This is a genomic window from Micromonospora sp. RTP1Z1 (assembly GCF_033804685.1).
Classification (GTDB): Bacteria; Actinomycetota; Actinomycetes; order Mycobacteriales; family Micromonosporaceae; genus Micromonospora.
Window position 1 is genome coordinate 1 of sequence record NZ_JAPFQV010000045.1, and the last position, 53,959, is coordinate 53,959.

Genomic DNA, 53,959 nt, shown 5'->3' on the forward strand with positions numbered 1-53,959 from the left:
CCGAGCAGCGCGGCGCCGATACCGATCAGCATGTGCAGCCAGATCGGCATGTTCTGGCGACCCGGAACGACCAGGCGGCCCAGAGCGCCGACGATGAGACCAACAACGATGGCGGTGATGATGCCCCAAACGGTGAACTCCACGGTCGCCCTCCTTCTCAAGATGTGTCACACGATGCCGTGTGGTTTTTGTCGTGACCGCTAAAGTTCCCGACCCGCCGAAATTCCAAACCGACTCCGGTGACGGACCTCGCGGCAGGCCGCAGAACAGGAGGTATGCCACTCCGCGCGGCCCGGCGATCGGCGTCGTCGTCCGCGGACGCCGCCTTTTCCGCATCGAGTGCGGTCATCGGGACCGGGCCGGTCGCGCACGCGGAAAAGGGCACCCGACCGAGGTCGGGTGCCCTTTTCAGCAGCTGGGGTGTCAGTACCGGGAAACGCTCCGGCGATGACCCACGCCGGCCACCAGGGCAACGGCGATGGCGGCCACCACGACCTGGACCAGCAGCTCCATCCAGTCGATACCGGCGGTCTCGGTCGCGATGCCCAGTGCCCGGGCGATTACCGTGCCGAGCAGCGCGGCGCCGATACCGATCAGCATGTGCAGCCAGATCGGCATGTTCTGGCGACCCGGAACGACCAGGCGGCCCAGAGCGCCGACGATGAGACCAACAACGATGGCGGTGATGATGCCCCACACGGTGAGCTCCACGGTCGCCCTCCTTCTGAAGAAGTTTTCACACGGTCTGTGTGGTTCCTGTCGTGACCGGTAATTGCCCGACCGGCCGAAAATCCAAACCGACTCAATGGCCTCGAGGTCGCGGAACGTCGATGTCCGGGCCACGCGTCGGTTCGGGCACGGCATGATCCCGCAGGTGGCGGCGGGTGCCGGCCGGTCCGGCAACGGGCGTCCCGGCCGGGAAATTCATCGACGGTACGACCGCGGAAGGCCGGCGCCCCGCGCGGAGGACCCGGGTGCGGGTCACTCCGGCGGGGCGCCGGCGGTGCTGTCGGGCAGAAAGCGGGGCTATTTCTTGCCGGCGGCCTTGCCATCGCCGGAGTCGGAGGAGAGGGCGGCGATGAAGGCCTCCTGCGGGACCTCCACCCGGCCCACCATCTTCATCCGCTTCTTACCTTCCTTCTGCTTCTCCAGCAGCTTGCGCTTCCGGCTGATGTCACCGCCGTAGCACTTGGCGAGCACGTCCTTACGGATCGCCCGGATGGTCTCCCGGGCGATCACCCGGCTGCCGATGGCGGCCTGGATCGGCACCTCGAACTGCTGGCGCGGGATCAGGTTGCGCAGCTTCGCGGCGATGGTGACCCCGTAGTTGTACGCCTTGTCCTTGTGCACGATGGCGCTGAACGCGTCCACCGGCTCGCCGTGCAGGAGGATGTCCACCTTGGCCAGTTCGGACGCCTGCTCGCCGGACGGCTCGTAGTCGAGCGAGGCGTAGCCCTTGGTCCGGCTCTTGAGCTGGTCGAAGAAATCGAAGATGATCTCCGCGAGGGGCAGCGTGTAGCGCAGCTCCACCCGGTCCGCGGACAGGTAGTCCATGCCGAGCAGGCTGCCCCGCCGGCCCTGGCACAGTTCCATCACCGCGCCCACGTAGTCGTTCGGGGTGAGCACGGTGGCGCGCACGACCGGCTCGTACACCTCGGCGATCCTGCCGGTGGGGTACTCACTCGGGTTGGTCACGACGATCTCCTCACCGTCATCCGTGAGGGCCCGGTAGACCACGTTCGGCGCGGTGGAGATCAGCTCGAGGTTGTACTCCCGCTCCAGCCGCTCCCGGATGATCTCCATGTGCAGCAGGCCGAGGAAGCCGCAGCGGAAGCCGAAGCCGAGCGCGCCAGAGGTCTCCGGCTCGTAGTCGAGCGCGGCGTCGTTGAGCTTGAGCTTGTCCAGCGCCTCGCGCAGGTTCGGGTAGTCGGACCCGTCGATCGGGTAGAGGCCGGAGTAGACCATCGGCTTCGGGTCCTTGTAGCCGCCGAGCGCCTGGGTCGCCGGACGGGTGTTGATGGTGACGGTGTCACCGACCCGGGACTGGCGGACGTCCTTCACGCCGGTGATCAGGTATCCCACCTCGCCGACCCCGAGCGCGTCGGCCTTCACCATCTCCGGCGAGATGACGCCGATCTCCAGCAGCTCGTGCACGGCGCCGGTGGACATCATCTTGATCCGCTCGCGGGCGCTGATCCGCCCGTCGATCACCCGGACGTAGGTGACCACGCCGCGGTAGACGTCGTACACCGAGTCGAAGATCATCGCCCGGGCGGGCGCCTCTGCGTCGCCGACCGGCGGCCGGAACTGCCGGACGATCTCGTCCAGCAGGTACGGCACGCCCTCGCCGGTCTTACCGGAGACCCTGATGCAGTCCGCGGGGTCGCCGCCGATCAGGTGGGCCAGCTCCTCGGCGTACTTCTCCGGCTGGGCGGCCGGCAGATCGATCTTGTTGAGCACCGGGATGATGCGCAGGTCGTTCTCGAGCGCGAGATAGAGATTCGCCAGCGTCTGCGCCTCGATGCCCTGCGCGGCGTCCACCAGCAGCACCGCGCCCTCGCAGGCGGCCAGCGACCGGGACACCTCGTAGGTGAAGTCGACGTGGCCGGGGGTGTCGATCATGTTGAGCACGGCCTGCTCACCGACCCGGTCGCCCTCCCGGATCGTCCACGGCATCCGGACGGCCTGGCTCTTGATGGTGATGCCGCGCTCGCGCTCGATGTCCATCCGGTCGAGGTACTGGGCACGCATCTGCCGGGGGTCGACCACGCCGGTGAGCTGCAGCATCCGGTCGGCCAGCGTCGACTTCCCGTGGTCGATGTGGGCGATGATGCCGAAGTTCCTGATGCGCGCCGGGTCGGTGGCACCAGGAGCGTTCGTGCCGGAATCGAGCGTCGGTGGCACAGCTGTCCGTTCTGGTCGGCTGACGTGAGCGGGCCGGCGCGCCGCCGGCCCCCTCTATGCTCCCACGTCGCCCCGGACGCGGTCCGATCACTCCTGGGTGCCGCCGGACCCTGGGCCGGTCACTCCTCCGGCGGCTCGACGAAGAGGGCGGCGAGCCGGGGCAGGCGGCGACGGGCCTCCTCCTCGTCGTCGAAGTCCCAGAAGTCGTTGAGGTCGGGCACCGGCACCGGGTCGCGGTCCGCCGGCAGTTCGGTCGCGGTCGCCTTCCGGTACGCGTCCCAGGGCACCACGAGCATGTCCCCGCACTCGAACTCCTCGCCGCTGAGCGCGGCGGACCGGACCCGGGGCAGCTCGGCGAGGGAGTCGGGCTCGACGACTGCCCTGGCGAACACCGCGCGACCCTGGGTCATCAACCAGCCGCGGAAGTTCTCGAAGCCGTCGTCGGAGGCGCCCCCGTTGATCAGATAGGCCGCACCCCACAGGTCCACCCGGTAGGACGCCGCGAGCACCCGCTGCTGGTGGTGGGCGTACCCGACGATGTCCTCCGGGTCCCGCTCGGCCAGCAGGGCGACCGCGCGGGCGGCGACGGCGTCGGGCTCTCCCCCGCCGCCTTCCCGGGCCCGGTCGATCAGCTGCCAGAAGTCGTCGGTCCGCATGGCCCGCAGTCTGGCAGAGCCGACCGACACCCGACGGCCGGCACGGCCGGACGGGCGCCGGTCGGGCAGCATGGGCGGGTGCCCGCGATCTCGTTGCCACCGGTGCCGTACGACGCGACCGCCGTCCGCCCGGACTGGACCGCGCTGCCGGCCGGCCTGCGGGACGCGGTGGCGGCCCGGCTCGGCGGTCCGCCGGTCGCGGTCCGGGTGGCCGGCGCCGGCTTCACCCGGGGCTTCGCCGCGGTGCTGGAGACCGCCGACGGCGCGCGGGCCTTCCTCAAGGCGGCCTCGCTGACCGAACAGCCGCACCTGGTCGACTGGTACGCCCACGAGGCCGCCGTCCTCGCCCGGCTCCCCGCCGGCCTGCCGGTCCCCCGGCCACGGTGGGCGCTGGCCGAGGCCGGCTGGTACGCGCTCTGCCTCGACGCCATCGACGGATCCCCGCCCCGGCTGCCCTGGAAGCCGGGCGAGCTGGCCGCCACGCTCGCCGCGTACGCCGAGGTTGCGGCCGCCCTCGCCGACCCGCCCGCGGAGCTGGTCGGGCTCGGGCTGCCCCGCCTCGCCGACCTGGCCCGCGACGACATCCTGTGGTGGGGCGAGGTGGCCGCCGGCCGGGAGCCGGCGCCGGAGCTGCCGCCGCGGGCCCGGGCGCGGCTGCCGGAGCTGGTCGCCCTCGAGTCCCGCCTCCCGGCGTACGCGGACACCGCGCCCGCCGGGTCGGACCGCCCGACCACCGGGTTGATCCACTGCGACCTGCGGGTCGACAACGTGCTGATCGACCCCGCCGGCCGGGCCTGGATCTGCGACTGGAACTGGCTCTGTCACGGGCCGGCCTGGTTCGACCTGGCCGGCCTGCTGATCACCGCGTACGCCAGCGGTCTGGACGCGGACCAGGCCTTCGCCACCCACCCGGCGGCGGCCGGCGCGCCGCCCGACGCGCTCGACGTGACCCTGGCCGCGCTGTCCGGGTACCTCCTCACCAGCGCGGCCGCCGGGCCGACTTCGGCGTCGCCGCACATCCGCGCCCACCAGCGGTGGAGCGGAGACCAGGCGCTCGGCTGGCTGGCTGCCCGACGGAGCTGGGGCTGAGCCGTTTTGGCTCGTCCCGGCCGACCTGGTAACCTGGCTATTCGCGCAGCGATGGCGCCTGCTCGTCGCGCGTGGAAGCAGACCCAACCGAGCTATCAAGACGAGGCTGTCGCGTGGCGAACATCAAGTCCCAGATCAAGCGCAACCGGCAGAACGAGAAGCGCCGGCTGCGTAACAAGTCGGTCAAGTCGTCGCTGAAGACCGCCATCCGCAAGTTCAACGAGGCTGCGGAGGCCGGCGACGCCGAGAAGGCCGCCGTTCTCATGCGTGACGCCACCCGCAAGCTGGACAAGGCCGCCAGCAAGGGTGTCATCCACGCCAACCAGGCGGCGAACCGGAAGTCGGCGATCGCCCAGCGCGTCGCCTCGGTCTCGGCCTGATCGAGCGACCTCAGACCTGACCGGAAGCCCCGGGCATCGCCCCTGGGCTTCCGGTTTTCTGCGTTCCCCGTGTTCCCCTGACCGCCGTGGACACCGGCGGTCGTCTGCGTTCCCGGACGCGCCGCAGGCGGAGGCCGGCCCGCCGCCGCACACCCGCACCGGGCCGGTCGGTTCCTACCGCCACGGGTCGGGTCGGACCGGGTCCGACCACGACGTGCTCTCGTCGTACCGGACGACCTGGTCGCCGGGGCGGGCGGCGCGCAGCGCCGGGTCGGAGGCGAGGACCACACCGGGGAGCGCGCGCGGGGCGGACGGCACCCGGGCTCGACCGACCACCGGCTCCATCTGCCGACGGAACCGGTCCCGTTCCTGCTCCGGCACCAGCGCCGCGGTGCGGACCGCCACCTCGGCGACCATGTCGTTGAGCTTCACCATCGCCGCGACCGCGACCGGCAGCACCAGCACCGCCCACCAGCTGACCAGCTCGGCGAGGGCGAGCAGCACGGCGAGCGCGACCGAGCCCTCGAAGAAGAGGAAGCACAGCACCCCGCCCGGGTTGACGAAGCGCAGCCCGAGGAGCCGGGCGTAGAGCGGCCGGTACCGCTCGTGGTCGGTGGGGACCATCGCCCACCCCGCACGGGGGGATCCGGTCACCGGGCGCCGCCCTGCCGGGCGGCGACGACCGAGAACACCGCCCGCTCCAGCGCGTACGCCCGGTCGTCGGCGCCGCCCTTGACGGCCGCGTTGCACTCGGCGGCCGCACGCATTGCCAGCACCAGGCCCTCCGGCGTCCAGCCTCGCCCCTGCCGCTGCGCCCGCTCGATCTTCCAGGCCGGCAAGCCGAGGCTGCTGGCCAGCTGGTACGGGCTGCCCCGCCCGGCGGAGGCCACCCGGGCCACCGTGCGTACCCCGTCGGCGAGCGCGTCGGCGATCGGCACCGGGTCGACGCCGACGTGCAGCGCCCAGCGCAGCGCCTCCAGCGCGGCGGGGACGTCACCGACCATGGTCGCGTCGGCGACGGTGAAGCCGGTCACCTCGACCCGGCCGCGGTAGTAGCGGGACACCGTGTCGGCCCCGATCCGGCCGTCGGTGTCGGCGATGAGCTGCGAGCAGGCGGCGGCCAGTTCCCGCAGGTCGTTGCCGACGGCCGCGATCAGCGCCTCGGCGGCGTCGTCGGTGCACCGGCCGCCGCCCCGGCGGATCTCGTCCCGGACGAAGGCGACCCGGTCCCGGTGCCCCTTCAGCTTGGCCGCCGGCACCATGGTCGCGCCGGCCGCGCGCAGCCCGTCGGCGAAGGCCTTCCCCTTCGCGCCGCCGAGGTGCAGCACGACGAGCTGCACCTCCGGGTCGGGGTTCTTCGCGTACGCCAGCAGCGCGGCGACCAGGTCCTTCCGGGCGTCCTGGCCGGCGTGGAGCACGAGCACCCGCCGACCGCCGAAGAGCGAGGGGCTGAGCATCTCGGCGATCTCCCCCACCGCCACGGCGCCGGCCTGGTACTCCCGGACGTCCACGTCGGGGTCGACGGCGCGCGCCGTCGCGACGGCTTCGCTGACCGCGCGCGTGGCGAGCAGCTCCTCGTCGCCGAGGACGAGCAGAATGGGGGGCAGGCTGGCGGGGGTCACGCCGCCCATATTCGCACGGCCCTCGACCGGATCGTGCCTGGTCATCGGCGACTGTGACGGCACAGCCCGCACTCAGCGCAAATCCCGACATTCGAGTCGATCCACCTGCTAACGCAACAAGCTGTCTCGATTGGTCGGCCACTCCGTCGGGTCGTCGCTGCGAGCCGGCCCCGGAGCCGGCCCGTGGCAAGCGAAAGGCGCAGACCCCGGCTGCTGCCCGGACTGCGCCACCGACGCGGCGGAAGCCGCCTGGACCCGACTCATGGAGGCTTCCCGATGACCATCTACCGGACCGATAAGCGCGTGCGGTACGCCCCCTCCCTGGCCGTCTGGATCGTGGACACGCAGGAGAGCCACACGGTGGGCGCGGATCAACTCCTGGCCGCCATGACGGTCTACGCCACCGAGTCCGGGGACATGCCGGACGGGTGCACCTGCGCGCCGGAGTCCTTCAGCGTCTCCCCCATGACCGGGGTGACCGCCAGCACGGCGCGAGTCCACCGGCTCGGCCAGCGGGGTGGGATCGCCATGTACGGACACGGCACCGTGCCGGAGTACGGCGTGGCACCGGAGCAGGGCAACGCGCACCAGTGCCCGCACGCGAGCGGGGACGGAGAGCGGCGCGCCAAAGCGCTGGCGCGCGCCGGCCAGTGGGATGAGCTGTGGGACCTCACAGAGCCGTTCCCGGCCGCGTCGGGCACCCTCCATCCGGCCGCGCCGGGTAGCAAGGCTCCGGCCGCGTGGCAGGGTGAGCCGCTGTCCGTGTCCGGAGTCGGTGTGATCCCGGACCGGCACGTCCACCCGTCCATCCGGGCGGACCTGGCCAGGCTCGGCACGCTCGCGGCGGAGGCCACCCGGCTCGGTAGCGAGGCGCGCAAGGCGCAGGCCGCAGCGGCACAGGGACCCATGGAGGTCCGGCGGCACGCGACGGAGGCTGCCATGTCCGGCAAGCCGCTGGACGCGGCGGAGGTGGCCCGGATGGTCCGCGAGCGGCAGGAAGCGGCGGAAGCCGCGCAGTCGGTGGCGGACGGCACCCGGGACGCGGTGGACAAGGTGCGCCGCGAGGTGGCCGCCGGGATCGCGGAGCGCCGGGAGGAGTGGCTGACCTACCTCCAGGGCCAGGCCGCCGCCGGGCTGGCGCGCCTGGACCTCGTGGTGGCGGAGCTGGAGGCCGCGGTGGAGAACCTGGCCGAGATCGATCGGGTGCGGCAGACCGTGGAGCAGGCCAACTCCGGCCGCCTGTTCTCCGCCGGATCCATGATCGTCGGTAACGCCGTGGAGGCGGCCAGGCGGAGCCGGGAGCGCGCGGCCACGGCGCTGGCCGGGCTGGAGCGCCACGCGCCGAAGGCCAGCAAGACGAAGGCGTCTGCCTGAGCCACCTAACCGAACGGCCCGGACCCTGCGGAGGTCCGGGCTGTTTCAGCTCTCGTCCGGGTTCGCGCCCTGCGCCTGCCACGGCCGGTGCTCAGCGATCCACGCTTCCACGTCCTCCACGAGCCACACCGCTCCCCCAGCCAGCCGATCGAACGGCTCCGGGAAGTCGGGCCGGCTGGTGATCTGTACGACCCGAGCGCGGGACACCTGGAGGCGTTCCTGTAGCTCTGCGCTGCCGTACAGCCTGCGGACCATGGATCGACGCTATGCAACGCGAGACTGTCACATCTGACACCTGTCGGACTTGACACTGACGGGTATGGCAGGTCACGGTGGGGGGCGAAGGCGCTCCGGCTACGTGACTGGTCTCCGTGGCCGGGGTCCGCCGTTTCTACGGAGGGACCGACACGCCCATGGATGACGGACCGATCACGCCGGCACTCGTGCTCCGGACGGCCAAGCGGGTGATCACGGCCCACTCCGAGCCGGCCAACCCGCACCGTGCCACCGGCCACTGGGCGCAGTGTCGGGACAACGGGTGCGACATGCCGAGTTGGGCAATCGGGGTGGTCAAGGCGCACCGAGACTCCTCCGCCGCGCACTGACGGACGCGTCAGGGAACTGAACGCCAGCTCGAGGCGTCAGGGCTGCCGCCCCGGTCGGATGCCCCGGGCCACCACCGCCAGCCCGTGCCGGTCCCGGACCACCGCGACGTCCCCGTCGGTGTCGGTCCGCAGCACCCGGGCGCCGGCGCGGGTCAGCCGGGCCAGCAGACCCGGGTTGGGGTGCCCGTAGTCGTTCCCGGCACCCACCGACACCAGCGCGACGGAGGGCCGGACCGCGTTGAGGAACTCGGGGTCCTGGTACGCCGAGCCGTGGTGGGCGACCTTCAACACGTCGGCCCGGAAGGCACCGGACGGCAGCCCCTCCCGCAACGCCCGCTGCTCCTCGGTCTCGGCGTCCCCGAGCAGCAGGATCCGCACCCCGGCCACGGTGGCGGCGAGCACCAGGGAGTTGTTGTTCGGATCCGACCGGCTGCCCCGCACCGGGTAGGGCGGGCCCAGCGCGACCAGATCCACTCCCCCGGCCCGCCAGCTCCAGCCCACCGGCGCGGTACGCAGCCCCGCCGCACCGGCCAGTGCGGCGACGCGTACCTGGGACACCCCGAAGGCCGGCTCCGACCACTGCGGGGTCAGCACGGCCGCCACCCGGCGACCCCGGAACACCCCGGTGACCCCGCCGACGTGGTCGGCGTGGAAGTGGCTGACGACCAGCAGCGGCACCTCGCGTACGCCGAGCCGACGCAGGCAGCCGTCCACACCGGCCGGGTCGGGGCCGGCGTCGACGACCACCGCCCGACCGGCGGCGACCGGCAGCACCAGCGCGTCGCCCTGCCCCACCGCGCAGGCCACCACCACCCAGCCGGACGGAGGCCAACCACCGGCCAGCAGTCGGACGGGCAATGTGCCGAGCACCACCGCGACGGCGCACACCGCGACGAGCCGCCGGACCAGTGGCCGCCGGGTGGCGAGCAGCAGCGCCACGGTGAGCCCGGCCAGCAGCAGGGCGCCGGTCACCCCGCCGGGCCAGGGCAGCGTCCCGGCCGGCAGCCCCGCCCCGTGCCCGGCCACGGTCACCAGCCAACGGGCCGGCCAGCTCGCCAACCAGGCGACGAACTCGGCTCCGGCCGGCCAGACCGGCGAGACGATGGCGGCGGCGACGCCGAGCACGGTGGCCGGTGCGATGGCCGGCACCGCCAGCAGGTTGGCGGGGACGGCGACCAGGCTGACCGTCCCGGAGATGCCGGCGACGACCGGGCCGCAGGTGAGCTGCGCGGCCGCCGGCACCGCCAGTGCCTCGGCCAGCCCCGCCGGTACTCCCCGTCGACGCAGCGCGTCCCGCCAGCCGGGGGCGAGCAGCAGCAGCCCTGCGGTGGCGAGCACCGAGAGGGTGAAGCCGGCGTCGCCAGCCAGCTCCGGGTCGACCAGCACCAGCACGGTGACCGCGGCGCAGAGAGCGGGCAGCGCGGCCCGGGCCCGGCCGGCGGCGAGCGCGGCCAGGCCGATCGCCCCCATGGTGGCGGCCCGGACCACGCTCGGCGACGGTCGGACCAGGACGACGAAGCCGATCAGGGCCAGCCCGCACGCCACGGCTGCCGTCCGGGGACCGGCCCGGGCCCAGCGGGCCAGCAGCAGCACCGCGCCGACGACGATGGCGACGTTCGAGCCGGAGACCGCATTCAGGTGCGTCATGCCGGTGGCCCGGAAGTCCGCCTCGACGGCGGGCGTCAGCCGGCTGGTGTCCCCGACGACCAGCCCGGGCAGCAGACCGCCCGGCTCGTCGGGGAGGGGGTCGCAGGCGCGTTGCAGCCCGGTGCGGAGCGTGCCGGCCGCGCGCTGGAGCCACGGCGGCGGACCGTACGGCGTGGGCGGCCCGGCGACGGTGAGGACCGCGGCGGTCAGGCCGCCACCGCGCGGCGCGGTCAACCGCCCCTGCGCGCCCACCCGCTGCCCGGGCAGCAGCCCCCGCCAGGCCGGGTCGGTGGCCAGCACCAGGCCGCGGGCCGGTCCGGTCACCCGCCGGCCGTCCCGACCGGTGAGGCGCTCCAGGTCGGCCCGCACCAGCAGGGTGGCCGGACGGCCGGCGGCGCCCCGGCCGGGCCGCGGGTCGTCCCGCACGACCAGTTCCACGGTGACCAGGGCCCGCTCGTCCACCAGCGCCCGGATCGGGGCCGCGTCGCGGACCACCAGTCGGGCGGCGGTCGCGCTCGCACCGCAGACCACTCCGAGCAGCACGGCGACGACGACCCAGCCGTGCCGGCGGACCCGAACGGCCGGTCGCCCGAGGAGGCCGAGCAGGTGGGCGCCGAGGAGGGCGGCCAGGCCGGCGGCGACGGCGGCCAGCGCGACCGTCGCCGCCGCGGTGAGCTGCAACCCGGCCAGGGCGGCGAGCCAGGCGGCCACGGCCAGCCCCGCCAACCGCAGGTCCGGGACCGTCTCCGCCGTCCCGACGCCGACCGTCGGGTCCGGGGCGGCATTCCGGCGGGTGGTCACACCGTCACCAGGTCCTTGAGCTGCTCGTACCGGGCGTCACCGATGCCGTCGACCTGACGCAGGTCCGCCACCGACCGGAAGCCGCCGTGCTGCTCCCGGTGGGTGAGGATCCGCTGGGCGAGGACCGGTCCGACCCCGGGCAGGGCGTCGAGCTGGGCCAGGGTGGCGGTGTTGAGGTTGACCGGCCCACCGGGTGCCGTCCCGGCGGCGGCCGACCCCGCCGCACCGCCGGCCGCCGGTCCCGCCGCCCCAGCCTGCCCGGGCGGGGCGGCGACGCCGACCAGGACCAGTTCGCCGTCGGTGAGCCGGCGGGCCGGGTTGAGCAGGGCCACGTCGACGCCGGGCAGGGCGCCTCCGGCCGCCTCGACGGCGTCGGCGACCCGGGAACCCGCCGGCAGCCGCACCAGTCCGGGGCGGCGTACCTTGCCTGCGACCGCGACCACGAGTTGGCCGTTCGCCGCGCCGGACGAGCTGACGGGGGAGGGCTCCGGCGCGCCCGGCGCGGCGAGCGTCGACGCCGGCCGGACGGGCTCGGCGTGCGGCCGGGACCGCCAGGCCCAGAGTGCGGCACCGAGCACCACGACCAGGGCGACGGCGGCCAAGGCCCGCACTCCGCGTCGCCCGGGGTCGAACGCGCCAGGGCCGGGCAGGAGAAAGGACCGGCGCTCGGGTTCCTCGTCGGCCCCGTCGACGGCGGCGGACGAGGTGCGCCGCTCCGGGCCCGGGGACAGGATGAACTGATTCCCCACGGCGACCTGGGGCGGGGCGGACCGGCGCGGGCCGGCGTTCGACGGTCCGCGCAGTTCCGGCGGGGCTGAGCCCGGCGGCTCCTCCGATCCGATGGCCAGAACCGGTTCGGGGAATGGGTCCGGCAGGGGCCGTTCAACCCGGGTCGGGGGAAGCAGGTCGAACGTCGGCCAATCGGGATCGATCGCGGCCGCCGGATCGACCGGCCGAGGGCGGGGGTGAGCCGCCGGGTCGGGACCGATGGCGTGGTGGCCGGCGGGCATCGGCGAGCCCGGCGACGGGTCGAACAGGCGGGACAGCCGCTGCCGCACCCGGCTCTCCTGGTCATCGGACACGACGCGAGGCTAGGGCGGGCGGGCGGCGTAGCTCAGGCCCGCGCGCGGCCCCTGTGGACGAAGCCATCCCCTGTGGACAACGCCCTGATCATCCGGCGATGTGGTACCAAGCGGACGCGGGGCTCACCGGCCTTCCCGGTCGAGGCCGAGAGCCGCCCGGCCGCCGCCGGTCACCACGTAGGACCCGGTCAGCCCTCGGGCGACGCGTCCGGCCCGGGTCGGCGGTGAATCACCACGCAGGCCAGGCCAGGTCCGGCGTGCGCGGCGACCACCGCGCCGGCCTCGGAGACGTACGTGTCGTGGAGGTGGTTGCCGAGCCGGTCGGTCAGCGCCGCGAGCAGTTGTTCGGCGCGTTGCGGCGCGGCGAGGTGGTGCACGCCGAGGTCCACCTCGGCATCGCCGGCCGCCTCGACCGCCAGGTCCACCAGGCGGGCCACGCCCCGGCTGGCGGTGCGCACCTTGTCCTTGACCACGATCGCGCCGTGCGGCATGTGCATGATCGGCTTCACCGACAGGGCGGTGCCGAACAGCGCCTCGGCGGCGTTGATCCGGCCACCCCGGCGCAGGAATTCCAGGGTGTCGACGTAGAAGTAGATGGTGGTCCGGTCGACGGTGTCCAGCGCGGCCTGCCGTACGGCGGGAAGGTCGGCGCCGCCCTCGGCGGCCGCGGCGGCGGCGAGCACCGGGAAGCCGAGGCCCATCCCGGTGGAGCGGCTGTCGACCACCTCGACCCGGTCGCCGATCTCGGCGGCGGCCAGCCGGGCCGCCTCGACGGTGCCGGAGAGCTCGGCGGAGAGATGCACCGAAACGACTCCGTCGGCGCCCCCGGCGAGCAGCGAACGGTAGACCTGCGCGAACTGCTCCGGCGCGGGTCGGGAGGTGCTCACCGAGACCCGCCGGCCGCCCAGCACGCGGGTGGCGTCGGCCGGGAAGGTCTCCACCCCCTCCAGCCCTTCGGCCCCGTTGAGCACGACGGTCAGCGGGACGACGGTGAGCCGGTGCGCGCGCACCAGGTCGGGCGGGAGGTAGGCGGTGGAGTCGGTGACGACCGCGACGGACATGCCCGGCACGGTAGCCGATGTGGCCGCGGCGCGCCGGGGCCGAACGGTCAGACCGCCTCGGTCGGCGCGGGGGCGGTGATCAGGCCGACATTGTGCGCCCGCAGGTGCCAGCCCGGGGACGTACGCCGCCGCACACCGTCGTCGTACCGCAGTTCGGTCCAGTGGCAGTTGGACAGGGAACCGACGGTGCGCAGCACCGCGTGGTCCCACCCGAGCAGGTGGCCGACGCCTTGGCGGGCCCCGCCACCGTGGGTGGTGACCACGACGGTCCCACCGGCGGCCAGGTCGGCCGCGTCCTGGAAGGCCGCGCCGATCCGCTTGCCGAGGTCGTCAAGCGTCTCGATCTCCGCGCCCGGATCGGGGTCACCGGCCCGCCAGCGGGCGTACTCGTCGGGGAATTGCTCGGCGACCTCGCTCAGGGCGAGACCCTGCCACAGGCCGAAGTACCGCTCCCGCAGCCGGGCGTCGGTACGGACCGGCAGCCCGGTCAGCGCGGCGAGCGCAGCCGCGGTGTCCGCGGCCCGGCGCAGGTCGCTGGCCACGATGGCGTCCGGGCGCAGCGCCGCCAGCGCCGGCGCGGCGGTCCGGGCCTGCTCGTGACCGAGGTCGTTCAGCGGTACGTCGGTCTGCCCCTGCACCCGGCTGGCGGCGTTCCAGTCGGTGTTGCCGTGCCGCCAGATGATCAGGCGGGTCATTCCGCGGCGGCGGTACCGGCGGCCGAGTCGGCCAGGTCCCGATCCACGAACGGGATCTGCGGGCAGTCCTTCCAGAGCCGGTCGAGGGCGTAGAACTCGCGCTCCTCGGTGTGCTGGACGTGCACCACCATGTCGACGTAGTCGAGCAGCACCCAGCGGCCGCCCCGCTCGCCCTCGCGGCGCAGCGGCTTGGCCTTCTCCGGGAGCTCGAGCAGGCGCTCCTCGATGGCGTCGACGATGGCCAGCACCTGACGCTCGTTGGGGGCCGAGGCGACCAGGAACGCGTCGGTGATCGCGAGCTGGTCGCCCACGTCGATGATGACGATGTCCTCGGCCTTCTTGTCGGCCGCGGCCTGGGCGGCGGCCATCGCCAGCTCGTAAGCGCGTTCGGAAACAGTCACCGTTCTCCTTCGATCAACCGTGCGACCCTCCAAGCGTCTCACACCCGGCCGGGCGACGACTTGTCAGTTCTGGTCGATTACGGGGACGACGCGCCCATTGCCGGCGATATCACTCCTGGTAGAGGCGCCGTTTGGCGATGTACTGCACCACACCGTCCGGCACCAGGTACCAGAGCGGCTCGCCCCGGCCCACCCGGGCCCGGCAGTCGGTGGAGGAGATCGCCATGGCCGGCACCTGCACCAGGCTGACCGTGTCGGCGGGCAGGTGCTTGTCCGTCAGCTCGAAGCCCGGCCGGGTCACCCCGACGAAGTGGGCCAGCTCGAAGATCTCGTCCAGGTCCTTCCAGGAGAGGATCCGGTCCAGCGCGTCGGCGCCGGTGATGAAGTAGAGCTGCACCTTGGGTCCGTACTCGGCGTGCAGGTCGCGCAGCGTGTCGACGGTGTAGGTCGGGCCGCCCCGGTCGATGTCCACCCGGCTGACCTGGAACCGCGGGTTGGAGGCGGTGGCGATGACCGTCATCAGGTAGCGGTCCTCGGCCGGGCTGACCGGCTCGTCCGCCTTCTGCCACGGCTTGCCGGTGGGGACGAAGACCACCTCGTCCAGCCCGAACCGGTCCGCCACCTCGCTGGCCGCCACCAGGTGCCCGTGGTGGATCGGGTCGAAGGTGCCGCCCATGATCCCGATCCGCCGGATGTCTTCCTCCACCCCGCGATCGTAGGCCGGGGCCGGGCGGGCGCCGGGTGGGGCCGCCGCACCGTTCCGATCACCGGTCGCTTCCGGTCGGACGTGGCGGGGCGGGACCGGGCTCGCGGCGAGCCCGGTCCCGGCCCTCGGGTCAGGCCGCCGCAGCGGCCACCGCCGTCCGGGCGACCAGCGCGCGGCGCAGGTCGTCGTCCATGTCGGTGACCCGCCGGCGCAACCCGGGCGTGAGGTCGTCGCGGGCCAGCAGCGCCGCGGCCAGCTCCCGGGTGGGCTGCGCCACGGCGTAGCGGGGGAAGGCCAGGGCCGCCACCCGGTCGGCCGTCCAGGGGGTACGCAGCCGCGCGGCGGCCGGCATGTCGGCGAAGTACCGCTCGACGTACGGGGCGGTCAGCTCGGCCTGCTCCGGCTGCCAGAAGCCCTCCGCGGTCGCCTCGACGAGGCGGTTGGAAAGCTCGGCGTTGACCGTGACGATCTCCCAGGCGGCCCGCTTGGCGGCCGGGTCGGGCAGTGCGGCACGGCAGCTGGCGGCCCGCTCCGCCCCGACGGCGCTGCGGTCGGCGGCCGCCTCGGCAGCGATCTCCGGCTCGCCGGCCGCACCGAGCACCACCAGGCGCAGCAGCAGCGCCCAACGCAGGTCGGCGTCCACGGCGAGCCCCGCCGGCACGTCGTCGCCGGCCAGCCAGCCGGTGAGCAGCGCGGTGTCGGTGGTCGACGAGATCAGTCCTCGGGCCGCGGCGAGCTGGAGCGATCCGCCGGCCGGCGCCCCGGCGAGCAGCGCGGCACAGGCCCCGGCGACCCGGAGCAGGGCGGCATCCCGGGCCAGCGGGTCCAGGTAGCGGTCGATCAGGTTGCGGCTGAGGGTCAGCACGTCCTCCGCGATGATCACCTCGGTCTCGGCGGGTAGCGCCGCCGCGATCAGCGCCACCACGGCGGCTACCGGCCGCTCCCCGTCGGTGGCGGCGTCGAGCGCCTCGCCCCAGAGCAGCGCCCGGGCCAACGGGTCGGCCAGCTCCGGCAGCACCATCGGCACCGCCTCAGCGGAGGCCGGGTCGAGCCGGATCTTGGCGAAGGTCAGGTCACCGGCGTTGGGCAGCAGCAGGCCGGTGGCGGCCTCGCCGACCAGCCCGGGCAGCTCGGTACGACCCTTGTCGACGTCCGGGTCGAGGTCCACCTCGAACCGGCTGGCGGCGCCGTCGGCGTACCGACCGACGCCGATGCGGTGCGGGCGCAGCACCGGGTACGCCTCCGGCGCGGTCTGCACCACCGCCGCCTCGGTCCACCGGCCGTCGGCGTCCACCGCCGTCTCCATCCGCAGGGTGTTCACCTGGGGGCGGCGCAGCCAGCGCTCGGCCCAGTCGGTGAGGTCCCGTCCGCTGGCGGCGCTGAGGGTGCCGAGCAGGTCGGCCAGGGTGGCGTTGCCGAACCGGTGGGCGGCGAAGTGCGCGTTCAGCCCGGCGAGGAAGACGTCGTCGCCAAGCCAGGCGACGAGCTGCCGCAGCACGCTGGCGCCCTTGGCGTACGAGATGCCGTCGAAGTTGAGCAGGCCCTGCGCGGCGTCCACGACCTCCTCTGGGGCTACCGGATGGGTGGAGGGCCGCTGGTCGGCCGCGTACCCCCAGGCTTTGCGGCGCATGGCGAAGGTCGTCCACGCCTGGTCGAACCGGGTGGCCTCGGCCGTCACCCGGGTGCCGAGGTACTCCGCGAAGGACTCGTTCAGCCAGAGGTCGTCCCACCAGCGCATGGTCACCAGGTCGCCGAACCACATGTGCGCCATCTCGTGGGCGATGGTGGTGGCGCGCAACTCCCGCTGGGTGTCGGTGACCGCGGAGCGGAAGACGTAGTCGTCCCGGAGGGTGACCAGGCCCGGGTTCTCCATCGCGCCGGCGTTGAACTCGGGCACGAACGCCTGGTCGTACTTCCCGAACGGGTAGCGCTCGGCGAAGAGCTGGTGGAACCGGTCGAGGCACTGCTTCGTGACGGTGAAGATCTCGTCCGCGTCGGCGTCCAGGTGGGCGGCCAGGGAGCGCCGGCAGTACACACCGAGCGGGATGCCGTCGTGCTCGTCCTGCCGGACGTGCCACGGGCCGGCGATCAGCGAGAAGAAGTAGGTCGCGAGCGGCGCGGTGGGGGCGAACTCCCAGCGCCCCGGCGCGGGTCGGGCGGCGACCTGGCCGTTTGCCGCGACCGTCCATTCCGACGGGGCGGTGACCGAGAGGGTGACCGGCGCCTTCAGGTCCGGCTGGTCGAACGCGGCGAAGATGCGCTGCACGTCGTCGAGGAAGGACATCGCGTACAGGTACGTCTCGCCGTCGGCCGGGTCGACGAAGCGGTGGATCCCCTCGCCGGTGTTCGAGTACGCCATCTCGGCGCCGACGGTCAGCGTGTTCTCCTCGGCCAGACCGGTCAGGGGCAGCCGGTTGTCGGCCAGCGCGGCCGGGTCGAGGTCCCGGTCGTTGAGGCGCACTTCGAGAAGTCGGGCGGGTTTGACCTCGGCGAAGGTCTCGGCGCCGGGGGTGGCCCGGAACCGGATGGTGACGGCGGAGCGGAACCGCTCGCCGGCACCGGTCAGGTCGAGGTCCACCTGGTAGGACTCGACGGTCATCAACGCGCCACGCGCGGTCGCCTCTACACGGCTCAGGCTCGGCATCCGCTTATCCTGCCCGATGGGGATCCGGACGGACTCCCCGTGACGCGTGGCGATGGAGGAACAGCGATGGGTCAGCACCCCAAGGGCGATTTCGACCTCACCCGGGCGGTCTGGCAGCGGGCCGAGGGCGACACCTCCGACAGCGCGGTCGAGGTGGCCTTCGTCGGCGACCTGATCGGCATGCGCAACTCGGCCGAGCCGGACGGACCGGTGCTGGTCTTCACCCAGGCGGAGTGGGACGCGTTCGTCGCGGGCGCCCAAGACGGCGAGTTCGACCTGGACTGACCGCGGCGTTCCGCCGCCGGGGTGGTCAGCCACATCCCGGCGGCGCTCACGAATCGCGGCTCAGCGCCTCGGCGTACGCCACCGCCAGCTCCCGGGCCCGGTCGGCGTCGTCGGCGTGGAAGCCGAGGTGCACGGTGAAGTGCCGGGGCGGCACCGGCCCGCGACGCGGCGGCGCGAGCAGCGGCACGTCCGGTCCGCCCAGCCCGCCCCGGTCCAGCCCGGCGCCGAGCGCGTCGACCATCCGCCGCCGCCGGTACGGCGCCCTGTTCTCCCGCATCCGTCCTCCCGTCGTCGGCCCGGCCCCGCGGCCGGCCTCGCGTTCCGCGCAGCCAAACAGATTTCCGTCGCCCTGGGAGGGGCCAGCGCGACGAGCGCCGGCTGGCCCCTACCAGCGGCTGTGAATTCGGTGATGATGGGCGGTTCAGCCGGCTGTGCATGGGTAGACGCAAGCGGCCGAGGGCCGAGCCCGCTGCAGACCAGGTCAGGAGCAGCAGTTGAGCAGCATTCCCGTCGACCGCAGCCCGGACAGCACGCTGGCGTTCCTCAGGGATGGCTACCGGTTCATCGGCGACCGCTGCGACCGGTACGGCAGCGACATCTTCCAGACCCGGCTGCTGCTGGTACCGACCATCTGCCTGCGCGGCCGCCCCGCCGCCGAGCTCTTCTACGACAACGACCGCTTCCGTCGGCGGGGGGCCATGCCGATGCGCGGGCAGCGGACGCTCACCGGGGTCGGCGGGGTGCAGGGGCTGGACGACGCCCAGCACCGGGTGCGGAAGGCGATGCTGATGTCGATCATGACGCCCGCCGCGATCCGCCAGCTCGGCCAGCTCTTCGACGACGAGTGGCGGGCCCGGATCCCGAGCTGGGAACGCTCCGGCCCGGCGGTGCTCTACGACGAGGTCGCCCGGATGCTCACCCGGGCGGTCTGCGCCTGGGCCGGCGTGCCGCTGGCCGACTCGGACGTGGCCCGGTGGACCGCCGAGCTGCACGCGATGATCGAAGCCTCGGCCGTGCTCGGCCCTCGGCACTGGCGGGGCCGGCTCGCCCGCCGCCGCGCCGAACGCTGGGCCGGCGAGGTCGTCGACCGCGCCCGGGCGGGCGCGCTGCCCGCCCCGGAGGGCAGCGCGCTGCGGGTGATCGCTGAGCACCGGGACGACCGGGACCGCCCGTTGCCCCGCCGGATCGCCGCGGTGGAGCTGCTGAACGTCCTGCGCCCGACCGTCGCCGTGGACCGCTTCGTGGTCTTCGCCGCGTTGGCGCTGCACGACCACCCGCAGTGGCGGGAGCGGGTCCGCGGCGACGAGCCGGCCACCGAGACGTTCGTGCAGGAGGTACGCCGCTACTACCCATTCTTCTCCGTGGCGGCGGCCCGGGTCCGGCGCTCCTTCGAGTGGGCGGGACACCACTTCCCGCAGGGGCGGCGGGTGCTGCTCGACCTCTACGGCACCAACCACCACCCGGAGCTGTGGCCGGGGCCGGAGCAGTTCCGGCCCGACCGGTTCGTCGGCTGGCGCGGCGACCCGTTCACCCTCGTCCCGCAGGGCGGCGGTGACCACCTCACCGGCCACCGCTGCGCCGGGGAGTGGATCACCGTCGAGCTGATGAAGCGCGCGGTGACCAACCTGACCACCACCATCAGCTACCGGGTGCCGCCGCAGGACCTGGCGCTCAGCCTGCGCCGGCTGCCCGCCCTGCCGCCGAGCGGCTTCCTGATCGACGGCGTCCGCCGCATCGCGTGAGCCGGGCTCGCTCCGCCACCGCCAGCAGCTCGGAGTCGCGGGCCCTGTACGCGGCCTGGCCGACCACCACCCAGCAGATGCCGCACTCCGCCGCCACCAGGTAGAGGTCCTCGTGGACCGGGGGCCAGCTTCTCCGCGTGCCCGCGATACCGGGTGGGCGTCAGGCGGCCTCGACCAACGACTTGATCCGCTGCAGCGTGTCCCGCAGCCCCACCTCCGGGTCGTGGCCGGTGGTCAGCCCCAGGGTCCGGCGGACCGGGCTGGACCGCCAGCGCAGCTCGGTCCGGATTTCGGTGCCCCGGTCCTGCGGGGCGGGGACCAGCTCGGCCTGTCCTTGCTGGGTCACCGGCCCCTCGGTGACCCGCCAGCTCAGCCGGCCCGGACCGTCGACGGTGAGCTCGGCGCGCCACTCGGTGCCGCCGCCGGCCGGGTCGCTCGCCACGCAGCGCCACCGGTTGTCGTCGAGCTGCTCCAGGGTCGCCCACTCGGCCAACGCCCGGTCCAGCCGTTCCCGGTCGGTCCAGAAGCCGATCACGGCGTCCATCGGGCGGTCCACGGTGATCCCCCGCCGGACGACGTACCAGCCGTCCGCCCGCTCGGCCTGGTGTCGACGCCGCCGTCGGGCGATCATCCGGCCGACACCGACGGCGGTCACCGTGGCGGCGCCCGCCAGCGCCCACCTCGTTCCGTTGCTGGTCATCACGTCTCCTCCACCGGGGCGTCCGGGGCTGGACCGCCCGCGTCACGGAGCGCTACCCGGCGCGGAGGCGTCGAAACGACAAATCGGTTTGATTGGCGAAAATAAGGGCATCCGCCGACCCCGTCCCCGCGTCCCTCCGGGAGGCAGCGTGGTCCCCGATCCGAGCGGACCGGACCGGCACGACCCGGCCGGTGTCCGCGCATCCGCCCTGTCGGGCACGAGGGCGACATGAGCGCCCCGGCCCGCGATCACCGGGCCAAGGTCGCGCCGGCCCCGGTCGTCGGTGGACCGACCGCCGCGCCGGGCGCCGGCCCACGGCCCGGTCGGCTACCCGTCGAGTACGTCCTGCCGCTGTGCCGGTCCGACGACGCCGGCCTGACCGAACTCACCGACCACCTGCGCACCCTCGCCGGGTGGGTGGACGTCACCGTGGTCGACGGCTCCGCGCCGGACCTCTTCGCCCGACACGCCGCCGCCTGGCGGGACCTGGTCCGGCACGTCCGGCCCGACCCCGCGCTGCACGGCGCCAACGGCAAGGTGCTCGGGGTGCTGACCGGGGTCGACCTGGCCCGGCACGAGCACGTGGTGATCGCCGACGACGACGTCCGGTACGACGAGGCCGGGCTGCGCGCGGTGCACGAGCTGCTGGATCGGGTGGACCTGGTCCGGCCGCAGAACCACTTCGACCCGCTGCCCTGGCACGCCTGGTGGGACACCGGCCGGGTCCTGCTCAACCGGGCGCTCGGCGGCGACTGGCCGGGCACCCTGGCGGTGCGCCGGAGCACCTTCCGCGCCATGGGAGGGTACGACCCCGACGTGCTCTTCGAGAACCTGGAGCTGGTCCGCACCGTGCGGGCGTACGGGGGCGACACGACGACTCCCGCCTGGCTGCACGTACGCCGACTCCCGCCGACGGTCGCGCACTTCCGCGGCCAGCGGGTACGGCAGGCGTACGACGACCGGGCCCAGCCGCTGCGACTGCTGGCCGGGCTGGCGGTGCTGCCCGGCGTGGCGGCCGTGCTTGTGGCCCGCCGCCCCGGCCTGCTGCTGCGGGCCGCCGTGGCGACGGTTGCCGTCGCCGAGCTGGGCCGTCGTCGGGCCGGCGGCGCCCGGGTCTTCCCGGCGCACACGCCGCTCGCCGCCCCGTGCTGGGTGCTCGAACGCGGGGTCTGCTCCTGGCTCGCGCTGGGCCGGCGGCGGCGCGGCGGCGTGCCCTACGCGGGGGCGCGGGTCCGTGACGCCGCGCACTCCATCCGGACGCTGCGCCGCCGGCTGGCCGGGCACGGTCCCGGTGACCTGGTGCTCTGGGTGGACGGGGACGGGCGCCCCGGCGGCGGGCCGGGGGCGGCGGACCGCCCCGCCGGGGTCACCGGCTCAGCCTCCGGCCCGCTGTCGAGCTGAATCGTCCACGACATCAGCTCCACCGGGACCGCCGACAGGTCCGCCCCGCACGCGACAGCTCGCGGCCACTCTCCGGCGGGCGCCGGGAGTGACCGCGAGCTGCGGCGTACGAGGAGCAGGGTCAGTACCGGACCTGGTCGCGGGACTGCTGCGCGGTGTCCTTGACGTCATGCGCGGCCGACTTCGTGTCGTCCTTGACCGCGTGCACGGCGTCCTGGGCGGTGGACTTCATCGACTCGGTGGCGCGCCGCGCCGGCTCGCGCAGCTCGTCCCTGAGCTCGCCGGCGACCTCGCCCAGCTTCTCCTTCACCGCACCGGCGTGCTCGCCGGCCTTCTCCTTGACCTGCGTGGCCACCTGCTGCTCGCGGCGGGTGGCCGGGATCAGCGAGGAGGCCAGCATGCCGACGCCGAACGCGATGAGGCCGGCGGCCATCGGGTTGCCCTGGGACTTCTCCCGCAGCACCTGCGGGGCCCGCTGGGCGGCGTCGCCGACGGTGGAGGCGGCGGCGTGCGCCTTGTCGCTGACGGTGGACGCCGCCGAGGAGGCGTGGTCCGCCGCCGAGTGGGCGGCGTGGCCCGTGCTGTGGCCGTAGTCCGAGGCGGTTCCCATGACCTTGTCCCTCACATTCTGCAGCGCGTTGCGCGCCCGCTGCTTGCGGTCGTCGACGATGCGGCTCGGGCTGACCTTGTACGCCAGCGCGTCCACGTCCGAGCTGAGGCTGTTGCGGGTGGCCTCGATCTCCCGGCGGATCTGGTCGGGGTCGGTGCTCATCGGGTGACTCCCTCCGGGTGCGGCTTGAGCGCGTCGGGGATGCGCTGCACGCTGTCGTTGGTCTGCTTGAGGCCGCGAATCCGCTTGGCGTTCTTCTTGGCCATGGAGTAGAGGACCGCGGCGATGGCGGCCCAGATGACGGCCACGATCAGCCCGGCCCAGCCGGCGTCCATCACGTTGGACAGCCCGGCCCAGAGCGCGATCGAGAGGAAGAGCGCCACCATGTAGCCGCCGAAGCCGGCGCCGCCGAAGAGCCCGGCGGCCTTGCCCGCCTTCTTGCCCTCCTGGCGGATCTCCGCCTTGGCCAGCTCGACCTCCTGCCGCATCAGCATGGAGAGGTCGGTGGTGACGGAGCGCATCAGCTCACCGAGGGAGCTGCCCCGGACCTCGTCCGCGGTGTGCGGGGCACCCGCCTCCACGTGGTAACCGGAGTCCAGTCCGGACCCCTGCGTCGGCATGCTCATGCCGTCGCCTCCCTTCTGACGGATCGGCCGCTCACGGGCGGGTGACGCCGCTCGACGGCACGCCCGGCAGCGGGTCGGTCTGGCTCACCGGCGGCAGCGGCCGGCCGGTGCCGGTCTGCGGCTCGGCGTAGCCACCGCGGGTCGGGTCGGTGTAACCGCCCGGCGGGACCTGGTCCGGCACGGCGCGCGGGGCCGGCGGGGTCGGGATGACCGCGGTCCGGTCCGGGTCGTACGCCCGCTGCGCGGCGCCGTGGTCGTCGCCGCCGGTGGCGATGTTCTTGGTCAGCCGGCCGGCGAGCACGCCGAGTACGGCGGCGCCGACCAGGAAGGTGCCGGGGTTGCGGCGGGCGTAGCTCTTCACCTCGTTGAGGATGTCGCCCGGCTCGCGCTGCTCCAGCCAACCGGCCACGCCGTGCACCCGGTCGGCGGCCTGGTGGGCCAGCTCGGTCACCGGGCCGGACTGGCCGTTGTGCTGCGCCATCGAGCGCATCTCCTCGGCCAGCGAGCGGAGCCCGCCGGCGGCGCGCTGCTGCTGCTGGCTGGTCTGGCTGGCGACCTGGTCACGGGCCTCGCCATAGAGGTTGCGGGCCTGACGCTTGGCCTCGCCCACCACCTCCCGGCCCTGGTCCTTGGCGGTCTGGGCGACCGCGCCGCCCGCGTTCGCGGCCTCTGAGCCGACCTGGCGGGCCTGGTCGCGGACGCCGCCGCCGTTGGTCGGCTCCTGCCCGTAGGTGGAGGAAGTGGGTGAGAGATCGTAAGTCATGACTACCCTTCCGCTCGGATGGTCGTAGCGGTTGTGCTGGGGGGATCACGCGACGCACTGTCGGCGTGACCTTTGACCTACCCTCGGTTGCCTGGTCCATGCCTGATTCGCCATTTCTCTGCGGAAGCGCCCCGCCACGATCACACAATGGAGGGTCGTCCGGCCCCGGGCGGCGGCTGCTCCACGGAGGTGACAGCGATGGCACGTGACGTGCGCGGACGCGCCCCGGCCGGTCCGAAGCCCCGGATCCAGGCGGTCGCCGCCGCGGTGGCCGCCGTCTTCGTCCTGATCGGCGTGCTCGGGTTCATCCCCGGGGTCACCACGCACTACGGTGACCTGACCTTCGCCGGGCACCACACGGAGGCGAAGCTGCTCGGCCTGTTCCAGGTGTCGATCCTGCACAACCTGCTGCACCTGCTCTTCGGCCTGGCCGGGCTGGTGCTCGCCCGTCGCGTCGCCGGGGCCCGGCTCTTCCTCGCTGGCGGCGGCGCCGTCTACCTGGGCCTCTGGCTGTACGGCTTCGCGATCGACCGGGAGACCGCGGCCAACTTCATACCGGTCAACGACGCGGACAACTGGCTGCACCTGTTCCTCGGCTTCGGGATGCTCGTCGTGGGGCTGCTGCTCTCCAACGACGTCGGCACCGGCGGCCGGCTGGACACCTCGATCGACCGGCCTTGATCTGCGCCTTCACCCGGTCGGATGGTCCACGGCCCGACACGCTGGGCGCGGCGTTTGCCGGATCATTGCCCGGGGCAACGGAGGGTCACGACGGGGATTGACCCCGACGGACGAGGAGGCCCGGCGATGCCACGATGGTTGCGGGAGAACGCGCTGACGGTCGCCATGCTCGGCGTGTTCCTGATCTTCCTGCTGTTGCAGAGCGTGACCGGCTGGCAGGTCCACAACGAGGAGTTGACCCAGTACGGCGCGGCCCCGCTGAGCTGGTGGGCGTACCTGGGCACCGGGCACTTCGTCGAGGCGGTCTTCGAGAACTGGGAGTCGGAGTTCCTCCAGATGGGCGGCTACGTGCTGCTCACCGCGTACCTGGTGCAGAAGGGCTCGGCCGAGTCGAAGCCGGAGGGCCAGACCGACCGGCCCGACGACGACCCCCGCCGGGCCGGACCGGACTCCCCGTGGCCGGTCCGGGTGGGCGGGTTCCCGTTGCTCGTCTACCGCAACAGCCTCTCGCTGGCACTGCTGCTGATCTTCGCCGGCTCGTTCCTCGGCCACCTGCTCGGCGGCGTGGTCGAGTACAACCAGATGCAGGCGCTGCAGAGCCGGGCCGCCCCGATCAGCGCCTGGCAGTTCCTCCACACCAGCGACTTCTGGTTCCAGTCGATGCAGAACTGGCAGAGCGAGTTCCTCGCCGTCGGCGTGCTGATCCTGCTCAGCATCGTGCTGCGGCAGCACGCCAGCCCCGAGTCGAAGCCGGTCACCGCGGCCCACGCCCAGACCGGCGCCTGACCGGCGGCGGCCCGGCGGCGGCCCGGCGCCCGGGTCGGCCGCCGTCAGGCGGCGACGAGCAGCCGCTTGGCGAAACAGACGCTGTACGGGTTGCCGAGGTACTCGCCGTAGACGGGGATGGGCTCGTACCCGCCGGCGGTGTAGAGCCCGATCGCGGCCGGCAGGTACGTGCCGGTCTCCAGGCAGACCACGGCGTGTCCGCGCTGGAAGGCCAGCTCCTCGAGCGCGGCCAGCAGCTGCCGGGCGATGCCGCGCCCCCGGTACGCCGGCCGGACGTACATCCGCTTCAGCTCACCGGTGTCGCCGTCCAGGGCCTGGAGGCCACCGCAGCCGACGGCCCGCCCGCCGACCACGGCCGCCAGGTAGTGGATGTCGTCGTGGGTCAGCGTCGCCTGCCCGTCCAGCCCGCCGTCGGCCGCCCGCAGCTCGCGCTGCTGGGCGGTGACCAGGGCGGCGATCTCGGGATCGGTGGCGGGCCGCGACTCGATCAGCATTCCGTCACGGTAAGCCGGACGGATTTCGCGGAGGTTTCCCGCGAACGACCCGAAGACGGACGTGGCCGAGCTATTCCTCGTCGTCGTCGTCCAGGTCGTCGGAGAGATCCGCGTCCAGGCCGCCGGCCTCCAGCTCGTCCTCCGGACGCAGCCGGCGGGCCTTGCGGGCGGCCAGCCGCTCCGTCGCCGAGGCGCGGTTCGACTTCTCCTCCAACCGGACGTCGGTGCCCCGGTTGCCCGGGACGAAGTCGACGCCGGCGTAGAGGGTGGGTTGCCAGTCGAACTCCCGGTCGCCGATCCGCACCAGGTCGCCGGGGTTGGCGCCGGCCTTGGCCAGCTTCTCCTCCACGCCGAGCCGGGCCAGCCGGTCGGCCAGGAAGCCGATCGCCTCGTCGTTGTCGAAGTTCGTCTGGCGTACCCAGCGCTCCGGTCGGTTGCCCCGGACGGTGAAGGAGCCGTCGGACTCCACCTCGATGGTGAAGCCGGCGTCGTCGACCGCCTTCGGGCGGATCACGATCCGGGTCGGCTCGGCCGGCGGCGCCGCGCTGCGAGCCTGCTCGACCAGCTCGGCCATCGCGTACATGAGCTCCTTGAGCCCCTCCCGCGTGGCCGCGGAGACGTCGAACACCCGGAAGCCGCGCGCCTCCAGGTCCGGCCGGACGATGTCGGCGAGGTCCCGCCCGTCCGGCACGTCGATCTTGTTGAGCGCGACGAGGCGGGGCCGGTCGGCCAGGCCGCCGTACTCGGAGAGCTCGGCCTCGATGGTGTCGATGTCGGCGAGCGGGTCCCGGCCGGGCTCCAGCGTCGCGGTGTCGACCACGTGCACCAGCACGGCGCAGCGCTCGACGTGGCGGAGGAACTCCAGCCCCAGCCCCTTGCCGGTGGCCGCGCCCGGGATCAGGCCCGGGACGTCGGCGACCGTGAAGGTGTGGTTGTCCACCCGGACCACGCCCAAGTTCGGAACCAGGGTGGTGAACGGGTAGTCGGCGATCTTCGGCTTGGCGGCGGAGATCACCGAGATCAGCGAGGACTTGCCGGCCGACGGGAAGCCGACCAGGCCGACGTCGGCGACGCTCTTCAGCTCCAACACCACGTCGAGCAGGTCGCCGGGCTCACCGAGCTCGGCGAACCCGGGGGCCTTGCGCCGGGCGTTGGCCAGAGAGGCGTTGCCCCGCCCGCCGCGCCCGCCCCGGGCGGCCTCGAAGGTGGTGCCCGCGCCGACCAGGTCGGCCAGCACCTCACCGTCGAGGTTCTGCACCACGGTGCCGTTCGGCACCTTGATGATCAGGTCGTGGCCGTTGGCCCCGTCCCGGTTCGAGCCCGCGCCGCCCTTGCCGTTGTCGGCCTTGAGGTGCGGGCGGAAGTGAAAGTCGAGCAGCGTGGTCACCTGCGGGTCGACGACCAGCGAGACGCTGCCGCCGTGCCCGCCGTCGCCGCCGTCGGGGCCGCCGAAGGGCTTGAACTTCTCCCGGTGGATGGAGGCACAGCCGTGCCCGCCGTCGCCGGCCTGCATGTGCAGGACGACCCGGTCAACGAACGTCGTCACGACGCCAATCCTTCCAGCGGGGTCCACCCCCGCGTGAGAAAAGACGAAGCGGGCCGGGACACGAGGTCCACGGCCCGCAACGCCTTTCGAACTACTGCTGCGGCACGATGCTGACGGTCTTGCGACCACGCCTGGTGCCGAACAGGACCGACCCGGCGGACAGCGCGAACAGCGTGTCGTCGCTGCCACGGCCGACCAGGTCACCGGGGTGGAACTTGGTGCCACGCTGACGGATGAGGATCTCACCCGCGCTGACGACCTGACCACCGAAGCGCTTCACGCCGAGCCGCTGGGCCGCGGAATCACGGCCGTTACGCGAGCTGGACGCACCCTTTTTGTGAGCCATTGGAGGACGACCTACTTCCCGCTGGAGATGCCGGTCACCTTGACCTGGGTCAGCGGCTGGCGGTGACCCTGGCGCTTGTGGTAGCCAGTCTTGTTCTTGAACTTGTGGATCTTGATCTTCGGGCCCTTGGTGTGCGCGGCGATCTCGCCGGACACCGCGACCTTGGCAAGCTTCGCCGCTTCGGTCACCAGGTCGTCACCGTCGACGAGGAGCACCGCGGTGAGCTTCACCGCGTCACCGGGGGCACCGGTGAGCTTCTCGACCTCGATCACGTCGCCCTCGGCGACCTTGTACTGCTTGCCGCCGGTCTTGACGATCGCGTACATCGGAGGCGGACTCCCTGTCGTTGAGGCTGCTGGCGGTCGTTCCCACGGCGACTCGCCGGGTAGCAGTGACACCGGCGGCGCGGGCACGCGGGAACACGGCACACCAAAGTGCGCCGCAGGCAAGCCTACGCCATACCCGGCCCGCCGCCCAAACCGGGTCGGTCGCCCGCCCCGACCGCCGCCGCAGGTCGGTCCGCCAGCCCACCAGGGCCGCCTCGGCGTCGCGGCGGGCGGCGTCGGCCGTCGCCCGGTCGGTGCGGCCGGTGATCAGCATCTCGGCCAGCTTCTGGACGTACGCCTGGACCGCAGTCGAACTGGCCCCGGCCGGGGGTCGTGGAGACGGCAGGGCCCCTCCCGCCGGCCACTGTTGCCGGGGAAGGGGCCCTGTCACACGTATCGCAGGTCAGCGGCTCACGGCCGGGTACGCCGACGGGCCCCACTGCGACGGGACCGTCGCCGGCCGGTGCCGCCCTCGGCGCCCTCCTCGTCGGTGGCGCCGTCGCCCAGCGCGTCCGGGTCGTCCGCCGCGGCCAGTCGGGCCGACTCGCCCTCCTGGCTGTCGGCGACCGCCGGGGCGGCCGCCGTCTCGGCCTCGTACCGGGAGAGGTCGTAGCCCATCGTGTCGTGGTATTCCGGCTCCGTCGGCGCCTCGGTGTCGGCGGACTCGGTCACCTCGGCCACGGTCTTCTCAGGCGCGGCGGACTTGCGGGCCCGTCGCCGGGACGAGGCGCTTACGCCCTGCTCGGCGGCGGGGGTGGTGACGGCCGAGGCGACCGCCTTGACCTTCTCCCCCGCGCCGCCGGCGGGCCGCGGCTTCTCCGGCACCGGCTCGGTGTGGATGATCAGGCCACGGCCCTTGCAGCACTCGCAGGGCTCGCTGAACGCCTCCAACAGGCCCGCGCCGATCCGCTTGCGAGTCATCTGCACCAGGCCGAGCGAGGTGATCTCGGTGACCTGGTGCTTGGTGCGGTCCCGGCCCAGGCACTCGGTCAGCCGACGCAGCACCAGCTCCCGGTTCGACTCCAGCACCATGTCGATGAAGTCGATCACCACGATGCCGCCGATGTCGCGCAGCCGCAGCTGGCGGACGATCTCCTCGGCCGCCTCCAGGTTGTTCCGGGTGACCGTCTCCTCCAGGTTGCCGCCGGAGCCGGTGTACTTGCCGGTGTTGACGTCGACCACGGTCATCGCCTCGGTCCGGTCGATCACCAGCGACCCGCCGGAGGGGAGGAAGACCTTGCGGTCGAGCCCCTTGAGGATCTGCTCGTCGATCCGGTACTCGGAGAAGACGTCGGTGGTGCCGGCGTGGCGGCGCAGCCGGGCGACCAGGTCCGGTGAGACGTGCGACAGGTACGACTCGACCATGCCGTACGACTGCTCGCCCTCGATCACCAGCTCGCGGAAGTCCTCGTTGAACAGGTCCCGTACGACCCGGATGACCAGGTCCGGCTCCTCGTAGAGCAGCACGGGGGCGCCACCCTCGGCCGCCTTGGCCTGGATGTCCTCCCACTGCGCCTGGAGCCGCTTGACGTCCCGGGCCAGCTCGTCCTCGCTCGCCCCCTCGGCGGCGGTACGCACGATCACGCCCGCGCCGTCCGGCACCAGCTTCTTGAGGACGTCCCGCAGCCGCTTGCGCTCGGTGTCCGACAGCTTCCGGCTGATGCCGGAGGCGTTGCCGTTGGGCACGTACACCAGGTGCCGGCCGGAGAGCGCGATGTGGCTGGTCAGCCGGGCGCCCTTGTGCCCGATCGGGTCCTTGGTGACCTGCACCAGCACCGAGTCGCCGGAGCGGAGCGCCTGCTCGATCGAGCGGGCCCGCCCCTCCAGGCCGCTGGTGTCCCAGTTGACCTCGCCGGCGTAGAGCACGGCATTACGGCCGCGCCCGACGTCGACGAAGGCCGCCTCCATGCTGGGCAGGACGTTCTGCACCTTGCCGAGATAGACGTTGCCGGCCATGGTGCCGGAGGAGTTGCGGGTGACGTAGTGCTCGACCAGCACGCCGTCCTCGAGGACCGCGATCTGGGTCCGGTCGCCGCGCTGGCGGACCGCCATCACCCGGTCGACCGCCTCCCGGCGGGCCAGGAACTCCGACTCGCTCAGGATCGGCGGCCGGGTACGCCGCTGCTCCCGGCCGTCCCGGCGGCGCTGCCGCTTGGCCTCCAGCCGGGTCGAGCCGGAGACGCCCTGCACCTCGTCGACGGCCCGGCGCGGCTCCCGGATCTTGACCACGGTGGGTACGCCGTCGTCGGCGCCACCCTCGACGTCACCGGCGCCCCGACGACGGCGGCGGCGCCGGCGGCGGGTCAGCCCGTCGCCCTCGGCCTCCTCGTCCTCGGCCTCCTCGAACTCGGGCTCGCCGCCCTCGGCCTGCGCGGCCTCCTCGGCCTCCTCGGCCTCCTCGTCCTCCGCGCCGCCCTTGCCCCGGCCGCGACCCCGGCGGCCGCGACGGCGACGGCGACGGGCCGCGGCCGACTCCTCGTCCTCGTCCTCGTCCTCCGCCTCGCCGATCTCCTCGGCTTCCGCGGTGGGCTCCTCCTCGACCTCGACCTCGACCTCGGCCGGCTCCACCTCGCGGCGGCCGCGCCGACGACGACGACCGGTCTCGACCGGCTCCTCGACCGGCTCCTCGGCCGCCGGCGCGGGCGCGGTGACCCGGGCGATCGGCGCCTCGTCCGGCTGCGGCGCCATGAAGAGCACCGTCGGCGCGGAGAGGGCGGCCCGCCGCCGGCGGGTACGCGGCTCCGGCTGCTCGGCCGGCTGCTCGCCGGGAACGGCCGCGCCGGGCGCGACGTCGACCCGCGGCGCGGTGGCGCCCTCGGCGGCCGGGGGGATCTCGGCGGTACCCGAGGCGGCCGGCGTGCGGGTGGCTTCCTCGTCGGCCTCCTCGGCCGGTGCCTCCTCGGCCAGGCTGGGTCCGGTGTCCGCCTGCGGCTCCGCGACGGCGTGCGGCTCGGCGGCCGGGGCCTCGGCCTCCGGGGCCTCGGCCTCCGGGGCCTCGGCCGTGGGCGGGACCGCCTTCCGGCGCCGGGTGCGGGTCACCTTGACCGGCGGCACGACCTCCGTGGAGGCCTCCTCCGCGGAGGTGGCCTCCACGGGCTCCTCGACCGCCTTGGCGGTGGTCGCCTTCCGGCGACGCCGGGGCGTCTTCGGGGCGGCCTCCACCTCAGCCGCGACCGGAGCGAACACCTCCGCCTGCGGCGACTCGTCGGTGGTCGGGCCGGCCCCGGTGGACGCCTCGACCGGCGCGTCGGTCTGTTCCGGTTGGTTGAGCGGGGCGACCCGGCGGCGGCTGGCCCGCTTGCGCGGGGTAGGCGCAGCCTCGGGAGTGCTGGCGGTGTTGTTGTCGGCGGTGTCGCCGGCCGGCTGTGAGCCGGTCCGTTCGCCGCCCTCGGGCTCGTTCTCGAGCATGGACGTTCTCCAGTTCTGGCTGCCCCGGGCGCGGTTGAGCGCTGCCACGCAGGGTTGCCGCAAAGGTGTTTCCGCCGGGCGCACGAGGTGCACGACCGCCGAAGTCTGCCTGCCTAGAACACTGACCGTCGGTCAGTGCTCACCGATGGCTGCCCCGTCGCGATCCGCATCCAACGGATCCACGATCTCGCCCTGCGTGGTCAACATGCCCTGCGCCAGTCGGATCACCCTCGGGGAGACCGGCGGCTCCAAGGCGGCCACCACGCGGAGGCCGGAAAGGACGTCATCGGGCCGTACGGACGGGGTGACCTGCCGCACGACCAGTTCGAGTATCGCACACGGCACGGCCGGCACCCCGGAAGGCATCTCGGACGCGGGAACAACATTGATGCTGATAACCGCCCCGCGCGCGTCGAAGGTGCGCCGGCCCTGCTTGGTCATCCGTTCGACCTGGATCTCCTCGGCGGCGGTGAAGGCGGCCACCGCCTGCTCCGCCAGGGCCGGGTCGACCTCGGGCAGCTCGATCCGCCAGCGCGAGGCCTCGATCCGGTCGGCGAGGCTGCCGCCGCCGGCCACCACCGCGTCGAGCACGTCGAGTCCCGGCGAGAGCGCGGCGTCCAGCGCGGCCCGCAACCGGGCCGGGTCGACCGGCTCGCGGAGCCCGATCTCCAGGTACTCGGCCTCGCTGGCCACTCCGGTGGGCGCGGCGCTGGCGTACGAGATCTTCGGGTGCGGGGTGAAGCCCTGGGAGAAGGCGATCGGTGCACCGGCCCGGCGCAGCGCGCGCTCGAAGGCGCGGGCGAAGTCCCGGTGCGAGGTGAACCGCAGCGGTCCACGCTTGGCGTACCGGATCCGGACACGCTGGACGACCGGTGCCTGGCCGCCCTCCGGCTGTGGTTTCTTACTGATCGTCGTGCTCCTCGAGGTCAGGACCGGTTGATCATGGGGTCGGTGTTGACGACCCGCCGTGCCGGTGACAACACCTTCATGATCAACGCTGGCGGCGGCGGCAGGCGGTCGGATCGCCGCCCGCCGCGGTCACTGCGGGAAAACGGTCACTGCTGGGCGCCGGACGGGACCTTCAGGCCGGAACCGCCGATCGGGGTCAACGGCAGGAGCTTCTTCCCGGTCGGGCCGATCTGGATCTCGGTGTCCATGGACGGGCAGACGCCGCAGTCGAAGCACGGGGTCCACCGGCAGTCGTCCTGCTCGTACTCGGAGAACGAGTCCTGCCAGTCCTGCCAGAGCCAGTCCTTGTCGAGACCCGAGTCGAGGTGGTCCCAGGGCAGGACCTCCAGCTCGTCGCGGGTCCGGGTGGTGTACCAGTCAAGGTCCACACCGAAGGCCGGCAGCACCTCGGCCGCCGCCTCCACCCAGCGCGAGTAGGAGAAGTGCTCGCTCCAGCCGTCGAACCGGCCGCCGTTCTCCCAGACCTTGCGGATGACCGCGCCGACCCGGCGGTCACCGCGGCTGAGCAGGCCCTCGATCAGCGACGGCTCGCCGTCGTGGTACCGGTAGCCGATCGCCCGGCCCAGCGAACGGTCCGAGTTGATCTCCTGCTTGAGCATCTTGAGCCGGCGGTCGATGACCTCCGGCCGCTCCATCGCCACCCACTGGAACGGGGTGTGCGGCTTCGGCACGAAACCGCCGATGGAGACCGTGCAGCGGATGTCCTTCGAGCCGGTGGCCGCCCGACCGGCCTTGATGACCTCGTGGGCCATCCGGGCGATCTGGAGCACGTCCTCGTCGGTCTCGGTGGGCAGGCCGCACATGAAGTAGAGCTTCACCTGCCGCCAGCCGTTGGTGTAGGCGGTGACCACGGTGCGGATGAGGTCCTCCTCCGACACCATCTTGTTGATCACCTTGCGGATCCGCTCCGACCCGCCCTCCGGCGCGAAGGTCAGGCCGGTCCGCCGCCCGTTGCGGGACAGCTCCTGGGCCAGGTCGATGTTGAACGCGTCCACCCGGGTCGACGGCAGCGAGAGCGACACGTTGGTGCCCTCGTACTGCTGGGCGAGGCCGGAGCACATGTCGCCGATCTCGGAGTGGTCGGCCGACGACAGCGACAGCAGGCCGACCTCGTTGAAGCCGGAGAACTCCAGGCCCTCACGGACCATCTGGGCGACGGTCGTGATCGAGCGCTCCCGGACCGGGCGGGTGATCATGCCGGCCTGGCAGAACCGGCAGCCCCGGGTGCAGCCCCGGAAGATTTCCACCGCGTACCGCTCGTGGACCGTCTCGGCGAGCGGCACCAGGGGCTTCTTCGGGTACGGCCAGGCGTCCAGGTCCATCGTGGTGCGCTTGTGCACCCGGAACGGCACGTCAGCCCGGTTCGGCACGACCCGCTGGATCCGGCCGTCGGGCAGGTAGTCGACGTCGTAGAAGCGCGGCACGTAGACGCTCTCGGTGCGGGCCAGCCGCAGCAGCAACTCGTCCCGGCCGCCCGGGGAGCCCTCGTTCTTCCACTCCCGGACGATCGTGGTGATCTCCAGGACCGCCTCCTCGCCGTCGCCGAGTACGGCGGCGTCGATGAAGTCGGCGATCGGCTCCGGGTTGAACGCGGCGTGCCCGCCGGCCACGATCACCGGGTCGGCGTCGGTGCGGTCGGCGGCGAGCAGCGGGATGCCGGCCAGGTCGATCGCGGTGAGCAGGTTGGTGTAGCCCAGCTCGGTGGAGAACGAGATGCCGAACACGTCGAAGTCGCCGACCGGGCGGTGCGCCTCGACGGTGAACTGCGGCACCCGGTGCGTACGCATCAGCTGCTCCAGGTCCGGCCAGACCGCGTAGGTCCGCTCGGCGAGCACGTCGGGCAGCTCGTTGAGCACCTCGTACAAGATCTGCACGCCCTGGTTGGGCAGGCCCACCTCGTATGCGTCGGGATACATCAGCGCCCAGCGGACGGTGGCCGAGTCCCAGTCCTTGACCACCGCACCCAGCTCGCCACCGACGTACTGGATGGGCTTGGTCACCTGGGGCAGCAGTGGCTCAAGCTGGGGCCAGACGGAGTTCGCCGCGGCGGGGCGCGGCGTCGTGGACGGGACGCTCATGATGGCCAAGGGTACGCGCCTGTCCGCCGGGCGCACCGCCGCACCGCCCGCGGACCCGGGCGCTCCGGCCGGCGGGCGGGTTGGTCGTCGGTGGCGCGCCGGTACTAACCTCGCAACCGGCGCGAGAGGAGATTGCCGCGATGCCGCAGCCGCAGCCGGAAGCAGACCGGCCGGCCGACGGGGGCACCCCGGCCACGGGCCGGGACCGGGATCCGGTGGTCACCGACGAGCCCGTACCGCCGCCCGCCGGGCCGCCCACGGGCCCGGACGGCACCCCCACGCCGCCCACCGACGCCCCGACCGCCGACGGGACCGACGCGGCCGCCCAGGCCCCGGCCGACCCGACGCGGGTGGCGGACCGGCCCGACCCGACCCGGGTGGAGACCCGGCGGGAGCCCGCGGTCCCACGCTGGAGCGGCTCGGCCGCCGTCCCGCCACCGCTACCGCGCAGGCGCGGCTGGGGCGAGTCCGCCGAGCCCACCCCGGTCCCGGCGCCCGCCCCGGAGCACCAGGTACCGGTCGACCCGTGGGAGGGGGCCGACACCAGCGGCTGGGAGTTGCACTCCGCCGACTTCCCGGCCCTGCCGGCGACGCTGCCCTACCCCACGTCGCCGCACACGCTCCCCTATCCGGCGTCGCCGGCCGCCCCACCGTCCGGGCCGCCGGTCGCGCCGGTCGCCGCCCGTCCGGTGTCGCCTCCGCCGGTGCCGGTGTCACCGCCGCCGCCCGTGCCGGCCCGACCGCCGAAGCAGCGCCGCCGGAAGACCCCGCCGCCGGTCGCTCCGCCACCGGACTGGCGGGCGCCGAAGGGGTACGTCCCGGTCCCGGTCCGCCGCCGGCGACGCTGGCCGTGGCTGCTGCTGCTCACCCTCGTCTGCTGCTGCGGCGTCCCGCTCTGGTGGGTCCAGCCGCTCTCCGCCCAGTACCCGGCCAGCGCGGCGCTGCCGGACCAGGCCGCCGGCCTGCGGCTGCGCGAGGATGAACGCAGCCAGGCCACCGCCGAGCAGTTGAAGACCGAGGTACGCCAGGCCCACCTGCTCGCCGAGGACACCTTCGCCGGCGTGTACGACACGTCCGACGGCAAGCGGGTGACGATCTTCGGCGGCACCGGCTTCCGGCTCAGCCCGGAGTCCGACGCGAAGGCGGAGATCGCCCGCCTCCAGGAGAGCTACCACCTCGACCCCGCGGTGCCGGTGGAGACCGGCGTCCGGGGCCGGTACGAGCGCTGCGCGGTCGGCCGCACCGACGGCGACGCGGTGGTGGTCTGCACCTCGGTCGACCACGGCAGCCTCGCCACCGGCGTCTTCACCCGGCTGTCGGTGGCGGACAGCGGGCACCTGCTCGACCGCCTGCGCCAGCAGATCGTGACGCCGGGCCAGTCCTGACCGTCACACTACGCAAGGTATCGAACACGTAAAGGTTGTCCGGCTGTCTCCACACACACCGGACAATCGGGGCACAATCGGGACATGTCGCGGCGTTGGCTCTTCGCCGACCAGCTGGGGCCGCACTTCCTCGACGACCGGCGGCAACCGGTCCTGCTGATCGAGTCGAAGGCGGTCTTCCGGCGGCGCGGCTACCACCGGCAGAAGGCCCACCTGATCCTCTCCGCGCTGCGGCACCGCGCCGCCGAACTCGGCGACCAGGCGATCTTCCTGCGCACCGAGACGTACGGGCAGGCGCTGAAGAAGGTCCGCGAGCCGCTGGAGGTCTGCCACCCCACGTCCCGGCGGGCGCTGGAGTTCGTCCGCGGCCTGGACCGGGTCACCGTGCTGCCGGCGCGAGGTCACGTGACCAGCCTGGAGGACTTCGCCGAATGGGCGGATCAGCGCCGGGGCGCGCTGCGGATGGAGGCGTTCTACCGGTTCGCCCGGGAGCACCACGGGGTGCTGCTGGACGGCGGCGACCCGGTCGGCGGCCGGTGGAGCCTGGACACCGAGAACCGCGAGCCACCACCGAAGGACGGGAAGCTCGACGTTCCGGCGCCGCCGATGCCGAAGGAGGACGACATCGACGCCGAGGTCCGGGCCGACCTGGACCGCTGGGAGCGGGAGGGGATCCGGTTCGTCGGCCGGGACGGCCCGCGCCGGTTCCCGGCCACCGCGAAGGAGGCCAAGGCCCGGCTGCGGCATTTCCTCCGGCACCGGCTCGCCGCGTTCGGCCCGTACGAGGACGCGATGCTCGCCACCGATCCGTGGCTGGCGCACAGCATGCTCTCGGCCTCGTTCAACCTGGGCCTGCTCGACCCGGTGGAGGCGGTGCGCGGCGCGGAGCAGGCGTACCGGAAGGAAGGTGCGCCGCTGCCGAGCGTGGAGGGCTTCGTCCGGCAGATCCTCGGCTGGCGGGACTACATCTGGCACACCTACTGGTACTTCGGGCCCGGCTGGCGGAACAGCAACGAGCTGGGCGCGCGGCGGTCGCTGCCGGCCTGGTGGAACGACCTGGACGCGGACGCGGTCGACGCGCACTGCCTCTCCGACGTGCTCGCCGGGGTCCGCGACCGGGCCTGGGTGCACCACATCCCCCGGCTGATGGTCCTGGGCAACTACGCGCTCCAGCGTGGCTGGCGCCCGACCGAGCTAGTCGAGTGGTTCCACACCCGCTTCGTGGACGGCTACGAGTGGGTGATGACCGGCAACGTGGTCGGCATGAGCCAGTACGCCGACCTCGGCCGGATGACCACCAAGCCGTACGTCGGCGGCGGCGCGTACATCAACCGGATGAGCGACTACTGCGGCGGCTGCCGGTACGACCCGCGCAAGCGGCTCGGCGCGGACGCCTGCCCGTTCACCGCCGGCTACTGGGCCTTCCTGGCCCGCAACCGGGACCGCATCCCGGGCAACGCCCGGATGGCCCGCGCCATCAAGCAGATGGAGCGCCTCGCCGACCTCGACGCGGTGGTCGATCAGGAGCAGCGACGCGGCTCCGACCCCCCGTGACGGCGCACGAGAGGCGGCGCGGCGCCGACCCGGCTCAGGCCCCGGTCGGCGGCTCGCCGCTGACCGGCGGGTGGGCGCGGGGCGGGGCGTAGCGCGGGACGTACTCCTGGCCGGTGAGCTTCTGGATCTCGGCCATCAGCTCGTCGGTCATCTGCCGCAGCGACGTGCGGTCGTCCGACCGGCCGGTGAAGTCCAGCGGCTTGCCGAACCGGATCCTGATCTCGGCCCGACCGGGCCGGGGCACCCGGGTCCCGATCGGCTGCGCCTTGTCGGTGCCGGTCACACCGACCGGGATGAGCGGCACGCCGGCCGCCACCGCCAGCCGGGCCGCGCCGGTCCGCCCCCGGTAGAGCTTTCCGTCCGGCGAGCGGGTCCCCTCCGGATAGACGGCGACCAGGTCACCGGCCTTGAGCACCGGGATGGCGGCGTCGAACGCCGACAGGGCCGCCCGACCGCCGGCCCGCTCCACCGGGATGGCGCCCAGCCCGGTGAGCACGAACTTGGAGAAGGCGCCCTTCACTCCGGTGCCGTTGAAGTACTCCGACTTGGCCCAGAAAGCCAGGTGCCGGGGGACGACGGTGCCGAGCAGCAGCTCGTCGGCGACGGAGAGGTGGTTGCCCGCGAAGATCGCACCGCCGGTCGCCGGAATGTGCTCCAACCCCTCCACGTGCGGACGGAAGGCCAACCGGAGCGCGGGCGCCACGGTGAGCTTGCCGATGGTGTAGAGCAGGGGCACTGGTCCTCCGGCGGTCGTACGTGAACAGGCGGTGTCACGGTAGCGGACGGGGTCGCGCCGGCCCGATCGGGTGGCCGGCCGCCCGGGTGGTGGTCCGGCGGCGCGCACGCGGCCGGACCACCCCGTCAGCACCTCATACCCGCCGGACGACCACCGTCACCCGCTCGCCCTCGCCGACCTCGCCGGCGAAGCCATCGACGCCGTCGATCCCGTCGGCGAAGTCGAGGGTATCGGCCAGCACCTCCCGGGCCACGAAGTCGGTGTACGCCGCCACCGCCGCCCGGACCTCCTCGGAGGCCGACAGCGACACCACGATCCGGTCGGAGACGTCCAGGTCGGCGTCCCGGCGGGCCTGCTGCACCACCCGGACCACGTCCCGGGCCAGACCCTCGGCGGCCAACTCCGGGGTGACCTCGGTGTCCAGCACGACCACACCCTCACCGCCGGGCAGCGGCGCGGAACGCTCGGCGTCGGCGGCGACCAGGCGCAGCTCGTACTCGCCCTCGTCGAGGGTGACCCCGGCGGCGACCGGGGCGCCGTCCACCAGCTCCCACTCCCCCGCCTTGACCGCCTTGATCACCTGCTGCACCGCCTTGCCGACCCGGGGACCGAGCGCCCGCGGCACCACGGTGAGCACCTGCTGGCAGTACGCGGACACCTCGTCGGTGAACACCACCGCCTTCACGTTGACCTCGTCGGCGACCAGGTCGGCGAAGGGCCGCAGCTGGGCCGCGACCGGGGAGGCCACGGTCAGCTTCGGCAGCGGCAACCGCACCCGCAGGCCCTTCGCCTTGCGCAGCGACAGCGCCGCCGAGGCGACCGCGCGGACGGCGTCCATCGCGGCGACCAGCTCGTGGTCGGCCGGGAACTCCTCGGCCGACGGCCAGTCGGTCAGGTGCACCGACCGCTCGCCGGTGAGGCCGCGCCAGATCTCCTCCGCGGTCAGCGGCGCCAGCGGCGCCACCACCCGGCAGAGCGTCTCCAGCACCGTCCAGAGGGTGTCGAACGCCTCGGCGTCGCCGGACCAGAACCGGTCCCGCGAGCGACGCACGTACCAGTTGGTCAGCGCGTCCAGGTAGGACCGGACGGTGGCGCAGGCGCCGGAGATGTCGTACGCGTCCATCTGCGCCTGGACCGCCGACACCAACTCGTTCGTCTTCGCCAGCACGTACCGGTCGAGCAGGTCGCCGGCGGCTCCGCCGCCGCCAGTCGGCTCAGCGTCCGTCTTCCGCTTGGCCTGGTACCCGTCGGCGTTGGCGTAGAGCGAGAAGAAGTACCAGACGTTCCACAGCGGCAGCAGCACCTGCCGGACCGCGTCCCGGATGCCCGACTCGGTGACCGCCATGTCCCCGCCGCGCAGCACCGGCGAGGACATCAGCATCCAGCGCATGGCGTCCGAGCCGTACCCGTCGAAGACGTGGTAGACGTCCGGATAGTTGCGCAGGCTCTTGGACATCTTGCGCCCGTCCGAGCCGAGCAGGATGCCGTGGCTGAGGCAGTTGCGGAACGCCGGCCGGTCGAACAGCGCGGTGGCCAGCACGTGCATGGTGTAGAACCAGCCGCGGGTCTGTCCGATGTACTCGACGATGAAGTCGCCCGGGTAGTGGTGCTCGAACCAGTCGCGGTTCTCGAACGGGTAGTGCACCTGGGCGAACGGCATCGAGCCGGACTCGAACCAGCAGTCCAGCACCTCCGGCACCCGGCGCATCATCGACTGCCCGGTGGGGTCGTCCGGGTTGGGGCGGACCAGGTCGTCCACCGCGGGCCGGTGCAGGTCGGTCAGGCGTACGCCGAAGTCCCGCTCGATGTCGGCCAGCGAGCCGTAGACGTCGAGGCGCGGGTAGTTCGGGTCGTCGGACTTCCACGCCGGGATCGGTGAGCCCCAGAACCGGTTGCGGCTGATCGACCAGTCGCGCGCGTTGGCCAGCCACTTGCCGAACGAGCCGTCCTTGATGTGTCCCGGGGTCCAGTTGATCTGCTGGTTCAGCTCGACCATCCGGTCCTTGAAGGACGTCACCGCGACGAACCAGGACGACACCGCCTTGTAGACCAGCGGGGTGTCGCAGCGCCAGCAGTGCGGGTACGAGTGGGTGTAGGTGTCCTGCCGCAGCACCACCCCCCGCTCCTTGAGCTCCCGGATCACCGGCTTGTTGACGTCGAAGACCTGCTCGCCCTGGTACGGCGGGACCAGCGCGGTGAACCGGGTGTGGTCGTCCACGGTGACGATGGTGGGGATGCCGGCGGCGTTGCAGACGTTCTGGTCGTCCTCGCCGAAGGCCGGAGCGAGGTGGACGATCCCGGTGCCGTCCTCGGTGGTGACGAAGTCCGCGCCGAGCACCTGGTACGCGTTCTCCCCGGCCTGCTCGACCAGGAAGTCGTAGAGCGGGGTGTAGCGGCGCCCGACCAGGTCCCGACCGGACACCGTGCCGACCTGCTCGTACCCCTCCAGCTCCCTGGCGTACGCGGCCAGCCGCGCCGCGCCGACGACGTACCGCTGGCCGTCGCGCTCCAGCACCGCGTACTCGATGTCCGGGCCGACGGCTAGCGCCAGGTTCGACGGCAGGGTCCACGGCGTGGTGGTCCAGACGCCGAGCTGCACCGGCCCGCGCACCAGCTCCGGCGCGCTCTCGTCGGGGGTCAACCCGAACCACACCGACAGGGTGGGGTCGTGCCGGTCCCGGTAGACGTCGTCCATCCGGGTCTCGGTGTTCGACAGCGGCGTCTCGCAGCGCCAGCAGTACGCCAGCACCCGGAAGCCCTCGTAGACCAGACCCTTGTCGTGCAGGGTCTTGAAGGCCCACATGACGCTTTCCATGTAGTCCAGGTCGAGGGTCTTGTAGTCGTTGGCGAAGTCGACCCAGCGGGCCTGCCGGGTGACGTACCGCTCCCAGTCCTGGGTGAACTCCAGCACGGAGGCGCGGCAGGCCTCGTTGAACCGGGCCACGCCCAGGTCGAGGATCTCCGCCTTGCTGGTGATCCCGAGCTGCTTCTCGGCGACCACCTCGGCGGGCAGGCCGTGGCAGTCCCAGCCGAAGCGCCGCTCGACGTGCCGGCCGCGCATGGTCTGGTAGCGCGGCACCACGTCCTTGACGTACCCGGTGAAGAGGTGGCCGTAGTGCGGCAGGCCGTTGGCGAACGGCGGGCCGTCGTAGAAGACGTACTCGTTCTTGCCGTCCGTCCCAGCGGGACGGGCCTCGACGGACGCCTCGAAGGTCTTGTCGGCCGTCCAGTGCTCCAGGACCCGGCGCTCGACCGCGGGCAGGTCCGGGCTCGCCGGGACACCGGCGGCGGTCGGGTCGTGCAACGGATAGGCCATCGGGGGTCGCTCTCCTCGCGCAGCTCACTCGTGTGTGGGTCTGCGAGGACGAGCTTCTCCGGGTACGCCGTGTCGGCGCCCCCGGGTGGCCCGCGGTACCACCCCGCTTGACGGTCAAGGTGCGACCGCCCGCTCGTTGGCCGGCTGTGACGGGCCGTCCCGTCCGGTTCTACTGGGCCGGTCACCCGGCTGTTCTTCCGGAGGCTCGCCGGTGATGGCCGGGTCATCGCCTATGTGCCGACAAGCCTACTCGATCGGGGACGGAGATCGCCCGCGAGTAATCTCGGCGGGTGATCCGGATCGAGTTGGACGAGCCGACGCTGGCCCGTACCCGGATCGCCACCAGCCCGCTCTGGGAGGCCAAGTGCAGCCTCTACCTGCTCGACCGGTACCCGGACGAGGCGCCCTGGCCGTACACCGGTTGGGCCCGGCACGCCCGTAGGGTGCTCGCCGAGCTGCCGGAGGCGGCCCCGGCCAGGCTCTACGCCGCCACCGGCCCCTGGTATCCGGACTTCCTCGGCCCGGTGCCGCCCACCGCGAGCCCCACCATCGAGGAGGAGCTGGCGGCGTTGCGCGCGATACCGGCCGAGGTGATCGCCGAGCAGATCCCCCGCTACCACCGCCCGGATGACCTGCCCGGCTGGCTCCAACCGTTCGTCACCGACCGGCAGGCGGCCCTGGACCGGCTCGCCGACGGCGTCCAGGCGTACTGGGACGCGGCGATTGCGCCCTGGTGGCCGGCGATGCGCGCCGCCCTGGACGAGGAGGTCCTGCACCGGGCCCGGGCGCTCGCCGCCGACGGCCCCGACGCGCTCCTGGCCGACCTGCACGAACGGGTGCGCTGGGAAAAGCCGGTGCTGACCCTGATCAAGCCGAGCGAACGGACCTTCGCCGCGGTCGACCAGCGGCTGCTGCTGATCCCGCTGATCTTCTCGCGCAGCGCGCTGACCCACTCCACCGACCATCCCGAGGTCATCGCGGTCTCGTACCAGGCCCGGGGGGCGGTCCTGCTGGCGGGCCGGCCGGCGCACGGCACCCCGCCGACGGCACCCGACCGGTTGGCCGTCCTCGTGGGGCGGGGCCGGGCCCAGGTGCTGCGGGCGCTCACCCGCCCGGCCACCACCGCCGGGCTCGCCGCCACCCTCGGGCTCGCCCCGAGCACCGTCTCCGAGCACCTCGCCGCGCTGCTCACGGCCGGGGTGGTGCACCGCCGGCGGGTCGGCCGGCGGGTGCTGTACGGCCTGGAGCCGGCCGGCCTGGCACTGGTCACCCTGATCGGCGCGGAGCCGGCGACCGTCTCCGCCTGAGGATTCGGCCAGCGCCGAATTCGTTTCCCCGCACCGCCCCGGGTCCCTAGATTCGCCGGCATGAGCGAGTACGCGATCGAGGCGGCCGGGCTGCGCCGCACCTACCGCAGCCGAACGGGATGGTTACGACCCCAGCGCCGGGAGGTGGAAGCGGTCCGCGGCGTCGACCTGACGGTGGGCAACGGGGAGCTGTTCGGCCTGCTCGGACCGAACGGCGCGGGCAAGACCACCACCATCAAGCTGCTGAACACGCTGCTGATCCCGACCGCCGGCACCGCCCGGATCTGTGGCCATGACGTGGTGGCCGAGACCCGGGAGGTACGCCGGCGGATCGGGTACGTCTTCGGCGGCGACCGGGGCCTCTACGACCGGCTCTCCGCCCGGGACAACCTGCGCTACTTCGCCGAGCTGTACGGCGTGCCGGGACGGGAGCAGAAGCGGCGGATCGCCGAGCTGCTGGAGCTGGTCCGCCTGACCGGCCGGGAGGACGAACGGGTGGAGGGCTACTCCCGGGGCATGCGGCAGCGGCTGCACATCGCCCGGGGCCTGCTGCACCGCCCGCAGGTGCTCTTCCTCGACGAGCCGTCGATCGGGGTGGACCCGGTGGCCGCCCGGGAGCTGCGGCAGACCGTCGCCGAGCTGGCCGCCACCGGCACCACCGTGCTGCTGACCACGCACTACATGACCGAGGCGGACGAGCTCTGCGGCCGGATCGCGGTGATCGCGAACGGCACCATCCAGGCCCTCGGCACCCCGGCCGAGCTGCGGCACCACGCCGACGGCCGGCAGGTGCTGGAGGTCGAGGCGTACGGGTTCACCGACGCTCAGCTCGCCACGATCCACGCCCTGCCCGGGGTTCGCGAGGCGAGCGTGACCGTCACCGGCGCGGCGCAGACGCTGACCGTGCAGTCCGACGCGGGGGTGGACGTGCAGGCCGACGTGCTGCGCGAGCTGGACGGGGTCCGGCTGGGGCGGGTCACCGCCCGACAGCCGACCCTGGAGGACGCGTACGTGGCGATCGTGAACCGGGTCGCCGCGCAGGCCCGTCCGGTCGAGGCGGTGGCCGCGTGAGGACGCTGCGGATGATCGCGGTCGGCGCGCTGCTGCACGCCAAGCAGCTCAGCCGGTCCCCGTTCGAGATCGCCACCGCGCTGATCGTGCCGGTGGTGCAGGCGACCCTGGCGGTCTACCTGTTCCGGGCCGGCGGCGACCCGGACCGGCTGCTGGAGGCGGCGGTCGGCGCGGGCCTGATGGGGGTCTGGTCGTCGGTGCTCTTCGGCTCCGGCGGTGCGATCCAGGGGCAGCGCTGGCAGGGTACCCTGGAGATGATCATGCTGGCGCCCCGCCCGCCGGCGCTGGTGATCCTGCCGATCACCCTGGCCACCGCGCTGACCGGCACGTACGCCATGCTCGCCACCCTGGTCTGGGGCCGGGTGCTCTACGGCATCCCGCTGGAGTTCGCGCACCCCCTGCTCTTCCTGGTGGCCGTCCCCGGCTGCGTGCTCGGCCTGGGCATGTTCGGCCTGCTGCTGGCCTCCACGTTCGTGCTGATGCGCAACGCCAACGCGCTCACCAACACGCTGGAGTACCCGATCTGGCTGGTCTCCGGGATGCTGGTGCCGCTCACCGTGCTGCCCAGCTGGACTGCACCGGTCGCCGCCGCGCTGCCCACCACCTGGGGTGCCCGGGCGGTCCGCGAGGCGGCCACCGGCGGCCCGGTCTGGCCCTCGCTCGGCATCTGCCTGGCGATCAGCCTGGCCTGCCTGGCCGCGGGCGCCCTGATGATGACCCACGTCGAGCGACGGGCCCGCGCCGCGGCGACCCTCGCCCTGGCCTGAGGAGACGACGATGACGGCACTCTTCCGGCTGATCGGCGTGGGCGGCGTGATCGCCTACCGGGCCCTGTTCAACTGGACCACCCCGGCGATGTTCATCGGCTCGCTGCTGGTCGGCCCGATCTTCCAACTGCTCTTCTTCGCCTATCTGGGCCGGCAGCTCGGCGTCGCCGACGACCGGTTCTACATCGTCGGCAACGCGGTGCTCGCCGCCTCGCTCTCCTGCGTCTTCGGCGGGACGATGGCGGTGGCGAACGAGCGGCGCTTCGGCACCCTCGGCCACGTGCTGCTCTCGCCGCGCAGCCGCACCGCCGTCTTCCTCGGCCGGGCCCTCCCGTACGCCGGCAACGGCCTGCTGATCGCGGTGAGCACGCTCACCGTCGGCTCGCTCCTGCTGGGCCTGCGGATGCCCGTCGACGCCCTGCCCGGTCTGCTGCTGACCCTGGCGACGGGCTCGCTGGCCTGCGGCTTCTTCGGCCTCACCCTGGGCGCGCTCGGGCTGCGGTTCCGCGACGTCTGGGTGGTCTCGAACGTCTCGGTGGCGCTGCTGCTCCTGCTCACCGGGGTGAACGTCCCGGCCGCCGGGCTACCGGCCTGGATGCGCGCGGTCGGCGAGGTACTGCCGATCACCCACGCGGCCGAGGCGGCCCGCCGGCTGGTGGCCGGCGAGGGCTTCGCGGCGGCCGCACCGGCGCTCGCCGCCGAACTCGCCGTCGGCGTCGGGTACGCGGTGCTGGCCGCCGTGCTGCTGAAGGTCTTCGAGGCCGAAAGCCGCCGCCGCGCCTCCCTCGACACCCTCTGACCCGGAGCATGACCACCGTCACAGCCCGGTGTCGTCACACCGCCGGTGCCGCCTCCCGTCGTACGGGTGTTGTCGTTCGACGAGGGAGGCCAGGATGAGTCGGATCAACATGGCGGCGGTGGCGCCGGAGGCGTACCGGGCGGTGCTCGGGCTGGAGAAGTACGTTCAGGCGAACGTCGACCACACGGTGCTGGAGCTGGTGAAGCTGCGGGCGTCGATGCTCAACGGCTGCGCCTTCTGCGTGGACATGCACAGCCGGGACGCGCTCGCCGCGGGCGAGTCGAGCCGGCGGCTCTTCGCGGTCGCCGCCTGGCGGGAGGCGCCCTTCTTCGACGAGCGGGAGCGGGCCGCGCTGGCGCTGACCGACGCGGTCACCCGGCTCGGTGAGCACGGCGTGCCGGACGAGGTGTGGGAGGCCGCCGCCAAGGTGTGGTCGGAGAAGGAGCTCGCCGACCTGGTCGTCGCGATCGCCACAATCAACGTGTGGAACCGGATCGCGGTGACCAGCCGGGCCGAACCGCCGACCGAGGAGTGACCGGCACCGCGGCGGCGCAGGCGGCCGGTGCGCTGCAGGCGCACCGGCCGATGCTGCTCGGGCTGGCGTACCGGCTCCTGGGCAGCCTGCACGACGCGGAGGACGTGCTCCAGGAGGCGTACCTGCGCTGGCTCGACGTCGACCGGGAGTCGGTCACCGAGCCGCGCCGGTACCTGTCCCGGGTGGTGACCCGGCTGGCGCTGGACCGGCTGCGGGCCCGGCAGGCAGCCCGGGAGACGTACGTCGGGCCGTGGCTGCCCGAGCCGGTGCCGACCGGCCCGGCGGAGCCGTTCGGGCCGCTGGACAGCGCCGAGCTGCGGGACTCCGTGTCGGTCGCGCTGCTGCACCTGCTGGAACGGCTCACCCCGCCGGAGCGCGCGGTCTACGTGCTGCACACCGCGTTCGACCTGCCGTACGCGGAGATCGGCGACATCCTGGACCGTTCGGCGGCCGACTGCCGGCAGCTGCACCACCGGGCGGTCGCCCGGATCGCCGACGGCCGGCGGCGCTTCACCGCCGGCCCGGCTGAGCAGCGCAGGCTGCTGGACGCCTTCCTGGCCGCCGCCCGCGACGGCGACCTGGCCCGGCTGACCGAGATGGTGGCATCCGACGCGGTCTCCTGGAACGACGGGGGCGGCGCCGTCCGTGCGGCCCGCAACCCGGTGCGCGGCCCGGACCGGATCGCCCGCTTCTTCGCCGGCGTCTACGGCCGGCCCCGCAGTATCGAGGCGGTGCCCACCGAGCTGAACGGCGGGCCGGCGCTGGTGCTCCGCTGGCCGGACGGGACCCGCTACACGCTGGCCATCGCGGCCGCCGACGGCCGGATCACCGACCTCTACCTGGTCGGCAACCCGGCGAAGCTGTCCCGGCTGCCCGGCTGAGCACACGAACGGCCCCGACCCCGGTCCGGGGTCGAGGCCGTCGGTGGCTCAGCCCAGCTCGGGGAACCAGAGGGTGATCTCGCGCTTGGCGCTGTCGGTCGAGTCGGAGGCGTGCACCAGGTTCTCCCGGTTGGACAGGGAGAGGTCGCCCCGGATGGTGCCGGCGGCGGCCTTGCGGCCGTCGGTGCTGCCGATCATGCCCCGCACCACCTCGATCACCTGGTCGCCGGAGAGCACCAGGGCGACCAGCGGGCCACCGGTCATGAAGGCCTTCAGCGGCGGGTAGAACGGCTTGTCGACGTGCTCGGCGTAGTGCTGGTCGGCGAAGTCGCCGTCCATCGTCCGCGCCACCATCGCGTCGATCCGCAGGCCCTTGCGCTCGAAGCGGGACACGATCTCGCCCACCAGGCCACGGCGGACCGCGTCGGGCTTGATCAGTACGAGCGTGCGCTCATCCGGGCTGCTGCTGGACACGCTGAATTCCTCCTGTGCGCGGAAGCGGGTCGGGCTGGGTACGGTCAGCCTAGCGACCCGGTCCCGGCGCCGGCGCGGCGGCGCTCTTCCCCTCGGTCGCCGATCCGGCCTAGCCTGGCCTAGACCCCTGGGAGGTCCACTGTGGCGAACGGCGGGAACCGACCCATCGCGCCGGTACGCAAGCTGATCGCCGCGGTGCTCGGCACCGTGGCGACCTTCGTCGTGCTGTTCGGGCTGGGCATGACCAGCTGGGCGATCGTGGCCCTCGGCGTCGCGCTGCTGGTGCTGGCGATCGCCCTGGCCACGGTACGCGGGGGCGGGCGCACCTGGGTGGTCGGCGTCGGGCACGTGCACAGCGCCTCCGAGCCCCCCACGCAGTACGCCTTCGGCCGCTGCGAGCTCCAGCTGGTGATCGACGCCCCCGGGCTGCCGCCCCGGTCCAAGAAGATCATCGAGCCCCGGGTGCCGGTCGCCAAGTGGCCGTCGCTGGGTCAGCCGCTGCCGATCCGGGTCGCCCTAGACGACCAGCGGCACGTCCGCGTCCTCTGGGACGAGGTGCCCACCCACGCCGAGACGGCCGCCGCGACGGCGGACCTCCCGCCGGAGTACGCGGGCCCCGACCCCGTCGACGAGATGCTGATCGCGCAGGAGGCGCCGCCGTGGGCCGACCGCGCCGACGACGACTTCCGCGACGACTTCCCGGCTGCCCCGGAGCTCCTCGACGACGTGACCGTGCTGCAGGAGGAGCGCGAGCCGGTGGTGGTGCACCAGAGCCCCGGCGGCCCGGTCGTGCTGGAGGGCCAGCTCGTCGAGCCGATGACGGCGAGCACGTTGCCCCGCCGGGCTCCGACGCCGCGTCCCCCCGCCGAGGAGCGGTTCTTCGACACCGTGCCGGTCGACCCGATCGACGTGCCGCTGGACGAGCCGACGTCGGAGGCGCCGCCCACCGCGGCGGAACTGGACGATGCCATCTTCGGCGACGAGGGCGCCGACGTGGCCGCCCCGATCAGCGGCGTCGGCATCACCCTGCTGGTCACCGATCTGTCCCGGTCGCTGGAGTTCTACCGGGGCCTCGGCTTCGACGAGGTGGACCGGGGTTCCGGCAACGCCGTCCTCGCCTCCGGCGGCACCCGGCTCGTGCTGCGTGAGGTCACCGGGGCGGCCCCGATCAGCCGGCGGCTGGTCCACCTCAACCTCGAGGTCGACGACATCCAGGCCGCGTACGAGCGGCTGCGCGGCTCCGGTGTCCGCTTCACGTACGCCCCACGGGTGGTCAACCGGGGCGCGAAGCTGGAGGTGTGGGCGGCGGCGTTCCGCGACCCGGACGGCCACGGCATCTCCCTCACCCAGTGGCGCACCCTCGCCGACGCCTGACCATCCAGGGGGCCGGGTGCCGTCGGGCGCCCGGCCGGACGGCTCAGCCGAGGATGACCCGGCGGACGTGCAGGGCGTAGGCCCACACCAGGGCGAAGATCACGCCGAGCGCCAGCAGCGACCAGTGCAGCAGGCCCGAGAGCATCAGCAGGCCCTGCAGTACGGTGCCCGCGGTCCAGGCCCACGGCCGTCCCATCCGGCCGGCGAGCACCACGCAGGCCACGGCCAGCGCCACGATCGCCGTGATGGCGGCGCCGCCGAGGTCCCCGCCGACCACCCGGATCGGCTGGATGGCCAGCAGCAGCACCAGCGCCTCCAGGGCCAGCGTGCCAGCGCCGAGCCCGCGTACCGCCTTCTCCGGATTGCGCAGGCCGGACCGCCGCTCCCCGGGCCCGGGCCCGCCGGTCGCCGGGCCGGTCATCGCTTCAACAGCCGGCGGGCGTCGGCCACGGTCACCATCGACCCGGTGATCAGCACGCCGACCCCGGACAGCTCGCCGGGCACGTTGGACTCGGCCTCGGCGATGGCCAGCTCGATGGCGTCCGGCATCTCCTCGGCGACCTGCACCCGATCCGGTCCGAAGAATTCCTGGGCCAGCTCGGCCAGCTCGTCGATCGGCATTGCCCGTGGTGAGCTGTTGCCGGTGACCACCAGCGAGTCGAGCACCGGTTCCAGCAGCTCCAGCAGGCCGGCGGCGTCCTTGTCGCCGAGCACGGCGAGCACGCCGACCAGCTTGCTGAACGCGAACTCCTCCTGCAGTGCGGTGACCGTCGCGGCCATCCCGTGCGGATTGTGCGCGCCGTCGAGCAGGACCGTCGGGGCGGTACGCACCTTCTCGAGGCGACCGGGGGAGCTGGTCCCCACGAAGCCCTCCCGGACGGTCTCGATGTCGAGCTGCCGCCGGGCGCCGGCCCCAAGGAAGGCCTCGACGGCGGCGAGCGCCACGGCGGCGTTCTGTGCCTGATGGGCGCCGTGCAGCGGGATGAACACCTCGTCGTACACGCCGCCGAGGCCCTGGATGCTGAGCACCTGGCCGCCGACCGCGACCGCCCGGCCGAGGACGCCGAACTCGGCGCCCTCCCGGGCGAGGGTGGCGCCCACCTCGGCGCAGCGCTCCAGGATCGGCCGAGCGGCCTCCTCCTCCTGAGCGGCGCAGATGACGGTCGCGCCGGAGTGGATGATGCCGGCCTTGTGCAGCGCGATGTCCTCGATGGTGTCGCCGAGCCACTCGGTGTGGTCCAGTGCGATCGGCGTGATCACGGCCACCCCGGCCTGGATCACGTTGGTGGCGTCCTCGGCGCCGCCGAGCCCGACCTCGACCACCGCGACGTCGACCGGCGCGTCGGCGAACGTGGCGAAGGCCAGCGCGGTGGTCATGTCGAAGTAGGTCAGCGGCTCCGCGGAGCGCTGGTCGACCAGCTCGGCCAGCGGCACCACCTCGCGGTACGTCGCGACGAAGCGCTCCTCGCTGACCGGCTCCCCGTCCAGGCTGATCCGTTCCCGCACCGTCTCCAGGTGCGGGCTGGTGTACCGCCCGGTGTGCAGCCCGTGGGCCCGCAGCAGCGAGTCGATCATCCGGGCGGTCGAGGTCTTGCCGTTGGTCCCGGTCAGGTGGATCGACGGGTATGCCCGCTGCGGACTGCCGAGCAGGTCGAGCAGCATCTCGATGCGATCCAGCTCGAAGTGCATGCGGGTGAAGCCACGGGCGGCCAGGGCGGCGTCGACGGCGGCGAATTCGGTGCGGTCGGTCACGAGGGCAGCGCCTCCAGGGCAGCGTTGATCCGGATCAGGTCGGCCTCGGCGACGGCGAGCCGTTCGCGGATCTTCGCCACCACCGGCTCCGGGGCCTTCCCGACGAACGCCGGGTTGTCGAGCTTCGACCGCGCCTGCGCGGCCTCCTTCTCAGCGGCCGCCCGGTCCTTGGTGAGCCGGGCCCGCTCGGCGGCCACGTCGATCGAGCCACGCGTGTCCAGCGCGACGCTGACCTCCCCCGGCATGGCGAGCGTGGCGCTGGACTGGAAGTCCTCGGCGGGCGCGTCGAGCCGGACCAGCGAGCGGATCAGCGGCTCGTGCACGGCGATGCCCGCCGGCGCGAGGCCGTCCAGGCGGGCCGCGACCCGCTGCGTCGGCCGCAACCCCTGGTCCGAGCGGAACCGGCGGATCTCGGTCACCACCCGCTGCAGGGTGCCGACCTCCCCCTCCGCGGCGTCGTCGACCAGCGTACGGTCGGCGACCGGCCAGGCGGCCGTCAGCACGGTCTCGCCGCCGGTCAGCCCGGTCCACAGTTCGTCGGTGACGAACGGGATCACCGGGTGCAGCAGCCGCAGCAACTGGTCCAGCACGTGTCCGAGCACCCGCCGGGTGGCGTCCGCCGCCGGGCCGCCCTCGGCGAGCACCGGCTTGCTCAGCTCCACGTACCAGTCGCAGACGTCGTCCCAGGCGAAGTGGTACAGCAGGTCGCAGACCTTCGCGAACTCGTACGCCTCGAACTGCTCGTCCACCTCGGCGGTGACGTGCGCGAGCCGGGACAGGATCCAGCGGTCGACGGTCGACAGGTCAGCCGCGGCGGGCAGCGCGCCGTCGGTGTGCGCGCCGTTCAGCAGCGCGAACCGGGTGGCGTTCCAGAGCTTGTTGCAGAAGTTCCGGGAGCCCTGGCACCACTCCTCGCTGACCGGCACGTCCTGCCCGGGGTTGGCGCCGCGGGCCAGGGTGAACCGGGTGGCGTCGGCGCCGAACCGGTCGATCCAGTCCAGCGGGTCCACCACGTTGCCGAACGACTTGGACATCTTCTTGCCGTGCTCGTCGCGGACCATGCCGTGCAGGGCGACCACGTCGAACGGCCGCCGGCCGTCCATCGCGTAGAGGCCGAACATCATCATCCGGGCGACCCAGAAGAAGAGGATGTCGTAGCCGGTGACCAGCACGCTGGTCGGGTAGAACTTGGCCAGGTCCGGGGTCTGCTCCGGCCAGCCGAGGGTGGAGAACGGCCACAGGCCGCTGGAGAACCAGGTGTCGAGGACGTCCTCGTCCTGGTGCCAGCCCTGACCGTCACCGGAGCTGCTCGGCGGTTCCTCATCTGGACCGACGCAGACGATCTCGCCGTCCGGGCCGTACCAGACCGGGATGCGGTGGCCCCACCAGAGCTGCCGGGAGATGCACCAGTCGTGCATGTTGTCGACCCAGGCGAAGTACCGCTTGGCCAGCTCGGCCGGCTCGATCCGGACCCGACCGTCGCGGACCGCGTCACCGGCCGCCTTGGCCAGCGGCGCGGTGTTGACGAACCACTGCAGCGACAGCCGCGGCTCGACGGTGGTCTTGCAGCGGGAGCAGTGCCCCACCGCGTGCACGTACGGCCGCTTCTCGGCCACGATCCGACCCTGCTCGCGGAGCGCGGCGACGATCGCCGGGCGGGCCTCGTAGCGGTCCAGCCCCTCGAACGGCCCCGGCGCCGTGATGATGCCGCGCTCGTCCATGATCGTCAGTGCCGGCAGGTCGTGCCGCTGGCCGATCTCGAAGTCGTTCGGGTCGTGCGCCGGGGTCACCTTCACCATGCCGGTGCCGAACGCCGGGTCGACGTGCTCGTCGGCGACGATCGGGATCCGGCGGTCGGTGAGCGGCACGGCAACCTCGGTGCCGATGAGGTGCCGGTACCGCTCGTCGTCGGGGTGCACCGCGACCGCGGTGTCGCCGAGCATCGTCTCCACCCGGGTGGTGGCCACCACGACGTCGTCGCTGTAGCGGATGGAGATGAGCTCGCCGTCGTCGTCGGTGTGCTCCACCTCGATGTCGGACAGGGCGGTGAGGCAGCGCGGGCACCAGTTGATGATCCGGTTGGCCCGGTAGATGAGCCCGTCGTCGAAGAGCTTCTTGAACATGGTCTGCACGGCCCGGGACAGGCCCTCGTCCATGGTGAAGCGCTCGCGGTCCCAGTCCACGGCGTCGCCGAGCCGACGCATCTGGCCGAGGATCGCGCCGCCGGACTCGGCCTTCCACTGCCAGACCCGCTCGACGAACTTCTCCCGGCCGAGGTCGTGCCGGGACAGGCCCTGGGTGGCGAGCTGCCGCTCTACCAGGTTCTGGGTGGCGATGCCCGCGTGGTCCATGCCGGGCAGCCAGAGCGCCTCGAAGCCCTGCATCTTCTTCCGCCGGATGAGGGCGTCCATCAGGGTGTGCTCGAACGCGTGGCCCATGTGCAGCGAGCCGGTGACGTTCGGCGGCGGGATGACAATGGTGAAGGGGGGCTTGTCGCTCTCCGCCGACGCCCGGAAGTGGCCGGCGGCTACCCACTGCTCGTACCGTCGCTGCTCTACCTCGCCGGGCTGGTACTGGCCGGCAAGGGTCGGGGCGTCGGGGCGTCGGGCATCCAGTCTCTCGGTCACCCTGAGAGTCTACGGAGCCGTTCGGCGGACCCGACGTGCGCCACCTGTAGTTCGCGTACGGTGGCGGACATGTCCGACGCACATCTCACCGAGCGTCCGCTCGGCGACGGGCCCGAGCCGGTCGACCTGACCGACGAGCCGATCCAGCTGAGCCGCCGCGACCCGGAGAACGACCCCGAGCGGGGTCGTACCCCCTCCCGCCGCCAGCGGATGGTGCTGACCGTCGCGCTGGTCGCCGGTCTGGCGGGGATCGGGGCGCTCGGCGCCGGCGGCTGGCGGGTGCTGCAACAGAAGGACACCAACCTGGCCACCCCGGTACAGCTGGCCGGCCTGACCCGCGACGACAGCGAGCGGGCGCGCAGCACCGCGGACTACCTGCGGAGCGGCTTCGCCGCCGACATCGACCTGGACCGGAGCTTCGGCACGGTCTACAGCGATCCGGCGGACGCGAAGCGGGCCGTGCTCGTCTTCGGCGGCACCACCCTGCTCTGGCAGCCCGAGCGGGATCTGAACAGCCTCTTCGGCATGATGACCGACGCGACCGGCAAGGTCACCGGGCTGCGGGAAGTGGACGCCGGCCGGCTGGGCGGCGTGATGAAGTGCGGCATGACCAGCGGCGACGGCGGCGACTTCGCCGTGTGCGGGTGGGCCGACCACGGCAGCGTGGTGATGGCGATGTTCCCGGGGCGTTCCGTCGACGAGTCCGCCGGCCTGTTCCGCCGGCTCCGGGAGGGCATCCAGACCCGCTGATCACCCCCGGGGCACGTCGGCGGCCTGGCCGCGGCGTGCCCCTCTTCCTCCGCGCGACCGCCTGACGCAATGGCCCGGAAACGCAGATGAGGCCACCCCGAAGGGTGACCTCATCTGGAAAGATTGTCCGGCGGTGTCCTACTCTCCCACACCCTCCCGAGTGCAGTACCATCGGCGCTGGAGGGCTTAGCTTCCGGGTTCGG

At 73.1% G+C, this 53,959-nt stretch carries 51 protein-coding genes; 19 read left to right on the forward strand and 32 right to left on the reverse strand.

The window, feature by feature from the left end:
- The 4 genes from SLP03_RS21295 to SLP03_RS21310 form a co-directional block, all read right to left on the reverse strand.
- A partial coding sequence (locus SLP03_RS21295) for a GlsB/YeaQ/YmgE family stress response membrane protein (protein WP_413644634.1) occupies nucleotides 1-143 on the reverse strand: 143 nt, incomplete at its 3' end.
- 280 nt (nucleotides 144-423) lie between these two features.
- The gene (locus SLP03_RS21300; RefSeq protein WP_319462386.1) at nucleotides 424-711 is read right to left on the reverse strand and encodes a GlsB/YeaQ/YmgE family stress response membrane protein; all 288 of its coding nucleotides are present in this window, start codon (nucleotides 709-711) and stop codon (nucleotides 424-426) included.
- 315 nt (nucleotides 712-1,026) lie between these two features.
- Nucleotides 1,027-2,904, reverse strand: coding sequence for a translation elongation factor 4 (lepA, locus tag SLP03_RS21305; RefSeq protein WP_319462387.1), 1,878 nt, complete (start codon nucleotides 2,902-2,904; stop codon nucleotides 1,027-1,029).
- 119 nt (nucleotides 2,905-3,023) lie between these two features.
- Nucleotides 3,024-3,560, reverse strand: a complete 537-nt coding sequence (locus tag SLP03_RS21310) for a DUF4240 domain-containing protein (RefSeq protein ID WP_319462388.1) — start codon at nucleotides 3,558-3,560, stop codon at nucleotides 3,024-3,026.
- Nucleotides 3,561-3,638: 78 nt separating this feature from the next.
- Between SLP03_RS21310 and SLP03_RS21315 the strand changes: the two genes are divergently transcribed.
- Both SLP03_RS21315 and rpsT read left to right on the forward strand, forming a co-directional pair.
- Nucleotides 3,639-4,649 (forward strand): phosphotransferase, encoded by a 1,011-nt coding sequence (locus SLP03_RS21315; RefSeq protein ID WP_319462389.1) that lies wholly within the window; start codon nucleotides 3,639-3,641, stop codon nucleotides 4,647-4,649.
- A gap of 113 nt (nucleotides 4,650-4,762) precedes the next feature.
- Nucleotides 4,763-5,029 carry a 30S ribosomal protein S20 gene (gene rpsT / locus SLP03_RS21320; protein ID WP_319462390.1) on the forward strand — a complete coding sequence of 89 codons (267 nt, stop codon included), beginning with the start codon at nucleotides 4,763-4,765 and terminating at the stop codon, nucleotides 5,027-5,029.
- Between the two features lie 174 nt (nucleotides 5,030-5,203).
- Here the strand turns inward: rpsT and SLP03_RS21325 are convergent, their stop codons facing one another.
- Both SLP03_RS21325 and holA read right to left on the reverse strand, forming a co-directional pair.
- Complete coding sequence (locus SLP03_RS21325; protein WP_319462391.1) at nucleotides 5,204-5,683, reverse strand: hypothetical protein; 480 nt, start codon at nucleotides 5,681-5,683, stop codon at nucleotides 5,204-5,206.
- Nucleotides 5,680-6,660 carry a DNA polymerase III subunit delta gene (holA, locus tag SLP03_RS21330; RefSeq protein WP_319462429.1) on the reverse strand — a complete coding sequence of 327 codons (981 nt, stop codon included), beginning with the start codon at nucleotides 6,658-6,660 and terminating at the stop codon, nucleotides 5,680-5,682. The genes SLP03_RS21325 and holA overlap by 4 nt, the downstream gene beginning before the upstream one ends.
- A 267-nt stretch (nucleotides 6,661-6,927) precedes the next feature.
- Here holA and SLP03_RS21335 point away from each other — a divergent pair, with 267 nt between their 5' ends.
- Nucleotides 6,928-8,025 carry a hypothetical protein gene (locus SLP03_RS21335; RefSeq protein ID WP_319462392.1) on the forward strand — a complete coding sequence of 366 codons (1,098 nt, stop codon included), beginning with the start codon at nucleotides 6,928-6,930 and terminating at the stop codon, nucleotides 8,023-8,025.
- Between the two features lie 45 nt (nucleotides 8,026-8,070).
- On the opposite strand, the gene SLP03_RS21340 is transcribed toward SLP03_RS21335, so the two are convergent.
- Nucleotides 8,071-8,280, reverse strand: coding sequence for a helix-turn-helix transcriptional regulator (locus tag SLP03_RS21340; RefSeq protein WP_130339089.1), 210 nt, complete (start codon nucleotides 8,278-8,280; stop codon nucleotides 8,071-8,073).
- Nucleotides 8,281-8,438: 158 nt separating this feature from the next.
- On the opposite strand from SLP03_RS21340, the gene SLP03_RS21345 reads away from it, so the two are divergent.
- On the forward strand, nucleotides 8,439-8,630 hold the full coding sequence (locus SLP03_RS21345) for a hypothetical protein (protein WP_319462393.1): 192 nt from the start codon (nucleotides 8,439-8,441) through the stop codon (nucleotides 8,628-8,630).
- A 36-nt stretch (nucleotides 8,631-8,666) separates the two neighbouring features.
- Here SLP03_RS21345 and SLP03_RS21350 read toward each other — a convergent pair whose 3' ends face one another.
- From SLP03_RS21350 to pepN, 7 genes are all read right to left on the reverse strand, one after another.
- The gene (locus tag SLP03_RS21350) at nucleotides 8,667-11,078 is read right to left on the reverse strand and encodes a ComEC/Rec2 family competence protein (protein WP_413644623.1); all 2,412 of its coding nucleotides are present in this window, start codon (nucleotides 11,076-11,078) and stop codon (nucleotides 8,667-8,669) included.
- Entirely contained in the window at nucleotides 11,075-11,920 is an 846-nt protein-coding gene (locus tag SLP03_RS21355) for a helix-hairpin-helix domain-containing protein (protein ID WP_413644636.1), read from the reverse strand. The genes SLP03_RS21350 and SLP03_RS21355 overlap by 4 nt, the downstream gene beginning before the upstream one ends.
- A gap of 428 nt (nucleotides 11,921-12,348) precedes the next feature.
- The gene (locus SLP03_RS21360) at nucleotides 12,349-13,221 is read right to left on the reverse strand and encodes a DegV family protein (RefSeq protein ID WP_319462394.1); all 873 of its coding nucleotides are present in this window, start codon (nucleotides 13,219-13,221) and stop codon (nucleotides 12,349-12,351) included.
- Between the two features lie 47 nt (nucleotides 13,222-13,268).
- The gene (locus SLP03_RS21365; RefSeq protein WP_319462395.1) at nucleotides 13,269-13,916 is read right to left on the reverse strand and encodes a histidine phosphatase family protein; all 648 of its coding nucleotides are present in this window, start codon (nucleotides 13,914-13,916) and stop codon (nucleotides 13,269-13,271) included.
- On the reverse strand, nucleotides 13,913-14,317 hold the full coding sequence (rsfS, locus tag SLP03_RS21370; RefSeq protein ID WP_319462396.1) for a ribosome silencing factor: 405 nt from the start codon (nucleotides 14,315-14,317) through the stop codon (nucleotides 13,913-13,915). Before rsfS ends, SLP03_RS21365 begins: the two co-directional genes overlap by 4 nt.
- Before the next feature lie 109 nt (nucleotides 14,318-14,426).
- Nucleotides 14,427-15,023, reverse strand: coding sequence for a nicotinate-nucleotide adenylyltransferase (gene nadD, locus SLP03_RS21375; protein ID WP_319462397.1), 597 nt, complete (start codon nucleotides 15,021-15,023; stop codon nucleotides 14,427-14,429).
- 130 nt (nucleotides 15,024-15,153) lie between these two features.
- The gene (gene pepN / locus SLP03_RS21380; protein WP_319462398.1) at nucleotides 15,154-17,667 is read right to left on the reverse strand and encodes an aminopeptidase N; all 2,514 of its coding nucleotides are present in this window, start codon (nucleotides 17,665-17,667) and stop codon (nucleotides 15,154-15,156) included.
- Nucleotides 17,668-17,733: 66 nt separating this feature from the next.
- On the opposite strand from pepN, the gene SLP03_RS21385 reads away from it, so the two are divergent.
- Entirely contained in the window at nucleotides 17,734-17,952 is a 219-nt protein-coding gene (locus tag SLP03_RS21385) for a DUF397 domain-containing protein (protein ID WP_130339129.1), read from the forward strand.
- A gap of 46 nt (nucleotides 17,953-17,998) precedes the next feature.
- Here the strand turns inward: SLP03_RS21385 and SLP03_RS21390 are convergent, their stop codons facing one another.
- Entirely contained in the window at nucleotides 17,999-18,229 is a 231-nt protein-coding gene (locus tag SLP03_RS21390; RefSeq protein ID WP_319462399.1) for a hypothetical protein, read from the reverse strand.
- 217 nt (nucleotides 18,230-18,446) lie between these two features.
- On the opposite strand from SLP03_RS21390, the gene SLP03_RS21395 reads away from it, so the two are divergent.
- Nucleotides 18,447-19,694, forward strand: coding sequence for a cytochrome P450 (locus tag SLP03_RS21395; RefSeq protein ID WP_319462400.1), 1,248 nt, complete (start codon nucleotides 18,447-18,449; stop codon nucleotides 19,692-19,694).
- Nucleotides 19,695-19,854: 160 nt separating this feature from the next.
- Here the strand turns inward: SLP03_RS21395 and SLP03_RS21400 are convergent, their stop codons facing one another.
- Nucleotides 19,855-20,394 (reverse strand): cyclase, encoded by a 540-nt coding sequence (locus tag SLP03_RS21400; protein ID WP_319462401.1) that lies wholly within the window; start codon nucleotides 20,392-20,394, stop codon nucleotides 19,855-19,857.
- 228 nt (nucleotides 20,395-20,622) lie between these two features.
- On the opposite strand from SLP03_RS21400, the gene SLP03_RS21405 reads away from it, so the two are divergent.
- The gene (locus tag SLP03_RS21405; RefSeq protein ID WP_319462402.1) at nucleotides 20,623-21,795 is read left to right on the forward strand and encodes a glycosyltransferase family 2 protein; all 1,173 of its coding nucleotides are present in this window, start codon (nucleotides 20,623-20,625) and stop codon (nucleotides 21,793-21,795) included.
- A 121-nt stretch (nucleotides 21,796-21,916) separates the two neighbouring features.
- On the opposite strand, the gene SLP03_RS21410 is transcribed toward SLP03_RS21405, so the two are convergent.
- Genes SLP03_RS21410 through SLP03_RS21420 form a run of 3 tightly spaced genes read right to left on the reverse strand, consistent with a single transcriptional unit; the run spans nucleotide 21,917 to nucleotide 23,794 of the window.
- Nucleotides 21,917-22,567, reverse strand: coding sequence for a DUF3618 domain-containing protein (locus SLP03_RS21410; RefSeq protein WP_319462403.1), 651 nt, complete (start codon nucleotides 22,565-22,567; stop codon nucleotides 21,917-21,919).
- Nucleotides 22,564-23,031, reverse strand: a complete 468-nt coding sequence (locus tag SLP03_RS21415; protein ID WP_319462404.1) for a phage holin family protein — start codon at nucleotides 23,029-23,031, stop codon at nucleotides 22,564-22,566. Before SLP03_RS21415 ends, SLP03_RS21410 begins: the two co-directional genes overlap by 4 nt.
- A 31-nt stretch (nucleotides 23,032-23,062) precedes the next feature.
- Nucleotides 23,063-23,794, reverse strand: coding sequence for a hypothetical protein (locus tag SLP03_RS21420; RefSeq protein ID WP_319462405.1), 732 nt, complete (start codon nucleotides 23,792-23,794; stop codon nucleotides 23,063-23,065).
- A gap of 198 nt (nucleotides 23,795-23,992) precedes the next feature.
- Between SLP03_RS21420 and SLP03_RS21425 the strand changes: the two genes are divergently transcribed.
- Together SLP03_RS21425 and SLP03_RS21430 are read left to right on the forward strand one after the other, a co-directional pair.
- Complete coding sequence (locus SLP03_RS21425) at nucleotides 23,993-24,475, forward strand: DUF4383 domain-containing protein (RefSeq protein WP_319462406.1); 483 nt, start codon at nucleotides 23,993-23,995, stop codon at nucleotides 24,473-24,475.
- A gap of 126 nt (nucleotides 24,476-24,601) precedes the next feature.
- A complete protein-coding gene (locus tag SLP03_RS21430; protein ID WP_319462407.1) occupies nucleotides 24,602-25,261 on the forward strand; it encodes a DUF6766 family protein in 660 nt (219 codons plus the stop codon).
- A 44-nt stretch (nucleotides 25,262-25,305) separates the two neighbouring features.
- On the opposite strand, the gene SLP03_RS21435 is transcribed toward SLP03_RS21430, so the two are convergent.
- The 7 genes from SLP03_RS21435 to SLP03_RS21465 form a co-directional block, all read right to left on the reverse strand.
- The gene (locus SLP03_RS21435; RefSeq protein ID WP_319462408.1) at nucleotides 25,306-25,755 is read right to left on the reverse strand and encodes a GNAT family N-acetyltransferase; all 450 of its coding nucleotides are present in this window, start codon (nucleotides 25,753-25,755) and stop codon (nucleotides 25,306-25,308) included.
- 70 nt (nucleotides 25,756-25,825) lie between these two features.
- A complete protein-coding gene (gene obgE / locus SLP03_RS21440; protein WP_319462409.1) occupies nucleotides 25,826-27,301 on the reverse strand; it encodes a GTPase ObgE in 1,476 nt (491 codons plus the stop codon).
- A 91-nt stretch (nucleotides 27,302-27,392) separates the two neighbouring features.
- Entirely contained in the window at nucleotides 27,393-27,647 is a 255-nt protein-coding gene (gene rpmA / locus SLP03_RS21445; RefSeq protein ID WP_319462410.1) for a 50S ribosomal protein L27, read from the reverse strand.
- A gap of 11 nt (nucleotides 27,648-27,658) precedes the next feature.
- Nucleotides 27,659-27,973, reverse strand: a complete 315-nt coding sequence (rplU, locus tag SLP03_RS21450) for a 50S ribosomal protein L21 (RefSeq protein ID WP_089012988.1) — start codon at nucleotides 27,971-27,973, stop codon at nucleotides 27,659-27,661.
- Nucleotides 27,974-28,384: 411 nt separating this feature from the next.
- Entirely contained in the window at nucleotides 28,385-31,381 is a 2,997-nt protein-coding gene (locus SLP03_RS21455; RefSeq protein WP_319462411.1) for an Rne/Rng family ribonuclease, read from the reverse strand.
- Between the two features lie 132 nt (nucleotides 31,382-31,513).
- Entirely contained in the window at nucleotides 31,514-32,233 is a 720-nt protein-coding gene (locus SLP03_RS21460) for a TIGR03936 family radical SAM-associated protein (RefSeq protein WP_319462432.1), read from the reverse strand.
- Between the two features lie 203 nt (nucleotides 32,234-32,436).
- On the reverse strand, nucleotides 32,437-34,428 hold the full coding sequence (locus SLP03_RS21465; protein ID WP_319462412.1) for a TIGR03960 family B12-binding radical SAM protein: 1,992 nt from the start codon (nucleotides 34,426-34,428) through the stop codon (nucleotides 32,437-32,439).
- Between the two features lie 140 nt (nucleotides 34,429-34,568).
- Between SLP03_RS21465 and SLP03_RS21470 the strand changes: the two genes are divergently transcribed.
- Nucleotides 34,569-35,813, forward strand: coding sequence for a hypothetical protein (locus tag SLP03_RS21470; protein WP_319462413.1), 1,245 nt, complete (start codon nucleotides 34,569-34,571; stop codon nucleotides 35,811-35,813).
- A gap of 84 nt (nucleotides 35,814-35,897) precedes the next feature.
- Entirely contained in the window at nucleotides 35,898-37,367 is a 1,470-nt protein-coding gene (locus SLP03_RS21475) for a cryptochrome/photolyase family protein (RefSeq protein WP_319462414.1), read from the forward strand.
- A gap of 34 nt (nucleotides 37,368-37,401) precedes the next feature.
- On the opposite strand, the gene SLP03_RS21480 is transcribed toward SLP03_RS21475, so the two are convergent.
- Nucleotides 37,402-38,103, reverse strand: a complete 702-nt coding sequence (locus tag SLP03_RS21480) for a lysophospholipid acyltransferase family protein (protein ID WP_319462415.1) — start codon at nucleotides 38,101-38,103, stop codon at nucleotides 37,402-37,404.
- Between the two features lie 133 nt (nucleotides 38,104-38,236).
- Nucleotides 38,237-41,419, reverse strand: a complete 3,183-nt coding sequence (gene ileS / locus SLP03_RS21485) for an isoleucine--tRNA ligase (protein ID WP_319462416.1) — start codon at nucleotides 41,417-41,419, stop codon at nucleotides 38,237-38,239.
- 290 nt (nucleotides 41,420-41,709) lie between these two features.
- Between ileS and SLP03_RS21490 the strand changes: the two genes are divergently transcribed.
- The 6 genes from SLP03_RS21490 (at nucleotide 41,710) to sigJ (ending at nucleotide 46,779) form a co-directional block, all read left to right on the forward strand.
- Nucleotides 41,710-42,726 (forward strand): ArsR family transcriptional regulator, encoded by a 1,017-nt coding sequence (locus SLP03_RS21490; protein ID WP_319462417.1) that lies wholly within the window; start codon nucleotides 41,710-41,712, stop codon nucleotides 42,724-42,726.
- A 60-nt stretch (nucleotides 42,727-42,786) separates the two neighbouring features.
- On the forward strand, nucleotides 42,787-43,797 hold the full coding sequence (locus tag SLP03_RS21495) for an ABC transporter ATP-binding protein (protein ID WP_319462418.1): 1,011 nt from the start codon (nucleotides 42,787-42,789) through the stop codon (nucleotides 43,795-43,797).
- Entirely contained in the window at nucleotides 43,794-44,564 is a 771-nt protein-coding gene (locus SLP03_RS21500) for an ABC transporter permease (RefSeq protein ID WP_319462419.1), read from the forward strand. The genes SLP03_RS21495 and SLP03_RS21500 overlap by 4 nt, the downstream gene beginning before the upstream one ends.
- 10 nt (nucleotides 44,565-44,574) lie before the next feature.
- A complete protein-coding gene (locus SLP03_RS21505) occupies nucleotides 44,575-45,363 on the forward strand; it encodes an ABC transporter permease (RefSeq protein ID WP_319462420.1) in 789 nt (262 codons plus the stop codon).
- A gap of 94 nt (nucleotides 45,364-45,457) precedes the next feature.
- On the forward strand, nucleotides 45,458-45,898 hold the full coding sequence (locus tag SLP03_RS21510; protein ID WP_319462421.1) for a carboxymuconolactone decarboxylase family protein: 441 nt from the start codon (nucleotides 45,458-45,460) through the stop codon (nucleotides 45,896-45,898).
- Entirely contained in the window at nucleotides 45,847-46,779 is a 933-nt protein-coding gene (sigJ, locus tag SLP03_RS21515; RefSeq protein WP_319462422.1) for an RNA polymerase sigma factor SigJ, read from the forward strand. Before SLP03_RS21510 ends, sigJ begins: the two co-directional genes overlap by 52 nt.
- A gap of 48 nt (nucleotides 46,780-46,827) precedes the next feature.
- Here the strand turns inward: sigJ and ndk are convergent, their stop codons facing one another.
- Complete coding sequence (ndk, locus tag SLP03_RS21520; RefSeq protein WP_319462423.1) at nucleotides 46,828-47,253, reverse strand: nucleoside-diphosphate kinase; 426 nt, start codon at nucleotides 47,251-47,253, stop codon at nucleotides 46,828-46,830.
- 141 nt (nucleotides 47,254-47,394) lie between these two features.
- On the opposite strand from ndk, the gene SLP03_RS21525 reads away from it, so the two are divergent.
- On the forward strand, nucleotides 47,395-48,627 hold the full coding sequence (locus SLP03_RS21525) for a VOC family protein (RefSeq protein WP_319462424.1): 1,233 nt from the start codon (nucleotides 47,395-47,397) through the stop codon (nucleotides 48,625-48,627).
- A gap of 43 nt (nucleotides 48,628-48,670) precedes the next feature.
- Here the strand turns inward: SLP03_RS21525 and SLP03_RS21530 are convergent, their stop codons facing one another.
- Genes SLP03_RS21530 through SLP03_RS21540 form a run of 3 tightly spaced genes read right to left on the reverse strand, consistent with a single transcriptional unit; the run spans nucleotide 48,671 to nucleotide 53,006 of the window.
- Entirely contained in the window at nucleotides 48,671-49,048 is a 378-nt protein-coding gene (locus tag SLP03_RS21530) for a DUF4233 domain-containing protein (RefSeq protein WP_319462425.1), read from the reverse strand.
- Nucleotides 49,045-50,379: a folylpolyglutamate synthase/dihydrofolate synthase family protein gene (locus SLP03_RS21535; protein ID WP_319462426.1), complete on the reverse strand. Its 1,335-nt coding sequence runs from the start codon at nucleotides 50,377-50,379 to the stop codon at nucleotides 49,045-49,047. Before SLP03_RS21535 ends, SLP03_RS21530 begins: the two co-directional genes overlap by 4 nt.
- Nucleotides 50,376-53,006 carry a valine--tRNA ligase gene (locus tag SLP03_RS21540; protein WP_319462427.1) on the reverse strand — a complete coding sequence of 877 codons (2,631 nt, stop codon included), beginning with the start codon at nucleotides 53,004-53,006 and terminating at the stop codon, nucleotides 50,376-50,378. Before SLP03_RS21540 ends, SLP03_RS21535 begins: the two co-directional genes overlap by 4 nt.
- A 69-nt stretch (nucleotides 53,007-53,075) precedes the next feature.
- Here SLP03_RS21540 and SLP03_RS21545 point away from each other — a divergent pair, with 69 nt between their 5' ends.
- A complete protein-coding gene (locus SLP03_RS21545) occupies nucleotides 53,076-53,756 on the forward strand; it encodes a hypothetical protein (protein WP_319462428.1) in 681 nt (226 codons plus the stop codon).
- The last annotated feature ends 203 nt before the right edge of the window (nucleotides 53,757-53,959 follow it).

Excerpts from the sequence above, each read along its gene's own strand:
- SLP03_RS21310 (WP_319462388.1), bottom strand. The coding sequence starts at position 3,560 with ATGCGGACCGACGACTTCTGGCAGCTGATCGACCGGGCCCGGGAAGGC.
- holA (WP_319462429.1), bottom strand. The coding sequence starts at position 6,660 with ATGGGCGGCGTGACCCCCGCCAGCCTGCCCCCCATTCTGCTCGTCCTC.
- SLP03_RS21335 (WP_319462392.1), top strand. The coding sequence starts at position 6,928 with ATGACCATCTACCGGACCGATAAGCGCGTGCGGTACGCCCCCTCCCTG.
- SLP03_RS21340 (WP_130339089.1), bottom strand. The coding sequence starts at position 8,280 with ATGGTCCGCAGGCTGTACGGCAGCGCAGAGCTACAGGAACGCCTCCAG.
- SLP03_RS21345 (WP_319462393.1), top strand. The coding sequence starts at position 8,439 with ATGGATGACGGACCGATCACGCCGGCACTCGTGCTCCGGACGGCCAAG.
- SLP03_RS21360 (WP_319462394.1), bottom strand. The coding sequence starts at position 13,221 with ATGTCCGTCGCGGTCGTCACCGACTCCACCGCCTACCTCCCGCCCGAC.
- SLP03_RS21365 (WP_319462395.1), bottom strand. The coding sequence starts at position 13,916 with ATGACCCGCCTGATCATCTGGCGGCACGGCAACACCGACTGGAACGCC.
- pepN (WP_319462398.1), bottom strand. The coding sequence starts at position 17,667 with ATGCCGAGCCTGAGCCGTGTAGAGGCGACCGCGCGTGGCGCGTTGATG.
- SLP03_RS21385 (WP_130339129.1), top strand. The coding sequence starts at position 17,734 with ATGGGTCAGCACCCCAAGGGCGATTTCGACCTCACCCGGGCGGTCTGG.
- SLP03_RS21390 (WP_319462399.1), bottom strand. The coding sequence starts at position 18,229 with ATGCGGGAGAACAGGGCGCCGTACCGGCGGCGGCGGATGGTCGACGCG.
- SLP03_RS21400 (WP_319462401.1), bottom strand. The coding sequence starts at position 20,394 with ATGACCAGCAACGGAACGAGGTGGGCGCTGGCGGGCGCCGCCACGGTG.
- SLP03_RS21405 (WP_319462402.1), top strand. The coding sequence starts at position 20,623 with ATGAGCGCCCCGGCCCGCGATCACCGGGCCAAGGTCGCGCCGGCCCCG.
- SLP03_RS21410 (WP_319462403.1), bottom strand. The coding sequence starts at position 22,567 with ATGAGCACCGACCCCGACCAGATCCGCCGGGAGATCGAGGCCACCCGC.
- SLP03_RS21415 (WP_319462404.1), bottom strand. The coding sequence starts at position 23,031 with ATGAGCATGCCGACGCAGGGGTCCGGACTGGACTCCGGTTACCACGTG.
- SLP03_RS21420 (WP_319462405.1), bottom strand. The coding sequence starts at position 23,794 with ATGACTTACGATCTCTCACCCACTTCCTCCACCTACGGGCAGGAGCCG.
- SLP03_RS21425 (WP_319462406.1), top strand. The coding sequence starts at position 23,993 with ATGGCACGTGACGTGCGCGGACGCGCCCCGGCCGGTCCGAAGCCCCGG.
- SLP03_RS21430 (WP_319462407.1), top strand. The coding sequence starts at position 24,602 with ATGCCACGATGGTTGCGGGAGAACGCGCTGACGGTCGCCATGCTCGGC.
- SLP03_RS21435 (WP_319462408.1), bottom strand. The coding sequence starts at position 25,755 with ATGCTGATCGAGTCGCGGCCCGCCACCGATCCCGAGATCGCCGCCCTG.
- rpmA (WP_319462410.1), bottom strand. The coding sequence starts at position 27,647 with ATGGCTCACAAAAAGGGTGCGTCCAGCTCGCGTAACGGCCGTGATTCC.
- rplU (WP_089012988.1), bottom strand. The coding sequence starts at position 27,973 with ATGTACGCGATCGTCAAGACCGGCGGCAAGCAGTACAAGGTCGCCGAG.
- SLP03_RS21455 (WP_319462411.1), bottom strand. The coding sequence starts at position 31,381 with ATGCTCGAGAACGAGCCCGAGGGCGGCGAACGGACCGGCTCACAGCCG.
- SLP03_RS21465 (WP_319462412.1), bottom strand. The coding sequence starts at position 34,428 with ATGAGCGTCCCGTCCACGACGCCGCGCCCCGCCGCGGCGAACTCCGTC.
- SLP03_RS21470 (WP_319462413.1), top strand. The coding sequence starts at position 34,569 with ATGCCGCAGCCGCAGCCGGAAGCAGACCGGCCGGCCGACGGGGGCACC.
- SLP03_RS21475 (WP_319462414.1), top strand. The coding sequence starts at position 35,898 with ATGTCGCGGCGTTGGCTCTTCGCCGACCAGCTGGGGCCGCACTTCCTC.
- ileS (WP_319462416.1), bottom strand. The coding sequence starts at position 41,419 with ATGGCCTATCCGTTGCACGACCCGACCGCCGCCGGTGTCCCGGCGAGC.
- SLP03_RS21495 (WP_319462418.1), top strand. The coding sequence starts at position 42,787 with ATGAGCGAGTACGCGATCGAGGCGGCCGGGCTGCGCCGCACCTACCGC.
- SLP03_RS21505 (WP_319462420.1), top strand. The coding sequence starts at position 44,575 with ATGACGGCACTCTTCCGGCTGATCGGCGTGGGCGGCGTGATCGCCTAC.
- SLP03_RS21510 (WP_319462421.1), top strand. The coding sequence starts at position 45,458 with ATGAGTCGGATCAACATGGCGGCGGTGGCGCCGGAGGCGTACCGGGCG.
- SLP03_RS21530 (WP_319462425.1), bottom strand. The coding sequence starts at position 49,048 with ATGACCGGCCCGGCGACCGGCGGGCCCGGGCCCGGGGAGCGGCGGTCC.
- SLP03_RS21545 (WP_319462428.1), top strand. The coding sequence starts at position 53,076 with ATGTCCGACGCACATCTCACCGAGCGTCCGCTCGGCGACGGGCCCGAG.